The 56,835-nt window shown below is 40.1% G+C and carries 56 protein-coding genes (2 of these 56 only partly in view); 19 read left to right on the forward strand and 37 right to left on the reverse strand.

The window, feature by feature from the left end; genetic code table 11:
* Nucleotides 1-808, forward strand: partial view of an MATE family efflux transporter gene (locus tag AWW68_RS08345; RefSeq protein WP_068219329.1) — the 3' portion only. It extends 542 nt beyond the left edge of the window; only the last 808 of its 1,350 coding nucleotides appear in the window; its start codon lies off the left edge, out of view; it ends in the stop codon at nt 806-808.
* A 57-nt stretch (nt 809-865) separates the two neighbouring features.
* Complete coding sequence (locus tag AWW68_RS08350; RefSeq protein WP_068219331.1) at nt 866-1,567, forward strand: head GIN domain-containing protein; 702 nt, start codon at nt 866-868, stop codon at nt 1,565-1,567.
* A gap of 279 nt (nt 1,568-1,846) precedes the next feature.
* Here the strand turns inward: AWW68_RS08350 and AWW68_RS08355 are convergent, their stop codons facing one another.
* The 14 genes from AWW68_RS08355 to AWW68_RS08425 all read right to left on the reverse strand — a co-directional run bounded on the left by AWW68_RS08355 (nt 1,847) and on the right by AWW68_RS08425 (nt 16,122).
* The gene (locus AWW68_RS08355; protein ID WP_068219333.1) at nt 1,847-2,518 is read right to left on the reverse strand and encodes a lysoplasmalogenase; all 672 of its coding nucleotides are present in this window, start codon (nt 2,516-2,518) and stop codon (nt 1,847-1,849) included.
* A complete protein-coding gene (locus AWW68_RS08360) occupies nt 2,518-3,708 on the reverse strand; it encodes an MFS transporter (protein WP_068219335.1) in 1,191 nt (396 codons plus the stop codon). The genes AWW68_RS08355 and AWW68_RS08360 overlap by 1 nt, the downstream gene beginning before the upstream one ends.
* A 3-nt stretch (nt 3,709-3,711) precedes the next feature.
* Nucleotides 3,712-4,789 (reverse strand): peptide chain release factor 2 gene (prfB, locus tag AWW68_RS08365; RefSeq protein ID WP_157717577.1). Its coding sequence is split into 2 segments (ribosomal slippage): nt 3,712-4,728 and nt 4,730-4,789, totalling 1,077 coding nucleotides; the frame shifts between segments, so codons are not numbered across the junction.
* A gap of 95 nt (nt 4,790-4,884) precedes the next feature.
* Nucleotides 4,885-5,448, reverse strand: coding sequence for a hypothetical protein (locus tag AWW68_RS08370; RefSeq protein WP_068219340.1), 564 nt, complete (start codon nt 5,446-5,448; stop codon nt 4,885-4,887).
* A 5-nt stretch (nt 5,449-5,453) separates the two neighbouring features.
* Nucleotides 5,454-5,957, reverse strand: coding sequence for a hypothetical protein (locus AWW68_RS08375; RefSeq protein WP_068219343.1), 504 nt, complete (start codon nt 5,955-5,957; stop codon nt 5,454-5,456).
* A 38-nt stretch (nt 5,958-5,995) separates the two neighbouring features.
* Nucleotides 5,996-7,060: a branched-chain amino acid aminotransferase gene (locus tag AWW68_RS08380; protein ID WP_068219349.1), complete on the reverse strand. Its 1,065-nt coding sequence runs from the start codon at nt 7,058-7,060 to the stop codon at nt 5,996-5,998.
* 191 nt (nt 7,061-7,251) lie between these two features.
* Nucleotides 7,252-7,803, reverse strand: coding sequence for a cob(I)yrinic acid a,c-diamide adenosyltransferase (locus AWW68_RS08385; protein WP_068219352.1), 552 nt, complete (start codon nt 7,801-7,803; stop codon nt 7,252-7,254).
* 3 nt (nt 7,804-7,806) lie between these two features.
* Nucleotides 7,807-8,559: an ABC transporter ATP-binding protein gene (locus tag AWW68_RS08390; RefSeq protein ID WP_068219354.1), complete on the reverse strand. Its 753-nt coding sequence runs from the start codon at nt 8,557-8,559 to the stop codon at nt 7,807-7,809.
* 168 nt (nt 8,560-8,727) lie between these two features.
* Nucleotides 8,728-11,283, reverse strand: a complete 2,556-nt coding sequence (locus tag AWW68_RS08395; RefSeq protein ID WP_068219356.1) for a hypothetical protein — start codon at nt 11,281-11,283, stop codon at nt 8,728-8,730.
* 136 nt (nt 11,284-11,419) lie between these two features.
* Complete coding sequence (gene gatC / locus AWW68_RS08400) at nt 11,420-11,716, reverse strand: Asp-tRNA(Asn)/Glu-tRNA(Gln) amidotransferase subunit GatC (RefSeq protein ID WP_068219359.1); 297 nt, start codon at nt 11,714-11,716, stop codon at nt 11,420-11,422.
* Nucleotides 11,703-12,440 (reverse strand): lysophospholipid acyltransferase family protein, encoded by a 738-nt coding sequence (locus AWW68_RS08405; protein ID WP_068219362.1) that lies wholly within the window; start codon nt 12,438-12,440, stop codon nt 11,703-11,705. Before AWW68_RS08405 ends, gatC begins: the two co-directional genes overlap by 14 nt.
* Before the next feature lie 518 nt (nt 12,441-12,958).
* A complete protein-coding gene (locus AWW68_RS08415; RefSeq protein WP_068219364.1) occupies nt 12,959-13,330 on the reverse strand; it encodes a globin domain-containing protein in 372 nt (123 codons plus the stop codon).
* 166 nt (nt 13,331-13,496) lie between these two features.
* Nucleotides 13,497-14,735, reverse strand: a complete 1,239-nt coding sequence (locus tag AWW68_RS08420) for a trans-sulfuration enzyme family protein (RefSeq protein WP_068219365.1) — start codon at nt 14,733-14,735, stop codon at nt 13,497-13,499.
* On the reverse strand, nt 14,725-16,122 hold the full coding sequence (locus AWW68_RS08425) for an NfeD family protein (RefSeq protein WP_068219368.1): 1,398 nt from the start codon (nt 16,120-16,122) through the stop codon (nt 14,725-14,727). Before AWW68_RS08425 ends, AWW68_RS08420 begins: the two co-directional genes overlap by 11 nt.
* A 30-nt stretch (nt 16,123-16,152) precedes the next feature.
* On the opposite strand from AWW68_RS08425, the gene AWW68_RS08430 reads away from it, so the two are divergent.
* From AWW68_RS08430 to AWW68_RS08440, 3 genes are read left to right on the forward strand one after another with little or no spacing between them, the layout of a single operon-like run.
* Nucleotides 16,153-16,929, forward strand: coding sequence for a DUF4905 domain-containing protein (locus tag AWW68_RS08430; RefSeq protein ID WP_157717578.1), 777 nt, complete (start codon nt 16,153-16,155; stop codon nt 16,927-16,929).
* Nucleotides 16,916-17,836, forward strand: a complete 921-nt coding sequence (locus tag AWW68_RS08435; RefSeq protein WP_157717579.1) for a LysM peptidoglycan-binding domain-containing protein — start codon at nt 16,916-16,918, stop codon at nt 17,834-17,836. The genes AWW68_RS08430 and AWW68_RS08435 overlap by 14 nt, the downstream gene beginning before the upstream one ends.
* A complete protein-coding gene (locus AWW68_RS08440; protein WP_068219374.1) occupies nt 17,837-18,619 on the forward strand; it encodes a TIGR02757 family protein in 783 nt (260 codons plus the stop codon). It begins immediately after the preceding gene.
* A 210-nt stretch (nt 18,620-18,829) separates the two neighbouring features.
* On the opposite strand, the gene pyrE is transcribed toward AWW68_RS08440, so the two are convergent.
* The gene (gene pyrE / locus AWW68_RS08445) at nt 18,830-19,480 is read right to left on the reverse strand and encodes an orotate phosphoribosyltransferase (RefSeq protein WP_068219376.1); all 651 of its coding nucleotides are present in this window, start codon (nt 19,478-19,480) and stop codon (nt 18,830-18,832) included.
* A 98-nt stretch (nt 19,481-19,578) separates the two neighbouring features.
* Between pyrE and AWW68_RS08450 the strand changes: the two genes are divergently transcribed.
* Nucleotides 19,579-20,262 (forward strand): NUDIX hydrolase, encoded by a 684-nt coding sequence (locus AWW68_RS08450; protein ID WP_068219378.1) that lies wholly within the window; start codon nt 19,579-19,581, stop codon nt 20,260-20,262.
* On the opposite strand, the gene coaD is transcribed toward AWW68_RS08450, so the two are convergent.
* From coaD to AWW68_RS08470, 4 genes are all read right to left on the reverse strand, one after another.
* A complete protein-coding gene (coaD, locus tag AWW68_RS08455; protein ID WP_068219380.1) occupies nt 20,250-20,705 on the reverse strand; it encodes a pantetheine-phosphate adenylyltransferase in 456 nt (151 codons plus the stop codon). The two genes, AWW68_RS08450 and coaD, sit on opposite strands and share 13 nt — an antisense overlap.
* A 22-nt stretch (nt 20,706-20,727) precedes the next feature.
* Nucleotides 20,728-21,591, reverse strand: a complete 864-nt coding sequence (locus tag AWW68_RS08460; protein WP_068219383.1) for a DUF3822 family protein — start codon at nt 21,589-21,591, stop codon at nt 20,728-20,730.
* Between the two features lie 3 nt (nt 21,592-21,594).
* Complete coding sequence (locus AWW68_RS08465; RefSeq protein WP_068219385.1) at nt 21,595-22,173, reverse strand: hypothetical protein; 579 nt, start codon at nt 22,171-22,173, stop codon at nt 21,595-21,597.
* Nucleotides 22,174-22,252: 79 nt separating this feature from the next.
* The gene (locus AWW68_RS08470) at nt 22,253-22,747 is read right to left on the reverse strand and encodes an NUDIX domain-containing protein (RefSeq protein ID WP_068219388.1); all 495 of its coding nucleotides are present in this window, start codon (nt 22,745-22,747) and stop codon (nt 22,253-22,255) included.
* Between the two features lie 85 nt (nt 22,748-22,832).
* Between AWW68_RS08470 and AWW68_RS08475 the strand changes: the two genes are divergently transcribed.
* Nucleotides 22,833-24,236, forward strand: a complete 1,404-nt coding sequence (locus AWW68_RS08475; protein ID WP_068219389.1) for an ATP-dependent DNA helicase — start codon at nt 22,833-22,835, stop codon at nt 24,234-24,236.
* Here AWW68_RS08475 and AWW68_RS08480 read toward each other — a convergent pair.
* Complete coding sequence (locus tag AWW68_RS08480) at nt 24,229-24,609, reverse strand: DUF423 domain-containing protein (protein ID WP_068219391.1); 381 nt, start codon at nt 24,607-24,609, stop codon at nt 24,229-24,231. The genes AWW68_RS08475 and AWW68_RS08480 overlap by 8 nt on opposite strands.
* 1 nt (nt 24,610) lies before the next feature.
* Nucleotides 24,611-25,285, reverse strand: coding sequence for a YggS family pyridoxal phosphate-dependent enzyme (locus AWW68_RS08485; protein ID WP_068219394.1), 675 nt, complete (start codon nt 25,283-25,285; stop codon nt 24,611-24,613).
* A 115-nt stretch (nt 25,286-25,400) separates the two neighbouring features.
* Between AWW68_RS08485 and AWW68_RS08490 the strand changes: the two genes are divergently transcribed.
* From AWW68_RS08490 to AWW68_RS08500, 3 genes are read left to right on the forward strand one after another with little or no spacing between them, the layout of a single operon-like run.
* Nucleotides 25,401-26,945, forward strand: coding sequence for a GH3 family domain-containing protein (locus AWW68_RS08490; RefSeq protein ID WP_068219396.1), 1,545 nt, complete (start codon nt 25,401-25,403; stop codon nt 26,943-26,945).
* Nucleotides 26,946-26,955: 10 nt separating this feature from the next.
* Nucleotides 26,956-27,591, forward strand: coding sequence for a LysE family translocator (locus AWW68_RS08495; protein WP_068219399.1), 636 nt, complete (start codon nt 26,956-26,958; stop codon nt 27,589-27,591).
* A gap of 49 nt (nt 27,592-27,640) precedes the next feature.
* Nucleotides 27,641-28,237, forward strand: a complete 597-nt coding sequence (locus AWW68_RS08500; protein ID WP_068219402.1) for a DUF6992 family protein — start codon at nt 27,641-27,643, stop codon at nt 28,235-28,237.
* On the opposite strand, the gene AWW68_RS08505 is transcribed toward AWW68_RS08500, so the two are convergent.
* Genes AWW68_RS08505 through AWW68_RS08515 form a run of 3 tightly spaced genes read right to left on the reverse strand, consistent with a single transcriptional unit; the run spans nt 28,234 to nt 31,040 of the window.
* Nucleotides 28,234-29,283, reverse strand: coding sequence for a VWA domain-containing protein (locus tag AWW68_RS08505; protein ID WP_068219403.1), 1,050 nt, complete (start codon nt 29,281-29,283; stop codon nt 28,234-28,236). The genes AWW68_RS08500 and AWW68_RS08505 overlap by 4 nt on opposite strands.
* A complete protein-coding gene (locus AWW68_RS08510) occupies nt 29,276-30,169 on the reverse strand; it encodes a hypothetical protein (RefSeq protein ID WP_068219405.1) in 894 nt (297 codons plus the stop codon). The genes AWW68_RS08505 and AWW68_RS08510 overlap by 8 nt, the downstream gene beginning before the upstream one ends.
* Nucleotides 30,162-31,040: a DUF58 domain-containing protein gene (locus AWW68_RS08515; protein WP_068219414.1), complete on the reverse strand. Its 879-nt coding sequence runs from the start codon at nt 31,038-31,040 to the stop codon at nt 30,162-30,164. The genes AWW68_RS08510 and AWW68_RS08515 overlap by 8 nt, the downstream gene beginning before the upstream one ends.
* Before the next feature lie 143 nt (nt 31,041-31,183).
* Here AWW68_RS08515 and AWW68_RS08520 point away from each other — a divergent pair, with 143 nt between their 5' ends.
* Together AWW68_RS08520 and AWW68_RS08525 are read left to right on the forward strand one after the other, a co-directional pair.
* A complete protein-coding gene (locus AWW68_RS08520) occupies nt 31,184-31,537 on the forward strand; it encodes a DUF4296 domain-containing protein (RefSeq protein ID WP_157717580.1) in 354 nt (117 codons plus the stop codon).
* A complete protein-coding gene (locus tag AWW68_RS08525; RefSeq protein ID WP_068219422.1) occupies nt 31,537-33,909 on the forward strand; it encodes an endonuclease MutS2 in 2,373 nt (790 codons plus the stop codon). Before AWW68_RS08520 ends, AWW68_RS08525 begins: the two co-directional genes overlap by 1 nt.
* Before the next feature lie 48 nt (nt 33,910-33,957).
* Here AWW68_RS08525 and AWW68_RS08530 read toward each other — a convergent pair whose 3' ends face one another.
* The 6 genes from AWW68_RS08530 to AWW68_RS08555 form a co-directional block, all read right to left on the reverse strand.
* Entirely contained in the window at nt 33,958-34,446 is a 489-nt protein-coding gene (locus AWW68_RS08530; protein ID WP_068219424.1) for a hypothetical protein, read from the reverse strand.
* Between the two features lie 64 nt (nt 34,447-34,510).
* Nucleotides 34,511-35,131, reverse strand: coding sequence for an ABC transporter ATP-binding protein (locus AWW68_RS08535; RefSeq protein ID WP_068219427.1), 621 nt, complete (start codon nt 35,129-35,131; stop codon nt 34,511-34,513).
* A gap of 1 nt (nt 35,132) precedes the next feature.
* Complete coding sequence (lpxA, locus tag AWW68_RS08540; RefSeq protein ID WP_068219431.1) at nt 35,133-35,915, reverse strand: acyl-ACP--UDP-N-acetylglucosamine O-acyltransferase; 783 nt, start codon at nt 35,913-35,915, stop codon at nt 35,133-35,135.
* Nucleotides 35,912-37,300, reverse strand: coding sequence for a bifunctional UDP-3-O-[3-hydroxymyristoyl] N-acetylglucosamine deacetylase/3-hydroxyacyl-ACP dehydratase (locus AWW68_RS08545; RefSeq protein ID WP_068219437.1), 1,389 nt, complete (start codon nt 37,298-37,300; stop codon nt 35,912-35,914). The genes lpxA and AWW68_RS08545 overlap by 4 nt, the downstream gene beginning before the upstream one ends.
* Nucleotides 37,301-37,324: 24 nt before the next feature.
* Complete coding sequence (gene lpxD, locus AWW68_RS08550) at nt 37,325-38,347, reverse strand: UDP-3-O-(3-hydroxymyristoyl)glucosamine N-acyltransferase (RefSeq protein ID WP_068219438.1); 1,023 nt, start codon at nt 38,345-38,347, stop codon at nt 37,325-37,327.
* A gap of 18 nt (nt 38,348-38,365) precedes the next feature.
* Nucleotides 38,366-39,598 carry an HD domain-containing protein gene (locus tag AWW68_RS08555; protein ID WP_068219439.1) on the reverse strand — a complete coding sequence of 411 codons (1,233 nt, stop codon included), beginning with the start codon at nt 39,596-39,598 and terminating at the stop codon, nt 38,366-38,368.
* Nucleotides 39,599-39,648: 50 nt separating this feature from the next.
* Between AWW68_RS08555 and porX the strand changes: the two genes are divergently transcribed.
* Genes porX through AWW68_RS08570 form a run of 3 tightly spaced genes read left to right on the forward strand, consistent with a single transcriptional unit; the run spans nt 39,649 to nt 42,861 of the window.
* The gene (porX, locus tag AWW68_RS08560) at nt 39,649-41,211 is read left to right on the forward strand and encodes a T9SS response regulator signal transducer PorX (RefSeq protein ID WP_068219440.1); all 1,563 of its coding nucleotides are present in this window, start codon (nt 39,649-39,651) and stop codon (nt 41,209-41,211) included.
* An 11-nt stretch (nt 41,212-41,222) separates the two neighbouring features.
* Entirely contained in the window at nt 41,223-41,651 is a 429-nt protein-coding gene (gene tsaE, locus AWW68_RS08565) for a tRNA (adenosine(37)-N6)-threonylcarbamoyltransferase complex ATPase subunit type 1 TsaE (RefSeq protein ID WP_068219443.1), read from the forward strand.
* Nucleotides 41,638-42,861 carry an alanine dehydrogenase gene (locus AWW68_RS08570; RefSeq protein ID WP_068219447.1) on the forward strand — a complete coding sequence of 408 codons (1,224 nt, stop codon included), beginning with the start codon at nt 41,638-41,640 and terminating at the stop codon, nt 42,859-42,861. The genes tsaE and AWW68_RS08570 overlap by 14 nt, the downstream gene beginning before the upstream one ends.
* On the opposite strand, the gene AWW68_RS08575 is transcribed toward AWW68_RS08570, so the two are convergent.
* The gene (locus AWW68_RS08575) at nt 42,858-43,274 is read right to left on the reverse strand and encodes a BLUF domain-containing protein (protein WP_068219451.1); all 417 of its coding nucleotides are present in this window, start codon (nt 43,272-43,274) and stop codon (nt 42,858-42,860) included. The two genes, AWW68_RS08570 and AWW68_RS08575, sit on opposite strands and share 4 nt — an antisense overlap.
* A 59-nt stretch (nt 43,275-43,333) precedes the next feature.
* On the reverse strand, nt 43,334-43,963 hold the full coding sequence (locus tag AWW68_RS08580; protein ID WP_068219452.1) for a hypothetical protein: 630 nt from the start codon (nt 43,961-43,963) through the stop codon (nt 43,334-43,336).
* 181 nt (nt 43,964-44,144) lie between these two features.
* Here AWW68_RS08580 and AWW68_RS08585 point away from each other — a divergent pair, with 181 nt between their 5' ends.
* Nucleotides 44,145-44,474 (forward strand): GreA/GreB family elongation factor, encoded by a 330-nt coding sequence (locus tag AWW68_RS08585; protein WP_157717581.1) that lies wholly within the window; start codon nt 44,145-44,147, stop codon nt 44,472-44,474.
* A gap of 82 nt (nt 44,475-44,556) precedes the next feature.
* A complete protein-coding gene (locus AWW68_RS08590) occupies nt 44,557-45,714 on the forward strand; it encodes a hypothetical protein (protein ID WP_068219454.1) in 1,158 nt (385 codons plus the stop codon).
* A 31-nt stretch (nt 45,715-45,745) separates the two neighbouring features.
* On the opposite strand, the gene AWW68_RS08595 is transcribed toward AWW68_RS08590, so the two are convergent.
* On the reverse strand, nt 45,746-47,167 hold the full coding sequence (locus AWW68_RS08595; RefSeq protein WP_068219456.1) for an amidohydrolase family protein: 1,422 nt from the start codon (nt 47,165-47,167) through the stop codon (nt 45,746-45,748).
* Between the two features lie 92 nt (nt 47,168-47,259).
* Here AWW68_RS08595 and AWW68_RS08600 point away from each other — a divergent pair, with 92 nt between their 5' ends.
* On the forward strand, nt 47,260-48,105 hold the full coding sequence (locus AWW68_RS08600) for a sterol desaturase family protein (RefSeq protein WP_068219459.1): 846 nt from the start codon (nt 47,260-47,262) through the stop codon (nt 48,103-48,105).
* Between the two features lie 209 nt (nt 48,106-48,314).
* Here the strand turns inward: AWW68_RS08600 and AWW68_RS08610 are convergent, their stop codons facing one another.
* From AWW68_RS08610 to AWW68_RS08620, 3 genes are read right to left on the reverse strand one after another with little or no spacing between them, the layout of a single operon-like run.
* Complete coding sequence (locus tag AWW68_RS08610; RefSeq protein ID WP_068219463.1) at nt 48,315-48,746, reverse strand: hypothetical protein; 432 nt, start codon at nt 48,744-48,746, stop codon at nt 48,315-48,317.
* Between the two features lie 10 nt (nt 48,747-48,756).
* Nucleotides 48,757-49,248 (reverse strand): helix-turn-helix transcriptional regulator, encoded by a 492-nt coding sequence (locus AWW68_RS08615; RefSeq protein WP_068219465.1) that lies wholly within the window; start codon nt 49,246-49,248, stop codon nt 48,757-48,759.
* 20 nt (nt 49,249-49,268) lie between these two features.
* The gene (locus tag AWW68_RS08620; protein ID WP_068219468.1) at nt 49,269-49,832 is read right to left on the reverse strand and encodes a hypothetical protein; all 564 of its coding nucleotides are present in this window, start codon (nt 49,830-49,832) and stop codon (nt 49,269-49,271) included.
* A 320-nt stretch (nt 49,833-50,152) separates the two neighbouring features.
* On the opposite strand from AWW68_RS08620, the gene AWW68_RS08625 reads away from it, so the two are divergent.
* Nucleotides 50,153-55,903 carry a DUF3320 domain-containing protein gene (locus tag AWW68_RS08625; protein ID WP_068219472.1) on the forward strand — a complete coding sequence of 1,917 codons (5,751 nt, stop codon included), beginning with the start codon at nt 50,153-50,155 and terminating at the stop codon, nt 55,901-55,903.
* A 181-nt stretch (nt 55,904-56,084) separates the two neighbouring features.
* On the opposite strand, the gene AWW68_RS08630 is transcribed toward AWW68_RS08625, so the two are convergent.
* On the reverse strand, nt 56,085-56,835 hold the 3' portion of the coding sequence (locus AWW68_RS08630) for an HTTM domain-containing protein (protein ID WP_068219475.1). Its footprint extends 641 nt past the window's final position; 751 of the gene's 1,392 nt are visible here — the last part of the coding sequence; its start codon lies beyond the right edge, outside the window; its stop codon occupies nt 56,085-56,087.

Below are 56,835 nucleotides of genomic sequence, written 5' to 3' on the forward strand. Positions count from 1 at the left end.
CTATGGTAAGCTCGGTTTTCCTGAGCTTGGTTTGAATGGTGCTGGTTGGGCAACTCTCATTTCTCGTGTAGTAATGGCCATTGGAATGTTCTGGTTTGTTAGAAATTATTCCAAGTTTAAAGAATTCAAGGCTGGTTTTTTGTTGAATCAGTTTAAAGCCGACTTTTTCAAACCTATGCTTAAAATAGGTATCCCAACGGGTGGTCAGTTTGTGTTTGAAGTAGGCGCATTCGCCATGTCGGCAATCATGATGGGATGGTTAGGTACTATTCCGTTGGCAGCTCACCAGATCGCCATCAGCTTGGTGTCCTTGAGTTATATGATGGCTTCAGGAATTTCTGCTGCTTCTACGGTGAGGGTTGGGAATCAGCTTGGTCAAGAAGATTATCCGAACTTAAAGAGAGCAGGAAATACCAGTTTCTTAATGGTTTTGGTTTTTATGGCTATTTGTTCAGCCATTTATATTCTCTTTAACGGGTTCTTCCCAACCATATATGTAGACGAGCCAGAGGTGATAGGAATAGCTTCTTCGCTTATAGTAATTGCGGGTTTATTTCAGCTTAGCGATGGGGTGCAAGTTGTTGGTCTTGGTTGTCTCAGAGGAATGTCTGACGTAAGAATGCCCACAATCATAACCTTTGTGTCTTATTGGGGGCTGGCTATTCCCGCTAGTTATCTTTTTGGGTTTGTTCTAGATTTTGGTGCTCCTGGCATATGGTATGGTTTATTGATTGGACTTACAGTTGCTGCAATTTTGCTCTATATTCGCTTCAATAAGCTATCAAATAAAAAGATTTTAAGTGCTTAGGTGTTAAGGTGCAACCATTTCAGCGCTAGCTAGTCTTTCCCTTGTAAACATTATAACATGAGAAGAATTTCCTTATTACTTACTTTCAGTTTATTGGTTTCATTGGCTTGGGCACAAAGCAAAGAGACTAGAGATGTCGGTAACTTCGATTATATCTCAATGAGTATTTCTGGGAAGGTGTACGTGACCCAAGGGAACAAGAATGAAGTGATAGTTGAGGCGGATCGTGATGATATGGAAAACATCAGAACCGAGGTAAGAGGAGGTAGGCTATCTATTTCTACCAAGGGCAAAGGTGGATGGTTCAGTTGGGGCGATGGTTTAGATGGAAAAGTGAATATCTATGTTACCGTAAAGGAATTGACCGGAGTAAACGTGAGTGGTTCAGGAGATGTAATTAGCAGAAATACAATCAAGGCCGATTTGTTTGAAGCGTCTATTTCTGGCTCGGGCGATATTGAAATAGAACTAGACGCCCGTGCTGTTCAATCTAAAATTACGGGCTCTGGAAATATTGAGCTTTCGGGTTCGGCACAAAGAGCAAAATTGGGCATAAGCGGGTCAGGAAAGTACTACGCGGAAGACTTAAAAGTAGACGATTATGAGGTCTCTATTTCTGGATCAGGAAGAGCTGCTATTAATACTGATGGAGAGTTAGATGTTAGAATCTCTGGCAGTGGAAGTGTCTATTACTCTGGCAACCCAACAGGAGTGAATACCAATGTTTCAGGCTCAGGAAGAGTAAGAAGAAATAATTAAGAAAGATACTGATAGAAGGTATTAAGCCTGCTTGGATGATAGCCTGAGCAGGCTTTTTTATCCCATGGAATTCGAAATATCTAGACCTGGTCGATTCCTCGATAGGCTCGGGATAAAAAGAGGATACCCCTAAATCCCCTAAAGGGGACTTTGGCTTCATTGCTTTGATAAACTTCATCGCTTCACCCTTTAGGGTTGGGGTTAAAGTTCTTTCTAAATAGAGATTTATATGTTATAGCTGAGGTTTTCGTCTGACGACTTGGAATGTTATGATGATTTTTAAGAAAGCTTCTCAACGAACCTCTTATAACCTTCCACCAATAAGAATTGAGCTAATAGGTAGGTAGTCATAATGGCTAGGTTACTCATTTCAAACTCACCTAAAAACCTGTTGACAGCCAAAATAGAATCACTGACTACAAAAAAGCTAGCGCCAATCATTACTAGCCAAAAGCTCTGATTGTCTGATTTCTTCCATCTTTTTCTAGCCATAATAGCCATTAGGCAGATTATAACCGTGTAGGCAAGTGCCGGGAAATACATGTCGCCCAATCCATCTTTTATAGCTGAAAACATCAGTAGGCCATAGAGTAGAAAAGGAATGTCTTGCCATTGAGGTTTGATGCCTTTTTCATAAACGCTTTTCGCACTCATACTTACCACTATGTATACCATATGGGCGAGTAAAAAACTGATAAGCCCTGTTAAGAAGAAGATTGAATTTCGTTCGGCAAACATCAAAAGTGTATCTCCCAAAAAGGAAAAGAATAGCGCAATAGAAATGTATCGGTTTAGTGGTGAATCGGGCGTTGTTTTCAAAAAATAAAACAATAGGCTGGGAATAAGTATTGGCTTTGTGACCATCCCTATCAAGACAAAACCTCCAGCCAGCGACACCAAGTGAAGTACAGAAATGATAATAAATGGAAGTAGCTTCTTATCGACCTTCATTAGTCTTGAACCTTAAAAAGTTTATTTCCCCAATTTAGCCCGAAATTCAAAAAGAGGAATCCTAAGAATGAAAGAATAGCGCTTACTATAAAGGCATTTCGTAAATTCTCAATCTCGTTGGCATAGATAAACCCTGCAGAAAATGCTCCCAAACCGATTCCAATTTCAAGGGCAATATACATGGTGGCTAATCCTTTGCCTCTTTTTTCATCGTGGCTTAAGTCAATGGTCCAGGCGTAAATGGTTGGCGTATTCAAGCCTACAGCTATACCAAAGGCTATAGAACTAGCAATTAGCATAAATTCCGTGTGTGTGAAGGCAACCATTAGGTCGGCTACTACAATGGCTAAAGCCGCCCATTTCAGAACAATTACTCTTCCGTATTTGTCGGAAGCTTTGCCAGCCAAAATTCTTATGAGCAATGAAGAGAATACGAAAATGGTGAAGAAAATACCTTTGTTACCTTGGTCAAACCCAATGCTAATGGTAAGGTCTGGCATAAGCGTTAGTGCCGCCCCAAATGAAAATGAGGTAAGCAGAAATAAGATAGATGGGTTAATTACCCTTGGTTCGAAAATGTCGGACTTGTTGATCTTTAAAAGTTCTAAACTGAACTTCTGCTTATTCGGTAGAGTTTCTTTCATGCCCGCCAATATTAGAACGGAGAGAATAGCCAGCGCTGAAGAACTGTAAAACATAGCGTCTAACCCGAATTGCTCGGTAATCATAGGGCCAAAACTTGGTCCGGCAGCCATACCCAAACTTCCGAATAGTCCAGAATAACCCATGGCTTCACCTCTTCTATGTCTGGGGACTATATCTGCTAGGTAAGCGGCAGTTCCTGTAGGTTTAAAACCAGTAGAGAAACCATGTAAGAATCTAAGTAGTAGGAAAGCCCAAACTGTTCCGAGCATGGGGTATAGGAAGCCAACTACAAAGCAGACACCAGCACCAAAGATCATTACAGGAATTCGGCCTATAGTGTCTGAAAGCTTCCCACTAAATGGTCTTGAAAGCCCCGCAGTAACAGTAAATAATGAAATAACCAGACCTTTCAACTCTCCACCACCTAAAGAGGTGAGGTAGTCGTAGAGGTCGGGCACAATCATGTTGAAGCTCGAAAAGAACAGTAAAGAACTAAGGCAGAGCAAACAGAACTGCAATGAAAAAATACTCTTTTGCTCTGCCATGTCTTATTGCTGCATTAAGAATGCTTTGATGTAATCGTCAAGGTCTCCGTCTAGCACGTTCTGAACATCTGTTCGCTCTACACCAGTACGGTTGTCCTTTATGAGTTTATATGGGTGTAACACATAGTTTCGAATCTGTGACCCGAAATCCACACGCATTTTTTCACCTTCAACTTTGTCTCGCTCAGCATTACGCTTGTCCATCTCTAGCTGATAGAGTCTGGATTTTAGCAATGCCATGGCATTTTCCTTATTGTCTAGCTGCGAACGGGTTTCTGTGTTTTCGATCACAATTCCGGTAGGAGCGTGCCTCAAACGAACACCTGTTTCAACCTTGTTCACGTTCTGACCACCAGCACCACCCGAACGGAAGGTGTCCCAAGTAATGTCCGATGGATTAACCTCAATTTCAATGGTGTCATCAATAACAGGATAGGCAAATACCGATGCGAAAGAGGTGTGTCTTCTTCCTCCTGAATCGAAAGGAGAAATTCTAACTAAACGGTGCACTCCAGTTTCAGATTTCAGTTGACCGTAAGCAAACTCTCCATCGAACTCCAATGAGCAAGACTTTAGTCCTGCAACTTCTCCTGGTTGGTAGTTGAGTTGCTTCACTTTCATGCCTTTGCTTTCGCCCCACATAATGTACATACGCATGAGGATTTCGGCCCAGTCATTACTTTCCGTTCCGCCCGCCCCTGGGTTAATCTCGATCACCGCTTTTAGCTGATCTTCTTCACCACTAAGCATTTTCTTGAATTCTACTTCTTCTAGAACTTCTAGGGCGTTTTCGTAAGCACTTTGGATTTCGGATTCGTCACCTTCTCCCATTTCGAAGAACTCGAAAAGGGTCTCTAGGTCTTCCACGGCCTCGTTGGCTGTCTCAAAACTGTTGGTCCAAACTTTCTTGGCTCGAATGGCCTTGAGCGTTTTTTCTGCTTCTTTTGGGTCGTTCCAGAAGTCTGGTTGAGCAGTAACCAGTTCTTCTTCTTCTACTTCACGTTTCTTGACATCGTAGTCAAAGATACCTCCTCAAGGCCGAGATACGAGCCTTCAAATCTTTTAATTGATCTGCATTCATGGTGGATAATTTTTTGAAGATGCAAAGGTGCGTATTTGATTCGCAATTGACAATTTTCAATTACGAATTATCAGAGTCAAACTTGAAACGGTGGTTCAGGATTTACGTATAATTTGCGGGTGGTATCTTTTTATCAAGATAGAAATTACCCCTGCGAGCAGAGATATACAAGCATATAGGATATTGGTATAAGAGGATTCAATTTCCTTCATTAATGTGTCACCATCTTTAAGGTATGCTCTCTTTGAGGATTTGATTGAATAGATAAAAAATGTATTACCCGGTTTTTCGAGGTGTTTAAGGTCGTATTTTGGAATTTCCAGTGTTAATTGATCGCCTTTTTTAAAATCTCGTATGAAGTCATTTTTATCAAATAGACTTAGGAAGTCAGCTTTGATTTTAAAAGTACAATCATAATTATTGAGCCAGATGTTATTTATTCTTTTGGTTCCTCTGAAACCTCTAATATGTTTGAATTCGTAATCTTGAATTAGTCCTTGAACTTCATGAAGGTCATCATCCGTTTCTGGTTTGTCTTGACCTATTTCCTGATATAGAAATGTGCAAAATATAATGAGGCAGAAGAAGGCGAAAAAGTTCTTATCAATGTTGTTGAATATTAATTTGAGTATTCTGAATTGGTGTTTTGTTTTTCTCACAGATGCTACCTACTCACAATGTAAGCCTCAAATTTCTCATTGGTGAGGTCTACTCGTTTTCTTCGGAAGGCCTTCATGGCATAACCGGTGCCTACAAGTGCCGCAGCAGAGATAGTTGTCCCTTTGTCGAATGAAAATTTATTGCCCGATACCACAGAGTTATTGAATAAATCTAGGGCTAGAAGGCCATAGCCAGCTGTGGGCAAAACCCGCTCTGCAGCCCTTAGAATTTCAGCTCGGTTGGTAGTGGCATTCTGAACATCAACTTCAGCAACTTGCTCAATAAGTATAATGTTGTTTTCCATTACTATGGTGCTGTCCACAAACTCAGTGATTCTATCTTTGAAAAACTCTTTGCTTCCTTTTTGCTTGTATACAAAGTAGTCGCCTACTCTATATTCATATCGCCTAGTAGATCCGTTTTTACGGATTAACAGATAATCTTGCGCAGAAACCCCTTCAAAAAGAAAAAGCAGCAATAGGAAAAAGAGAATGTTTCTAACTTTCATATTGCTGCTAAGTAACGTAAAAACTTCGTTAACGTGAGTTAAATTTTATATACCCAGCCTCGCTGGTCTTCTACCTCTCCGGTTCTAATAGCGTCTAATTCTTTTAAAACTTTTTTAGAGAAGAATGAATCATCTGCAGCAGGCAGATCGAATAATTCATCTTCAAAGCCAATGGTGGCAATAGGGGCAATAGTAGCGGCTGTGCCTACACCGAAAGCTTCTTGAAGTCTACCTTCTTTAGCGGCAGCAACTACTTCAGAAACTTTTACTGGCGCTTCTTCTACCTGCATTCCCCAGTCTCTAGCAATGGTCAGTACAGAGTCTCTGGTAATACCTTTAAGGATTGTACCAGAAGTAGGAGCTGTTCTTAAAACACCATCAATCATAAACATTACGTTCATGGTGCCAGACTCTTCAATAAATTCATGGCTCTTGCCATCAGTCCAGATCAATTGATCGAAGCCTTGTTGTTGGGCTAAGCGTGCAGGGTAGAGGCTGGCAGCATAGTTTCCACCAGCTTTAGCATAACCAGTTCCTCCTTCAAATGCTCTTGAGAATTTAGTTTCAATCTTCACTCTTACTGGTTTGGTGTAGTAAGAACCAACCGGGCAAGTAATGATCATAAACCTGTAATTATTTGAAGGTCGAACGCCAATGTATTCATCGGTTCCGAAAACGAAAGGTCTAACGTAAAGCGCAGTACCTGGTTTAGAAGGCACCCAAGCTGAGTCTAACTTCAATAACTCAGTAAGCCCATCCATGAATAATGACTCAGGTACCTGAGGAATACACATTCTTTCAGCAGAAACGTTTAGCCTGGAAGCATTGGCTTCAGGTCTAAAACTTACCACTTCACCAGCAGCATTTTTGTAGGCTTTTAGGCCTTCGAAAATTGTAATGGCGTAGTGCAATGTTGTCATAGCCGGAGATACCGACATGTTCTGATAAGGTACGATTCTTAAGTCTTGCCATTCGCCATCTATGTAATCGGCAATGAACATGTGATCCGAATAGAGCTTTCCGAATGGAATGTTGTCTTCATCCAATTCATTAATTCTAGACTGAGATGTCTTTTCTATGCGAATGGTAGAGGTGTCAATCATCGTTTTAATCTTTTAGGTAGTCTACAAATTTAACTAAAATCGACCTTGGTGCAAATCTAGGTGAAGGTGTAAGATTCTAGTTTTCAGTAAGTTATATTTAATTTACTCAGAACAAATGATTCTGAATGAGGGTGGTTTTGGTCGAAAATTCCGCAATTAACTCAAAACGCCCAATAATTTTCTGAGCAACTTTATTTCTTTCTCGGTTCCCACTTCACTTCTTCGGCCTGAAGCTCTTGAGCCATTATTCTGCCAAGTACAAAGAGATAGTCGGAAAGACGATTGAGATACTGAATGACCAACGGAGAAATAGGTTCTTGATCGTTTAAGGCGATGCTTATTCGTTCGGCTCTTCGGCACACACAGCGTGCGATATGCGAAAACGAAACTGATTGATGCCCCCCCGGAAGAACAAAGCTGGTAAGTGCTGGCAGTTGATCGTCCATGGCATCCATGGCGCTTTCCAATACTTGAATGTCAGACTCTAGTAAATCAGGTTTCACCACCTTGTCTTTACCTGGTTCGGTAGCTAAATCTGCCCCTATGGTGAACAGTCTGTCCTGAATGGTTTTTAGAATTTCTTTTCTAGAAGAATTGACTTCCTGATCTCTGAGTAGACCAATGTAGCTATTCAATTCATCTACTGTTCCATAGGCTTCAATTCGGATGTGTGCCTTTGAAACACGAGCACCACCTAGTAATGAGGTGGTGCCAGAATCTCCAGTTTTAGTATATATTTTCAAATCTTAGAATACTCTTTTAGCAACTTCTGCCTCGTATGCGGCCCTCATTACGGCAGTGTTGGTAGGATTTTCATTGATAATATCTTTCTCAATAAGTCCATCTCTCAACCTGATAACACGGTGCGAGTATTGAGCAATATCGTCTTCGTGAGTTACCATAATAATGGTGTTGCCTTTTTCATGAAGAGCGGCAAATAGGTCCATAATGTCGTAAGACGTTCTGGTGTCCAAGTTACCTGTAGGCTCATCGGCAAGAATAATCGATGGATCATTCACCAACGCTCTAGCAATAGCAACACGTTGTCTCTGACCACCAGAAAGCTCATTCGGCTTGTGGAAAGATCTTTCACCAAGTCCAACACTTGTTAGTGCAGCCTGGGCTCTGTCTTCTCTTTCAGACTTGCTATAACCAGCATAGATAAGCGGAAGAGCAACATTTTCTAAAGAAGATGCTCTAGGCAAGAGGTTAAAAGTCTGGAAAACGAAGCCAATTTCTTTGTTTCTGGTCTCGGCCAATTCATTTTCAGTCATGTCCGAAACATCTTGGCCATTTAGAATATATGTTCCGCCAGAAGGAGTATCTAAACAACCAATGGTGTTCATAAGAGTAGACTTACCAGAACCTGATGGCCCCATGAATGCTACATATTCACCTTGCTTGATTTCGATGCTCACAGATTTCAGAGCCTGGATTTTCTCACTACCCATCTGGTAGACCTTAGAGATGTTGGTAGTTTTGATTATTGTTTTACTCATACTGGTTGGACGTATCTAAATGCCGAAAAGTTTAATACAGAACTTGGTAATTATTTAAATGGTTTTACCACAAACAAAACAATCAAAAGAAGTTGGTGTACTAAAAGGACTTTCCGTGAACGGAATACGTAAAGGATTACAGGTGGTAGATTGGCCTAAGATTTTCTCTTAGCGGATTTGGAAGGTTGTTTTTTCTTCCAGAATTTGCTCAAACTCAGACCTTACCTCAGCTACTTTCTGTTGGTCAGCCAGTTCTGATAGCTGGTCTAGGGCTGTTTCTCCAAAGGCGGTGAAGTTATTTTTAGCGCAAGAGTAAATGTAAGCTTCCCATAAGTCGGTAGATTTTCTATTCACTTCCAATGCTTCGCGAAGTAGATCATATTCTACCTGACTATCTATTTCGGTTTGGTTTAAAAGTTCAATCGCTTTAAGCGTAGTGTTTACATCAAAGGCGTTGGTTTCAGCTACTCGAATAAGCGCCTGCTGATATTCGGCTTCTGAAAGTTCAGCTTTTTCAGCTTGAACTCCTTTTAATTGCTGGCTAATGTCTGCGGTTTGATCAAAGTCAGTAACGAACTTTAAGTCTTCCATAAACTCGTTCAATGGTTCTGCATCAAACCCTCTTTTCTTAGCATTATTGATCGACTCAACCGTTAAATCTGACTGCCCCTGATCGAAAGCCCATACAGCCTTAATGTAGTATGGAAAGCCTGCGGCTGAAAGGTTCGAAGAAATGACTGATTCAAGCGTTCTGAAACCTTTGTTTACTTGACCTGAATTGTAGTAGAGGAACGATTGAGCAGTAAGTAAGAAAGTGTTGTAAACCGCGTTTTTAGGGCTCGATTGGTAATATTGAATAGCATCATCAACAACCTTCCAGTCTTCTCTTTGTCTGCTTAAAGCAGCATTGTATAAGTAGAATAGTTGTTCTCGAGTTAGAAGTGTGTCAGCCCTTAGCTCAATGCTGAAAAGTAAAGATTGACCTTGTGCATTAGCGAGCGCCTGTCGGTTTAGTTTTAAATGAATATTGTCTTGATATTCATAATTAATGGTAGTGTCGAAGTCTACCTGAGCGGCTACATCATAGTTGAGGGCAGCCAAATTGCCTTCGCTTACAAAAGCCCCTCCACCCAATGATTCTCTGAAGTACTTAAAGGCTGAGTCGTAGTTCTGATATTTGTAGTGAGCTAAGCCTAAGTTGTTCTGAACTTTGTCATCATACTCCACTTCTTTAGAATACATAAGTGAGCTGAGTGTTCGGTACAAATCACCTTTTTCATCGAAGTGGTTGGAGTAGGCTACTCTGGCTTTCGGGTTTTCGCCACCTCTCAGAATTGCCACCAATCTTTCCTGAATCTCTTCCTTCTCTTTTTCGGTTTTAGCTTTCTGGGATAAAGCATAATTAGATCTATAATTATAGAACTCAAAGTAGTTGCTCTGCTTATGGTATTGATCGGCCAAGAGGTCATTGTCGATGTGTTCAGCCAAACTTGCCAACATGGTATACTGTCCAGATTTAGCCATGTAATACGGTCGGTATTCTAGGTAGAGGAAACCGCCAACCACCATAATCATGCAGAAAAGCCTTACCGTAAGCATTGGTGTTCTTGGGCCTTGAAAGAAAATGTGCCATACCTGAATGTTCTGGAAAAGGGCAGGGGTAAAGTTGATTAGCGCATAAACAAAGAAGCCAGCGCCAAAGGCTAAATGACTAATGATTATCACCCATTCAATAGCGTCTTTTAAAGAGCTGTTAGCTGTAATTTCGGCATAGGCTAACACACCTAAAGTCATGGCGCATAGGGCAGGGTAGAGCCAGTCTTTTAATACGAAAGTATCGCCAGAGACATTGATGGTTTTGATTTTTGGGTCGAAGCAAAAGTAGCCCGAGATCATTGAGGCAATCAGAAGCGTGCTTGGTTCAATCAGGTATAGATTTAGCTCGATGTCTTCATTCTTTTCCATGAAAAGTAGACTGACCAAAATCACATACACGAAGCCTATAATACCGAAGTGTAACAGTCCATTCTTGCCTTTCGATTCTCCTTGCGTAGTGAGCTTAAACAGACTGAAGATATTATCCCCGGCAATGAAAATGATGAAAAGGGTTGTCCAGAGCAGTGGTCCAACCATGCCGAATGAAAGCACTACCAAGTTAGGGTAGTCCATGTTTGGGAGGAAATTCACCAGTAAGCCGAAGGTCAGATAAAGCAGTAGAATTCCTATTAATCTGACTAGTACCGAAACCTTCTTATTGATGGCTTGGAAGTAGTAAGTGAGCAGTAGAAATGCTCCTATGAGACCATAGCTCAGGTAAGGATCTGCAACACCGAGTTCCTCCAGTCGCAACTGGATAAAGCAGAATACGACAATACCTGAGAATATAAAGTAACTGAATCTGTCAAGGTAAGTGATGGACAGAGTTCCAAGTACCAGAACTGCTACTATCGAGATTAGTAAGAGCTTCTCAGGCCAAACTAAGTACTGTAACTCACCTGTTCTGAACTTCTGCCAGCTAATCAATTGATCCACCACAACTCCTCCAGGCTTTCCATTAATCTGGAAGTACTCTAAAAGAAAAGGGCGTGTTTTAAAGGTAGACTCTACTTGCCAAGGGAGTGTGAGCTCATCTCCAACAAACCACGCATAGCCAAACCATATCACCGCAAAAGCAGCAAGGGTCGGGCTTAAGTATTTTAGAAAGTTGAAGGTGGTTGAGTTCAAATGGTCAAATTTGGTCTAAGAATTTTAAAACTTTTTTTACCCCTGCCCTAAAGGAAGAAAAGTTTGAAAATCATTCAGACGCCCTTTAGGGTTGGGGTAGATTGAATGATTTTCATTTAGTAACGTCTTTATTGCCTTAATCATTACGTTTCAGCACCTTAGGTACTTTGAAAAACTGGCCGTCTTGATCTGGTGCATTTTTTAATGCAGCTTCTCTTTCGATAGTTTTTTCTGCTTTGTCTGCTCTCAGCACATTCACTTCTTGAGTCATGTGAGTTAGAGGCTCCACACCTTCGGTGTCTACTTCGCTGAGTTTATCTACCCACTCGAGTATTTCACCCATGTCTTTGATCAGTTGCTCTTCTTCCTCTGGCTTTATAGTGAGCCTAGCCAAATGAGCAACCTTATGCAATTTTTCCTTATCTACTTTCATAAGCTTTCAAGGTGTCTTCAATTTTCTGCCGAACCGCTTGCTTCAGTTCGGTTACTGCCACATCGCCAGTTCCGTTTGGCCAAATGGGTTTATGTACAACCATTTCTACCTTTCCCGGATGCATAGTGAGCGGCATCTTATCTGGCAAAAGTAAATAGTTGTTAGGAATGGTGATAGGTATGATGGGAATTTGTTCTTCCACAGCAATTCTAAAACTACCTTCTTTAAAGTTTACCATCTGCGGAGGGTTTTTAGAAAGTATTCCTCCTTCCGGGAAAAAGGCGATGCTGAACCCTTTCTTAATTTCTTGCTGAACAGCGAGCCAGCTGTTGTGCCTGCTTCTCATACTGCCTCTGTCTACCAGAATATGAAGCCTGCTATACATAAAGCCCCAGATGGGTACTTTTCTGAGTGATGCTTTGCCAATGAACTTGAACTTTCGGTTGATTAGTCCAATAGTGGGTATGTCTAAAAAAGAAGTGTGATTGGCACAGTAGATATATTTCTTTCCTCTTTTAGGCTTCTCTTCATAAGTGACCTTGGTACTATTGAGAAACATAAAAAAGAAAAACACTTTAGCCCAAACATGATTGAGAAAAGCAGCCATGCCCTCTAATGGGCGAATAAAAATGGCTAAAAGAAAGAAAGGTAAGAGCACTATAAAGATCAGCGCAAACACAACCAACCCGTAAACAGAATAAACCTTAAGAAGAGCCCTTTTCATAAAGTGGCGAAGATAGGGAAAATGATAACTTAGGTTTTACTCCATTGCGGATATCCTGACGTCAAGAATTCTTTAACTCCTTTTTTAATTCATCAGTCCAGATCATGAAGTTTAGAATGAACTTGTTTCTGTTGAGAACAAGACATGCCTGATTATACCCAATTGCGGTAACTATAAAAACTATAGATGAAAATATGCGAGTTGACCCAAGAAGTAGTTTCATGTTTTCAGAGTTAGCCGAATATTTATTGCTTGTCATGGCTTCATAAAAGCGTTCCCATAAGGGGCCAGTAAACGTACTGATAAAAACTACCAGAAAAGTTAATGACAGTATGGCGAATAGTAGTCTAGCTAGATATGTCAAGGGTGAAATGCGTATAATACTAGGTCTACTTAACTCGAGTTGTTCTAACTCATTCAATAACTTTAAATTAATTTTTTCTGTGCTCATTGTGTTACTTTAATAAGTTTAGTTGAATTAGATGATCTTTTTCTTGGCGAACTAGGACGAATGAATTTTACTTATTAATCATATGAATAGCTGCCTGATAGACATAATCCCAGAAAGCGTCTTTATCTTTTTCGGCAAAGGTGGCTTTTTCAAGTGCTGCATGCATGTGCTTGAGCCAATGAGTAGCTTCTTCTTTTCCAATCTGCCACTGAAAGTGTCTGCGCCTGAGCATCGGGTGGCCACGTTCATCGGTGTAGGTTTGTCTTCCTCCTAAAGCCTGTATCAGGAATAGCTTGAGTCGGTTTTTAGCAGGAAGTAAATCTTCCGGGTACATTGGGCGAATCAACTCATCGTTTTCAATTCCATCGTAGAAGTCATCTACCAACTGAAGGATGTTTTCTTCGCCTATGCGTTCGTAAAGGGTTTTTATTTCAGACATTTTCTTGAGCGTGAAGCTACAAAGAGGACGTCATGCCGGAAAAATAATTCACACTTTTTGAAGTGAATTAATTTATCCGGTATCTCAAGTTTTGAATTCGTGAGATTCCTGATATTTTTCTTACCTCTCAAAAATGGGAAGAAAAATTCTGGAATGGCGTTGAAAGTTAGATGGCTTTTAAAGCTTGGTCAAAGTCTTTAATCAGATCATCAATATTTTCTATACCAACCGAAACTCTAACCAGGGCAGGGGTAATACCATTTTTCAATCTGTCGGCCTCATCCATATTAGAACTGCTCATGGTGAACGGATGAGAAACCAACGTTTCCGTACTTCCCAGAGAGATGGCTAAATGAGCCAGCTCCAGTGCATTAAGAAACTTAAAAGCCTCAGATTCTCCGCCATGCACTTCAAAGGCAATCATGGCTCCACCTGAAGTGTTCTGCTTTTTAAAAAGTGCATAGAGTGAATCACTCTCCTTCATCAAGCCCAGATAATGAGTGGCTTTAACTTTCGAGTGGCTGTCAAGGAACTCTGCTAGTTTTTGTGCGTTGTTAGCTTGCTTTTCCATCCTCAAACCGATGGTTTCCATACTTCTCGAAAGTAACCATGAGGTAAAAGGCGATGCCGTATTGCCCAAAATAGAGCGCTTCTTTTTAATCTCTTTAATCACGCTTTCAGAACCGGAAGCTGCACCGGCAATAATGTCGCTATGTCCGCCAATGTATTTGGTGGCAGAATATAGGTTCAGGTCGGCTCCATGAGCAAGAGGCTTTTGGAATATCGGCCCCATGTAAGTGTTGTCTACGGCAATCACTGCATCCGCAGCTAGTTCGTCCCGAATCTCTTTGATCATTTCAATGTCGGTGAGCGATAGCGTAGGATTGGCAGGAGTTTCCAGATAAATCATTTTCAGTCGGTCTGCCTTTGGGTGCGATTGAATCAGCGCTTTGATTTCAGCTGATGTAGCACTGGGTTCAAATTCTATCCATTCAATACCAAACTGAACTGCGTGTTTTTTAATGAAAGTGTCTGTGCCGCCATAAAGTGGAGATGACATCAGAATCAGATCTCCAGCATGGCAAAATGAAAAGATAGCTGTTGAAATGGCTGCCATTCCGCTTTCAAAGAAAGCTGCGTCTTCTGCACCGTCTAATTGCGCCAGTTTGAACTCTGCCGTGATAGCATTAGGGTGATTAAGCCTGGTGTAGATTAAGCTGGCATTTCTTTCCTCCAAAGGAGCATCGCCCGAAGCATTAATAAAGAAGGCTTTCCCTTCTTCAGCTGTATTGAATTTGAAGGTAGAGGTTTGATAAATAGGTGGTTTTATGGAATTGTGAGCGCTAGCAGGGTCGTGGCCTCCTGAGATGGCCAAGCTCTCTGCCGAGAAATCCTTATGCTTCATTTTTCTTAATTCTTACTTGTAAAGAAGTGCCTTGCTGGCTTACCACAGTAACTTTAGACCCTAACTCAACATACTCTCCGCGAGTATAGGCATCATAGACTTGGTCATTTATTTCAATTCGGCCGCTTGGCCTTAGTATCGTTACTGCTACGCCTTCTTTTCCTACAAGGTCTTCTGTGTAAAACGTTGCAATATAGCCATCGTCTTTCTTTTGAGTATTAACTAGGGCTACACGCTCAAACATTTTGGATTGAGTTATCCGATAGCCAAAAATGATCAGTAAGAGTATGGAGCCAAATACTCCAAGGCCTACAGCGGTAGCTGCTTTGGTTATTTCTCCAGCAGGGACATAATCGAAGTTGAAATTGTCGTTGCCTAGCATCATAAAAATCAAAGCACCAACTGAACAGGTAATTCCTGCAATGCCGGCCACACCGAAGCCAGGGATTACAAAAACCTCTAAAGCTATGAGCACGAGCCCAACAAAGAACACGGCAATTTCCCAATTGGCTGCCAGCCCGTTGAGGTAATAAGGAACTAGATAAAGAATTAGCGCGACTCCAGCAGCAGCCAAAGGAAAGCCTACACCTGGTGTTTGAAGCTCAAAAAATATGCCTCCGGTGATTACCAAGATTAAAAGTCCACTTACAATTGGATTTAGAAAAAAGGCGATTACTTTTTCGCTTGATGGAAGTTCGTATTCTATCAGTTCGTAATCTACAATTTCGTTTTTCTCCAATATGTCTTGAATACTTGCGACTTCGGCCTCGCAATAATTATTGGCAATGGCTTCCGAAGTGGTGAAGGTGATGACTTTGCCAGCCTCGGTTACACCTTCAATTTCTACTCTGTCGTCTACCATGCCTTCAGCAATGAGCGGATCGCGCCCTGTTTTCTCAGCCGTTGAACGCATAATTCCACGCATGTATGACTGATACTTATCGGGAGCAGCCATGCCATCCGTACCGTTAACCACGGTTGCGGCACCAATATTTGCACCAGGAACCATGTAAATGCTGTCGCAGGCAATGGAGATTAGTGCACCGGCACTAGCAGCATCATTATCTATAAAAACCCAAACTGGTTTTTCATATTCAAGAATGCGGGTGCGAATGTCATTTGCATCGTTTACAGCACCGCCATAAGTGTCCATCTCAATTAATATGAGGTCAGCTTCTTGTTCAGTTGCCTGTGTAAGCGCTAAATCTACATAGCGATTCATTCGAGGGTCAATGTCTCCTCTAATCTGCATAACAAACACCTTCTTGGTGCCTTCTTGGTATTTTGCTTGTTCACTTGCCCATGCGGTTATGGCAAGTAAAGCGATACTTAATGCAACTATAGTTCGAGTAAAAAATCGTATGCCTTTGTTCCCCACTTTATTCATTTAATTTTGTTCAAATTACAAAGAAAGCCTGTGTCTTCGGTTTTAAACTCAAAATTTTCATACCGCTTCGATGCTCCTATTTGGGAGACTAAATCGGCCGCAAATCTAGTTTTAGTAAACTCTCGAGATAATGATGCGTTGGAGTCAAAGTTCGCTTTGATAGACATTGAAACCAATGAGTTGAAGTGGGAAGGGCTACAGTTCGAAGATGAGTGGTGGGTAAGTGCCTATCACATGACGGAGAGTATGGTGGTTTTTCAGAAGTTCGAAGACAGTCAGAATATTGATGACCGAACTGTTTTTGGCTTCGGCTTAGAAACTAAAGAATCTTTGTGGTCGATAGAAAATGTGAGACTTACAGGTGTTAAAGGCAATCAGCTTTATTTGAACTATAATGACGATCAGCAGCTTATTTTCAATATTGAGCAACAAGATTGGGATGAGGTTATGTCGATTAGTGATTCTAATGAACTGACTGAGTACCCGATTCATTATGAGGCTGAAAGTAAGCACTTCGATACGCTGGCTAGGTTTTTGAAGCTCAAGACGAATATTAATATGGCTGGCAGCTGTGACTATTTAGAATCGCACAGTCTAATATTTATTGCTGCAAATCATGTCATTGATGAAATGAAGTCGTTAACACTATGCGTCTTTAACCAACAAGGAGATTTGCTTTTGCAAAAAGACCTTGAAACAGGAGTGAAGGGCTTAGTGTCTGGTGCCTTTTTTATAGTCAAAGACGCACTTATATTTGTTACAGGAAAGAACGAGTTGAATATCTATAGTATTGATGAGAAGAATTAACTACATAATTGTATGCTTGGTGGGGTTTGTGAGCCTAAGTTTTGCGCAATCTGACTCGCTTGGCATTGAAAGGCAGGGAGATAAGGTTTTTGTGATTCATAAAGTGAAACCTCAGCAAACGCTTTATTCTCTTTCTAGAAGATATAAGACAACCGTTTCTGAAATAAATTCAGCTAACCCTGTTTTGGCCAATGGCTTGCAGATAGGCCAAACTTTGAAAATACCTTACGGTGGAGTGCTGATTTCGCCAGACGCCCAGGTTACTTCGCAAACTCAGGAAATTACTCATAGAGTAAAGGCGGGGGAAACACTTTTTGCTATCGCTAGAAAATACGATGTGCAAGTTTCTGACATTAAAGCTTGGAATGGACTGAGTTCTAACGCCATCAATCTCGGTCAAGGTCTTGTTATCAGGAGACAGGTGCTTACGGCCGTTGAGCAGCCTAAAGAAGAAATGGTTGAGCAAGAGTCGGTAGAAGAAAGTACAACCGTTGCTCCTAAAGGAATTAATGTACCAGACTCTGTTAAGGTGGCAGATAAGCCTTTTCAATCGAGCCCTGAGGTAAACACGCAGTCTAATACTGAAATAGAATCTGTAGAAGTGCCAGAAGATGTAAACTATCCTGGTACTCCTTTTGAGCCCAAAGAAACCGAAGGAATTGCTGAGGTTATTCAAGAGTCAGAGCCATCGAGTAAGTTTTTCGCACTTCATAGAACTGCCAAGGTAGGAACCGTGATTAAGGTGAAGAATCTGATGAATGATTTGACGGTGTATGTTCGAGTTATCGGTACAATTCCTGAAACCTCGGAAAACGAAAACGTGATTATTAAGTTGAACCAAAGGGCTTATGATCATCTAAAAGCAGTAGATAAAAGATTCAGAGTTAAGCTGAATTACTTCAAGTAAATGGCTTTCGAGTCTTTCGATAACCTTAAGGATTTTTTGGATAGTAAGGTTGAAGAGTATAATCAACCTGGATTCATTCCGAACGATCCGATATCTATTCCACATCAGTATACTAAGCCTCAAGATATTGAGATAACAGGTTTTTGGGCCTCTATCTTGGCTTGGGGGCAACGAGTGACAATCATCAACAAATGCAATGAGTTATTCGCATTGATGGATAACAGCCCTCATGACTTTGTTTTAAATCACTCGGAGAATGACTTAAAAGCTCTACTGAAGTTCAAGCACCGAACTTTTAATGATACCGATACACTTTACTTCGTTGAGTTCTTCAAAAACTATTATCAACAACACGATAGCTTAGAAGATGCTTTTTTAAAAGGTATTCAATCAGCAGATGTGAGTGTTGAGCAAGGTCTTGTAAGGTTTCATGAAGACTTTTTCTCTTTGCCAAATGCTCCTCATAGAACGAAGAAGCACATTGCAACGCCTGCTAGAAAATCTGCCTGCAAGCGGATTAATATGTTCCTGCGCTGGATGGTTAGGCAAGATAATAAGGGAGTTGATTTCGGATTATGGAAGCGTATTCAACCTTCTCAATTAGTCTGTCCCTGCGATGTGCATGTGGAGCGCGTAGCACGTAGATTTTACCTGATCACTAGAAAGCAAACTGACTGGCAAATGGCCATGGAGTTAACAGCCAACCTTAAAGAATTCGACCCAATTGACCCTGTGAAATACGACTTTGCTCTTTTCGGATTAGGAGTGGAGGAGAAATATTAAAATTTTCGAATTACGAATTTCGAATTACGAATTTCGAATTACGAATTTCGAATTTCGAATTACGAATTTCGAATTACGAATTACGAATTACGAATTACGAATTACGAATTACGAATTACGAAATTTCTAAGGGGCTATTCAGTAATAAGTAAACTCAGAGCACAGCAAGCCTTAGCCTTCAAATCACCAATTAGTACATTGCCGAATTAATTACTGTCTCCAAAGAGCAGGGGCTTTTCGCCACTCTTCAAGAGAAGCTACATCTTCCGAAGTAATATAGCCCATTTCAATTGCCTGCTCTAACATAATGCTGTAGTTGCTTAAGCAATGAAGGGTAACGCCCGCGTTTTTGAAGTTTTCATCGGCTAAAGGAAAGCCATAAGTGAAGATGGCTAGCATGCCCACTACTTCATAGCCAGCTTGTCTAAGTGCAGCAGCAGCTTTTAGTGAGCTTCCTCCAGTAGAAACCAAGTCTTCAACAATCAGTACTTTTTTGTCGGGGTCCACCTTTCCTTCAATCAGGTTTTCCATACCGTGGCCTTTTGGCTTAGATCGAACATAGATGAACGGCACCTCCAACAAATCGGCCAGAAGCGCTCCTTGAGGAATACCTGCAGTTGCTACACCGGCTACAGCTTCATATCCAGAGAATTTCTCTTTGGCTACCTTAGCTAACTCGTTCTTAATGAATGTTCTAGTTTCTGGGTAAGAAAGAGACATGCGGTTATCGCAGTATATCGGTGATTTCCACCCTGAGCTCCAAGTGAAAGGATTATCAATACTAAGTTTGATCGCCTCAATAGAAAGAAGGTCAGAGGCAATTTTTAGGGCAGTCGTTTTATCGGCTTCGTTCAATTGCATAGCGCGAAGTTAGTAGATTTTTTTTCTGAAATTGGCATGAATATCATTCGCCTTGTTCAAGATTTTTTTTTGATATTGACCCCGAATCTATTCCCTCAATGAGGATATATATAAAAGACAAGCCGTTACGAATAAAGAGACCTGAAAAGGTAGGAAATCAGACTGAGTTTGACCATGTCATTGAAGATGATGATTTGCTGATCAATGAGCGAATGTTTCAGGGAAGGTTGCTCATCCGAAATTCCAATTACAGTACCATCAAGTCAATTCTCTTTATTCTTCATAATAAGAAGCTGAAAAGCTTAGACTCAATAACTGTTGAAGCCAAGAACTACGAAGAAATCGTAGACTATATTAAGAGCAAGTTCAAAATTCTTAAAGCTGGAGGGGGAGTGGTTACTTCTGAAAAGGGGGTGCTAATGATTCACCGACTTGGCTTGTGGGATTTGCCAAAAGGTAAGATAGAAAAGGGAGAGTCTTCAGTAGAAGGAGCCAAAAGAGAGGTTCAGGAAGAGTGCAATGTAAGAGTTAAGGTAAAAGAAAAGATTTGCACTACTTGGCACACCTACACAAAAGGAGATAAGAGTATTCTGAAAAAGACTTCTTGGTACTTGATGGATTCTATCGATGATTCGAATATGAAACCTCAGTTAGAAGAAGATATAGATGAAGTACGCTGGATGAACGAGAAGGAGTTAAACGTGGCTATGTATAATACTTACAAGTCCATTAACCATGTTTATGATAAGTTCAAAAAGCTTAAGAAACCTCAGAGTGTATAAGGTATATATTTATCTATGTTGCCACCATAGCGGTGTACTTCTCTGATAATTGAAGAGTTCACCGCTGCCAATTCTGGCGAAGTAATTAAGAATATAGTTTCAAGTTCCTTATTCAGGTCTCTGTTTACCTGAGAAATACTGTTTTCGTATTCAAAATCAGTTGTGTTACGCAAGCCTCTTAAAATAGCGCTAGCATTAAGTTTAGAGGCCAAACTAGCTGTAAGCTCACTGTAAACAATCACCGAGACTTCTGGTATGTCTTTAAATGTCTCGTTGATCTTCTGCTCCATATAATCTATCTCGAAGTATCTTTTGTTCTTTTGGCTGTTAAAGCCAATAGCAACTATTATTTCATCGAAAATCTTGAGTCCTCTAAGTACAATGTCTTCATGGCCTCTGGTAAATGGATCGAACGACCCGGGGAATAGAGCGATCTGCTTCATGTTATAAAACTAAGGAAAATCGTTAGAGGTTGGCTAAAACTTCTACATACTCCTGATTTTCCAGTTCGTTAAATACCGGATGAATCAGTATGCCTTCAGGTCTCTTTCCTAACTCAATGTGCTTGAAATACTTTTTAAGAACAGGCATGTTTAGGTCTACTTTTTCCTTAACCCCATGCAAGACAATAGGCGTAAGCTGACCTTCAGTACTAAACTGCTGAATGGTAAGCAGCATTAGTTTAACTAAATGGGTAGCATCTGAGAATCTGAATTGGTTGTAAATGGCTAAACGCTGAAAGTTATAGCCTACAATTTGAGCCTCGTTGTTGTTTAAGCTTATGTATAAGCTAGCAGGTGTTTTGGATCTTAGTTGTTCCTGAATACCTTTTAGGTACGCTACCGACTGATGATTTATGTATAAAGAAAGCTTTGGATACTTTTCTCTGAACCAAGCTCTTATTTCTGACTGATAACCAAAGGCTACTGCGGCTCCGGCTTCATCTAAAAGCTTGTAGTGGAATTCATCTTTTTTCTCATCAATAACTTCGTTTAGCCTCACGTATTGGCTAGCCAACGACCTATCGAATACTGGAATTGGAATTAAAGCAAACTGCTTATTTCTTACAAATACCTGTATCTCTTTCCAAAAGCCTGCGGCAATCAAGGTATGCTCGTCATAGAGCACCTGAAGGTTTTGAGTAATAGATTTCTCTGGGTTGAACTCTAAGTGTTCAAAAAGGAGTAAGTGCCTTTTTTTAACATCAAATACCGCTATCTGGCATTCGGTGTTAGAAACAAAAAACGAAAGGCGATATTGACTAATCTTGTCAATATCTAGCCTTTCGTCTTTTATTGATATTATCTGAGTTGTATCTGCTAGGCGCACAGCTTATCTCCAGTTACCGGCAGTGGTAATGTCTGTTCTGGAACCAAATCTAAGTGGTCTTCTTTGCTCAATATCATGATCCTCCGTTCTTGTTCTGTCGAAAGGATATGTATCTACAACTTCAATGTAGTCTACAGCTACTCCACTTCTCACTGAATCTTTAGCATATAAAGAGAAGTATTTTCCTGGAGCATGAGGAAGCTCAGGAAGAGTTCTAGCATCGAAATTTCTTGAGAACAATGAGTCTTTCACATTCTTTACACCAACGGTGTCATAAGTGAAAACAGACTCTTCCTCTTGGTAAGCTTTCATGATGATTTCCTCAGTTCTGGTGATCAGGTAAATTTTTCCTGTATCAACGTAGGCAATTAGCTTTTCCCATGTGTCGGCATAGTCACCATAAGTAGCTAAATGCGCTTCTTGAGCAGATCTGATTTTCTCAAGTTTTGCGATCACTTGCTTTTCTACTCTTTCAATTTCTTTGGCTTCTTCAATGGTAGTATTTACGCCATCATATAATAAGTAACCAACGCCAATCGCTACTACGAAGAATACGACTGTAAGAATTTTAGTTAGGTTCATCTTGGAGGTTGAATTTTGCTTAAAAGTAACTAATATTTTAGGTAATCCATAGTTATTCGAACCGCTATTTTATGGATAATTAATGAAATTTGAAATAACCTTTTTGATTAATCAGACCGCTTAAACTTTTAGTATTCTGCAAAACGTAATGTAAACTCATTAAATCTTGCTTTTGTAATGTTGTTAAGTCGAAGAAGCCAATTTCCGTAAGTAGCTGACTGTCTGGTGACATCTCCGGGTCACTGCCAAGTGTGAGAGTGCCAGAGACTATCTTTACTTTGAAGAATAGCTCAACTCCATGCAGCGGAGGGTCTAAGTATTCATGAACAAAAAGAAATTCTTCAACATCAATATTACACCCAGTTTCTTCTTTAAACTCTCTCTTCAGAGCGCTTTTAGCATCTTCGCCAAAGTGCATGCCGCCTCCTGGTGGAGCCCAGAGAGAGCCATTTTTGCCTAACGATCTATGATGAACCAGCAGGATTTTTTCCTCTTCGATACAGATGCCGCAAACTCTAACTCTGAGTTTTTCCCCAAACTGTTCTCTGATTTCTTGCTGAATTTTGTCCTTCATGCTTTTGGGCTTTGAGGCGAAAGATATATTTGCATATTGTGCCTTGGCTTAAAGGTATTAAGAGCGAACTAAGATTTGAACCGAATTGGCGAAACCTTCAGAAATACTTATCGATAAATTTCCTTTTGAACCTACAGAAGGGCAGAAGAAGCTGTTTAGGCTATTCGATTCTTTTCTGTTAGACGACAAGCAGAAGAAGCCTGTTTTGGTTTTAAGAGGTTATGCTGGTACAGGTAAAACCACTGTGGTTAGTGCAGTGGTTAAAATGTTGCCATTTTTTAAGTTTAAATACGTTTTAATGGCGCCCACGGGTAGGGCAGCAAAAGTAATGTCGGGGTACAGTAAAAGGACTGCTTTTACTATTCACAAGAAGGTTTTTCAGCAAACTGCTGAGCCAGGTGGTGGGTTAGAGTTTAAAAGACAATCTAACTATCATAAGAATACACTCTTTATTGTAGATGAGGCCTCCATGATTTCCAATGCTTCAGACTATGGAAAGAAAGGGTTGCTTTCAGATTTGATCGATTACGTTTTTTCGCAAGAAGGAAATAGGTTACTGCTAATTGGAGATACAGCACAGCTTCCGCCTGTTGGTACATTAGAAAGCCCTGCATTGGAACGAGATTACCTTCAAGGGAATTTCAGAGCAGATGTTCAGGCTATTGAACTTACAGAGGTGATGAGGCAAGATATTGACTCCGGTATTCTCTTCAATGCAACTAAATTGAGGAATGAATTGGCTCAGAATGACTTCAAGATATCATTAGCCACAAGTCGATTTACTGATGTATTTAAAATGACTGGCGAAAAGCTTGAAGACGGATTGCGCTATGCCTACGATAAATTTGGAGTAGAGAATACTGCAATTATTTGCAGGAGCAATAAGAATGCAGTTCAGTATAATCAATATATAAGAAGAGCTATTCAGTACAGGGAAGATGAAATTGAAGCAGGAGATATATTGATGATTGTCCGAAATAATTATCACTTCCTTCCTGAGAACACACCTGCCGGTTTTTTAGCTAATGGCGATTTTGTGGAGGTAATGAAGATCAGTCGGTTTGAAGAGTTGTACGATCTGAGGTTCGCTAATCTGACCCTTCGATTGCTCGATTATCCTGATCAAGAACCCTTCGAAGCCAAAGTAGTATTGGATACGCTATATTCTGCTGAAGCCTCTCTCAACGACAAAGCATACAAGAATTTGTACGATCAGGTAGTGGCAGATTATGCTGATTTGAGCACCAAGGCTGAAAGAATTAAAGCCATTAAAAACGATCCGTACCTCAATGCCCTTCAAATCAAATTTGCTTATGCCCTCACCTGTCATAAGTCGCAAGGAGGGCAGTGGCAGGCTGTCTTTGTAGACCAAGGCTACTTGACAGAAGAAATGGTAAACCACGAATACCTCAGGTGGCTTTATACTGCAATTACCAGAGCTACAAAGGAACTTTATCTGGTAAACTTTAATAAAGACTTTTTTAGCTAGCCGCTTTACTAGCACCTAAGATCAGGAATACCCAACCCACAATTAAGGCCAGGCCGCCAATTGGAGTGATGGCTCCTAGCCAGGTAACATTAGTTAGGCTAAGTATATAGAGCGATCCAGAAAAAATGACCATTCCGATAATGAAGCTCCACGATGCCCAAATGAAGTAATCATGGTTGATGTTCATTAATAATATGCCTGTGAGCAGAAGAGCTAAAGTATGATAGAATTGGTATTTAACGGCTGTTTCGTAAGTGTCTAACCTGCCGTTGGCGGTTAGGGTAGCCTCTAGCCCGTGAGCACCAAAGGCACCTAGGCCTACGGCTAGTGCTCCAAATATTCCGGCAATTATAATGATGAGTTTTGCTGACATACTATTGATAGTTTCTGCTGCCAAAGATAGCACTACCAACTCTAATCATGGTACTGCCTTCTTCTAAAGCTATTTTATAATCACCCGTCATGCCCATAGAAAGCTCTTTCAACTCAATCTTATCAGAGTTGTATTTATTTTTCAATTCTTCGAATAGTGCTTTAAGGCTTTTGAATTCTTTTCTAACTACCTCTTCATTGTCAGTATTCGTTGCCATACCCATAAGGCCAACAACCTTAATGTTATTTAGTTCGGCAAACTGGTCTGAGTTTAGAAGCTCTTCCAGCTCTTTTTCATCTAGGCCAAACTTGCTTTCTTCTTTGGCAATGTAAACCTGAAGTAAGCAGTTAATTACTCTCTCGTTCTTCTCTGCTTGCTTATTAATTTCAACTAAAAGCCTCAAACTATCTACAGCATGAATAAGATGAACAAAAGGTGCGATATACTTTACTTTATTTCGTTGAAGGTGCCCAATCATGTGCCAGCGAATGTCTTTGGGCAATTCTTCATGTTTTCTAGTAAGTTCTTGAACCTTGTTTTCCCCTAAATCTCTTTGATTTGCCTCATAGGCCTGTAACAAATCTTCATTAGGCTTAGTCTTACTTACGGCAATGAGTTGCGCATTGAATGGGGCTATTTCTTGGTTGAATTTTGAAATGTTCTCTGCAATACTCATGTGGCTCAATTAAGGTAGCGTTTAGATTTCTATTATATTTGATTACCAGAATGGCGCGCAATTTAGCATAAAAGCACCTGTTTATGCTAACTGTTTAATAAACCCAAAGTAGTATATGCCGATAATCGGATCGATTTTAAAGAAAGGTATTAAGCTTAGAGAAACTCTTGAGCAAGATTATACCTCTCCATATGATCTACAGAAAAAGGAACTATCCAAACTTCTAATTAGTGCCCGAAACACCATGTTCGGAAGAGAATACGATTTTATGTCTATTCTAGAAAAGTTCAGGAGTCATGGTCAGCACGATTTTTACGAACAATTCAAGGCCAATGTGCCCATTCATGATTACGATTCTATGAATGATAATTGGTGGCATAAAACTAGAGACGGAGAGCCAGATATTAGTTGGCCTGGGAAAACTAAGTTCTTTGCCTTAAGCTCTGGTACTTCGGGGGCATCATCCAAATTTATTCCTGTTACCAAAGACATGATCCGTCAGATTAGGAAGACAGGCACTAGGCATATTTATACCCTTGGTAAATACGATTTGCCCGATAAGTTCTTTCAGTCTGGAATGCTGATGCTGGGAGGAAGTACATCGCTCAACTTTTCTGGCAATTTCTATTATGGCGACTTGAGTGGTATAACTACAGGTCAGTTGCCTTTGTGGATTCAGGGTTTTTCTCGTCCGAGTCCGAAAATAAAGAAGCAGAAAGATTGGGAAACGAAGCTAGAAGAGATTGTTGAAAATGCCCACAAATGGAATATCGGGATGATTGCAGGTGTACCTGCCTGGGTTACCATTTTGATGGAGCGTATTATTGAAAAACATGGAGTGAAAAATATCCATGAGATTTGGCCGAACCTTCATGCCTATGTTCACGGTGGTGTGGCGTTTGAACCGTACAGAAAGGGCTTTGATAAGCTCTTGGGGCATCCTATCCATTTTATAGAAACCTATTTGGCTTCTGAAGGCTTTATTGCTTTTCAAGACTCTCCAGATAAAAAGTCTATGCGGCTAATGCTCAATGGGGGCATATTTCATGAGTTTGTTCCATTTAATGAAAAGAACTTTGATGATGACGGCCATATAAGACCCGATGCAGAGGCTCTAATGTTCGATCAGACTGAAGAGAATAAAGAATATGCCTTGTTGATCTCTACAGTTTCAGGTGCATGGAGATATATGATTGGAGATACCGTAAAGGTGGTTGATAAGCATAATTCAGAAATTATTATTACCGGAAGAACCAAGCACTTCCTAAGCCTATGTGGAGAGCACCTTTCTGTTGACAATATGAACAAAGCGGTGCAGCTAGCGGCTAACGACTTAGATATAATTGTTAAAGAGTTTACTGTCGCAGGTTTGCCAGACGGAAGTCTTTTTGCCCACCATTGGTATGTTGGTGTAGACGGCATAGTAGATCAGGAGATTCTCAAAGAGAAAATTGATACCTATCTAAAAGACCTGAATGACGATTACGCTGTAGAAAGACAGCACGCCCTCAAGAATATTTATTTGGAGGTTTTGCCTAATGAAGTGTTCTATGGCTGGATGAAGTCTATTGGCAAAGAAGGCGGCCAAACTAAATTCCCAAGAGTCTTAAAGAAAGAAAAACTAGAAAGCTGGCTTTCTTACCTGAAGCAAGAAGCCTAACGGAAAAGACATGGATGTAATCATTAATGGCTTTTTGTTTGGGCTATTACTTTGTGTGCTCATTGGGCCAGTATTTTTTGCACTTATTCAAAATTCAATTGAAAAGGGTTTCTGGTCGGGTTTCTTTATGGCCATTGGCATAGCCCTCAGTGATAGCTTTTATATAGTAGTTACTTATTTGGGTATTTCTCAGTTTGTAGAGAATCCTAAGTTCAACATGTGGCTTGGTGGGGTTGGCGGAGTTATTATGCTCATTTTTGGTGTAATCTACCTGTTTAAGCCCGTTCCAAAAAAGGGATTGAAGCAACTACATCAAGAAGATACAAAGTGGTTTCAACAGATAGTGAAAGGCTTTTTACTCAATGGTATCAATCCTTTTGTTCTGCTTTTTTGGTTAGGTATTATAAGTAAGGTTACTCTCGATTTTGAGTACAATAACAATCAGGCTATAACCTTCTTTGTTGTGCTAATTGCCACGGTTTTCTTGGTAGATGTACTCAAGTCTTACTTCGCCACTAAATTGAGCCAAATTGTTACTCCACGGTTTATGAAAATCATGAACAGAGTGGTTGGAATAGCCCTTCTTCTTTTCAGTTTGAGGTTGTTCAACTTTGTTTTAGTGGCTTACGGTATAGAATTATTCTAACTGAACCCTTTCCTTAATTCTGGGTTAGGTTCATGTGAACCCCAAAAGTATGAACCGTAAACTCTTATTTACACTCGCACTTCTATTCCTTTTTACGCTAGATACTTTGGCTCAACAAGAGCTAGGAAACTTCAATCAGGAGCGACTACAGATCAATAAAGTTGGGATGATGGTGTTAGGAGGTTGGGCCCTAGCTAATTTCGGTACCAATGGAGTTCTGTTGAGCAACCCTTCTTCCAATGAGCAAGGACACTTTTACCGGATGAATATTTTTTGGAATGTGGTGAACTTGGGCTTGGCAATACCAGGGTTAAGGCATTCTTTGATTACCGATCCTTCTACTTTAAACCTAGCCGAAACAGTAGGTGAATATCATCAAATGGGGAAGGTGCTTTTAATGAATGCAGGTTTAGATGTAGCATATATTACTGGTGGTTTTTTGATGAAGGAAATGGCCAAGAACAGGGAAGGCAAAAGAGGTATACTTAGAGGCTATGGTCGCTCACTTATTCTCCAAGGAGGGTTTCTGTTAGCTTTTGACATAATTCTGTATTCCGTTCTTCAATCCAAGAGCAATCAGCTTACGGATATTTTGAACCATGTTCAGCTGAGCCCGAATAGTGTTGGTTTGGTCTGGAGGTTCTAGTCTTCCAATATGTTACTAATGAATGTGCTTTTAGTAAGCATAAACATTAAGAAGAACAGGATGCCCCACTTCAAGTAGATTGGATAGAAATCGGTGGTGTTCTTGTATCGAGTCTCTTTGATTTCAGCCTTCTCGTATTCATCAATCATGTCGAATACATTTTGGAGTGCAGCATTGTCTGAAACTCGGTAGAACTGCCCAGAACCAATTTTTGCAATTTCACGCAGGTTAGACTCATCTACGGTGTTTTCTACATAATTAGTTCTGCCAAAAAAGTCTTTTCCATAAGGTACTTTGCCCTCTTTGCCCACGCAAATGGTGTAAATCTTTATATCGTAAGCAGAAGCTAATTCTGCAGCAGTTATCGGATCAATATTACCAGCAGTATTGTCACCATCCGTGAGCAAGATCATTACCTTACTGGCGGCATCAGACTCTCTCATTCTGTTGGTCCCCACGGCAATAGCACTACCAATGGCGGTTCCTCTATTTTCAATTTTATTAAAGTCTATCTCTTCTTCTATGAATTTATAGAGAAGCTCATAGTCTGTAGTGAGTGGAGATAAAGAATAAGCGTCTCCTGAGAAAATCACTAAGCCAATTCTGTCTTGGTTTCTGCCTGCTATAAAATCTCTGGCTGTAGCTTTAGCAGCATCCAACCTATTAGGTTGAAAGTCTTCTATTTGCATAGATTCAGAGATGTCTATGAGTAAGGCAATGTCTATGCCTTCAGACCATTGCTCAACCATCTCATTGGTTCGTTGAGGTCTGGCTAGAGCTATCAGAAGCATTAAAAGCGCAAGCGCTTTTAATAGGTTTGGAATAATTCTTAAGTAGCCTGTCCAATGCTTTTCTATATCTCTTTTAGGAAGAGCTACGGGTAGCTTTTGCTTTACCTTAGTACCGATTAGCCACTTAAGAAGGAATAAGAGTATAACCAATGGTATGGCGTAGAACACAAAAAAGTGTGCCCAATCAAACGATTTGAACGCTGAAGGAGTGAACCACTCCAAAGAAAACCAATTATAAATCGACTCGTCAAGCATTCTTAATCTCCTCCGTTACATGGTTGTATCTATCTACCGAGTAGTCTTTCAAATACTCGAAATCGTTTTGCAAAGCGGTTACCGCTATAGTGCTATAAATGTTTTTATCTATAGACTTTAATGTTTCTTCTAAAGAAGAATTTTTCTGAATCTGTATAATTTCTTTGGTAGTGAGCTTTGTGTAAGGCATTTGCTCCAAAGACTCCATATAAGACTTCCAAAACTTTAACAAAGATTCAATTTTGGTCTTTTCAGTATCGGCAGAAATGCTTTCAATCTCCTGATCGAATTCTTGCTGAAATTTCTCAAGCTTCTTTTTAAGCCTGTAGAGTTTTATGCGTTTGGTAATTTCTCTACCCCAAATAACTGCTACTACAATAGCAATAACACCGAGTATAATCAGGCCAATAATCCAATAAGGGTAGTTGAATTGACGAGATACAGGTTGAAAAGCTCTTGTTTCAGAAAGGTTAACAGTGTCGGGCATTTGAGTGACCACCTGATTCAGAATAATAGAATCTTTAGCACTAAAAATAGGAATGCTGTCTTTACCTGTATAAACAAAAACAGGGATGGATAGACTCTGCACGGTGTCTATCTCAAAAGTAGCTAAGTAATAAACAGCACTATCAATACTGTTTATGCTGTCTGAACGCGTATCAAAATATGCTTTATCTATTAGTTCAAAAGGTGCAAAGCTGAATAATGAGTCAGGGAAAATAACTGGCCTATTCTTCTTGTCTTTGTAGCTCAGTGAATAGGGAACAGGTTCGCCAATTTTAACGCTATCTTTTAAGAAATAGCCATTAGGTTTAGTGTCTTGGGCAAAAGCGAAAGTCACTAAATAGAAGCAAAAAATCAGAAATACACTTACCCTTCTAATCACGTTTCATCGATTTGTTTCTGATCTTAAATAGTTTTATCAATTGCGGAACGTAGTTGTCTTTTGTGTTGATCTCCAGGTAGTTGATTTGGTTTTTTCTACAAAACTTTTCAAGCTCTCCTTTATTAACCGTGTAAGTTTTTTCGAGTTTCTTACGGAAATCTTTAGAGGAAGTGTTTACCCAAATGGTCTTTTTACTTTCCTTGTCATAGATAGGTACAATCCCCAAGTTTGGTAATTGGGTTTCTCTATCGTCTTTTAAGTGCAGAACAACTAAATCATGTCTGTTGGCCAGTAATCTCAAGCTCTGTTCGTACCCTTCATCAATAAAGTCAGAAACCAGAATGATCACACTTTTTTTATGGATGATCTCCAAAGACTTTTTAATAGCCTGATCTATGTTGGTTTTGGTAGACTCAGGTGTATGATTATAAAGCTCGTGAATTATGGCATAGCCATGTTTAATGCCTTTTCCCGACTTAACGAACTTTTCTTTCTGATCAGAAAAGGTCAGCAAGCCAACACGGTTTTGTTGCTTTACTGCAGCTAGTGTAAGTACTCCTGTAATTTCTTTTCCAACATCTACCTTTTGAGCGCCAGGTGTTCCTATTTCTTGAGAAGCACTAACATCTAGCAAGAAGAAAACGGTTTGTTCTTTTTCTTCTTTAAAGGTTTTTACAAAAGTACCATGACCTTTGGCCGATACGTTCCAGTCTATGGTTCTGGTATCATCACCATACTGGTATTCGCGCACGCCATCAAACTCTAAGCCCGAACCTTTGAATATAGAGTGGAAGTCACCCTGCATTCTAGAGTTAATGGCTTTTCTGATTTGAATCTCGTACTTCCTAAGCTTGGAAATGATGTGCTCCATAATGAAGGCCTAAAAATATCATTAATTTGATTTTCGACCGATTTTAGCTGTCTTAATTTTGGTTAATAAGAAGATTGCTTCGAACATAACCCTTACCTTTGCCAGTCGTTTAGCTACAAAAGCGAAAATAAGTGGCTTACAATATGGCAAAAAAGCTTTTTTTACTGACGGTTGCTCTTTTTTTATTCTCTTGTAAAAGTGATGACTCTGCCGTGCCCGATGGTATACTCACTCAAGAGCAAATGGTAGATCTTTTAATAGATATCCGAATTGCAGAAGGAATGGTAGGTTCGGTGTCTATGGGGCTAGATTCTGCTGATGCTGTCTACAAAGCTTTGGAAAAAAGAATCTTTCGGGAACATGGTGTAGACTCTGCTAGTTATGTAAAAAGCTATAACTACTACTTACAACATCCTGAGCTTTATTTAGACGTAACGGACATTGTAATAGACAGTCTTAAAGCCAGAAATTCTAAACAATTCAGCGACAACTATTAATGCTATACCCCTCCAATCTAGAAGTTAAACTCGGTTTCGATAAAATTAGAGAGTTACTAAAAGAGGCCTGCGAAAGTAAATTAGGAAAGAGTTTTGTAGATAAGGTCAGATTTTCTGCAGATCAAAATAATGTAGAGATGTGGTTGAGTCAGACCGATGAGTTTGTTCGAATCATCTCTTCTGAGGAGCTTTTTCCAAACTCAAACTATATAGACTTAGCCCCACTCTTCGGAAAAATTAGAGTAGACAATTCGTATCTGCTAGAAGAAGAGTTGTTTGATGTTATTCTAAGTCTCAAAACACTCAATAACTGTCTAGATTTTTTTCAAGAAAAGCGCGAAGAATACCCCGTTCTTTCCGAACTCACATACCCTATTGTTTTCGATGAAGACTTGCTTTGGTCTTTAGCTCGTGTTTTTGATGAAAGGGGAAAGCTAAAAGACAATGCATCTGACAGGCTCTATGAAATACGAAAAGGTATTCTAGAAGAAAAGCAAAGGCTAAGAAGGGTTTTAGATAACATTATCAACAGAACCAAGAAGGAAGGATTTACTCCAGACGATGTTTCCGTGACCATCAGAAATGGCAGGATGGTGATTCCGGTTTTGGCAGAGTATAAACGTAGGGTTAAAGGGTTTATTCATGGTGAGTCTGCTACTGGGCAAACCGTATATCTTGAGCCAACTGAGGTATTCACTATAAATAATGAGGTTCAGGAGCTTGAATATGCAGAACAGCGAGAGGTAGTTCGAATTCTCATGGAGTTAACTGGCTATTTAAGGCCAGAAATTGAGAATTTGAGGCAATACATGCAGTTTCTTGGCTTGGTTGATTTCATCCGAGCTAAAGCACGTTTTGCGCTTAAGATTGATGCTTGTAAACCAAAGTGGTCTGAGAAGAAGGAGTTCAATTGGCAAGTTGCTAAGCACCCTCTGCTGCTTTTAAAGCATAAAGAATTAGGCAAAGAGGTAGTTCCATTAAACATTTTCTTAGAGCCAAATCAGCGTATTCTTTTAATATCTGGTCCAAATGCTGGAGGAAAGAGTGTTTGCCTTAAAACCGTTGGGTTGTTGCAGTACATGCTGCAGTGTGGACTTTTGGTTTCAGTGAATGAGTCTTCTTCCTTTACCATGTTTAAGGACTTGTTTATAGATATTGGAGATGAGCAATCTATAGAGAACGATCTAAGTACGTATAGCTCTCATCTTATCAACATGAAACATCTTTTGGGTCATGTAAATAAGAAGAGTCTCTTTCTTATAGATGAATTTGGAACAGGAACCGAGCCGCAATATGGTGGAGCCATTGCCGAGTCTATTCTAATGGAACTCAAAGAAAGTAGAGGTATGGGGGTAATCACTACTCACTATGGTAACTTGAAAGAGTTTGCCGATAAGCGTGAGGGGTTGATGAACGGTGCTATGCGCTACGACCTAAAGAAGTTGCAACCTTTGTATGAACTGGAAATTGGAAAGCCAGGAAGTTCGTTTGCTTTGGAAATTGCTGGTAAAATAGGTCTGCCCAATAGAACTATCGACAATGCCAAAAAGAAAATTGGTGTTAAGCAAGTTTCATTCGATCAGATGCTCGGACAACTTCAATTGCAGCAAACAGAATTAGACAAGGCTGAAAGAAAAATTACAGCAAGAGAAAAGGAGTTAGAAGAACTTACAGAGCAGTATGCACAGTTAAAATCTCATCTGGAAAACCAAGAGAAGAAGATTATTAATGAAGCTAAGCAGAAGGCTAATGCTATTGTGAAAGATGCCAATAAAGAAGTAGAGCGTGTTATTCGAGAAATCAAGGAAAAGAAAGCGGAGAAAGAGGCCGTTAAAAAACAAAGAGAAAGACTTGATAAACTGAAACAAGAGACCGCTGTTAAGGAGCAATTTGAAAAGGCTCAGGCTAAATCTGATGAAATTAAGATAGGAGATTATGTTCAGCTCAAAGGGCAAGATACTGTTGGGCAAGTAGTCAATATCAAGGGCAAAGATGCAGAGCTTAGCATTGGAGAACTCACTTCTTTTGTCCGTTTAAATAGGCTCGAAAAAGTGAACCGAAAGGCTTACAAAGACCAAGGCAAGACCAAAAGTTTTTCTGGCTTCGATTACGTTTCTAAACAAACGGATTTCAACCCGAGAATAGATTTAAGAGGTATGCGTGCAGAAGAGGTTATACCTACCCTAAGTACTTGGATGGATGAAGCTATTATGCTTGGAGTTAACGAGCTTCAGATAGTTCATGGAAAAGGAAATGGAGTTCTAAGACAAGTAACTCGGGAGCTTCTAAAGTCTTATAAAGAAATATCTTCGGTTAGAGATGAACATGCCGATAGAGGAGGTGCTGGAGTTACCTTAGTGAGCTTAAACTAAAAAGGCCCCGATTTTCATCGAGGCCCTTTACCGTAGTTTTAATTCTTTCTACTGCTCTTCCATATTGAAAACGTAAGTGCCGTTAGCACCATTAATTCCTGCAGCAACTCCGCCACTTGCTGTGTAATTTACAGTCATAGTTAGGGTAGAAGGAGTGGCGCTTGTGTTAAGGCTTATGGTATAAACATTGCCATTGTCACTATCGAATATGATTTCATTTAGGTTGGTGCCGTTGAAATCCCAAGTTCCATTTGCTCCCCATAGTGGAGAACCGTTTGCGCTAATGTAGGTTTTGCTTGAAGAGTTTCCTCTTATGGTCAGGGTTAAGTCGCTAAAGAAGTTTGAGCTTGCACCGTCAAAAGTAACAGAAGTGGTTGCCCAAGTTATACCAGAAGAAGAACCGGCAAGATCTACTATTCTTTGTTCTTCTGGGGTTAGTTGAGGTGTGTCGTCACCACCGTCTCCACCACCACAAGATGTTAAAACGGCTAAGCCTATTATGTTAAGGATAAGGAAGTAGCTTTTAAATCTTTTCATTAGTCTATTTTAATGCATTAATAATAGCGAAGTTTTCTCTAAAAAAACACTAAAGCAGATGGTCCTAGCTTTTAAATGTTGGGATGTGTATGTTACTAGCGCAAAAGTCGAACTCGTGTTTTTGGTTCGAGCTTATCAGAACAAGTTTGTCATTTAGGATGGTTTGTACAGATTTTCGGTACCAATCAATCCCAAACTCATCTAAATTGGTTGTAGGCTCATCTAATAGACAGACCTTGCTTTGAGAATAGAAGCATAGCCCTAGCTTCAGGCGCTGCTTCATGCCTGAAGAGAAGTTTCGTATCTGCTTATTTTTGTCTTTAGCAAGGTGTACCAGTGCTGTGAAGTCATCGATAGATATTCCTTGCTTCAGTTTTTTAAACTTAAAATGAAAGTCTAAAAACTCATGAAGTGTAAATTCTTCAATGAGCTCTAAGTAAGGAGTAGAAATATCGAAATACTGATAAAAGTCTTCTTGCTGAATTTCCTTTCCATCTAAAGAATAGCTGATGCTACCTTCGTTAGATGGAATAAAACCGCATAATACTTGAAGAAAAGTAGATTTTCCGCTTCCGTTTCCACCAGTTATAGAGCAGGGTATACCTGTTTCAAAACTGGTAGAAAGGTGCCTGAATATCCATTCACGGTTAAACTTCTTACCTAAATCGTTAACCGTAATTTGCATATTATTTAGCGCTATACCCCTTCATAACTCCTCTGTCGGAATTTCTAAAAAAGTTGATAATCTCGTCTCTTTCTTTTGAAGGTGTCATTTCTAGCTCAACCAAGTCTAGGGCCTTTGAATTGTTCAGGCCTTTAAGGAAGATGTATCTATATATTTCCTGAATCTCAGCTATCTTCTCATTTGCAAAACCACGTCTTCTAAGTCCGATAGAATTTATACCGGCATAGCTTAATGGCTCTCTACCAGCTTTGGTATAAGGAGGTACGTCTTTTCTGACAAGTGAGCCTCCAGAAACCATGGTATGAGCACCAATATTTACAAACTGATGAACAGCAGCGGCTCCGCCAATAATAGCCCAGTCGTCTATTGTTACGTGGCCCGCAAGTTGGACGGCATTTACCAAAATACAATTATCACCAATCATACAGTCGTGGGCTACGTGAGTGTAGGCCATAATTAGGCAGTTTTTGCCTATAACTGTTTTATTGGTAGCGTCTGTTCCTCTGTTTAGCGTCACGCACTCCCTAATTACTGTATTGTCGCCAATCTCTAATGTAGTGTCTTCGCCCCCAAATTTTAAGTCTTGAGGAACTGCCGAAACGACTGCGCCAGGGAATATTTTTACATTCTTGCCAATTCTGGCTCCTTCCATAATGGTTACATTGGAGCCTATCCATGATCCTTCTTCGATTACCACATTTTTGCTAATAGTAACAAAAGGTTCAATTACCACATTGCGAGCAATCTTGGCTTCTCTATGGATGTATGCTAGGGGTTGATTCATTGATTCTTAACTATTCTGGCAGTCATAGCGGCCTCGCAAACTAGGGTGTTACCTACGTATGCATAGCCATTCATTTGTGCAATGCCTCTTTTAATAGGGGCAGTTAGTTCACATTTAAACTTAATGGTGTCACCCGGAACAACCATTTTTCTGAATTTACATTTGTCTATTCCCAAGAAATACGGTGTGTAGTTCTCCGGATCAGGAACAGTGTTTAAAACAAGAATTCCACCAATTTGAGCCATGGCTTCAATTTGCAGTACACCTGGCATTACGGGGTTTCCTGGAAAGTGCCCAGTAAAGAACGGTTCGTTCATGGTCACATTCTTTATCCCTGCAACCATGGTGTCGTCTAGGTGAATAATCTTGTCAATTAGAAGGAATGGATATCTATGCGGAAGAATCTGCATGATTTGGTTAATATCCATTACCGGTTCTACCGTAGGGTCATAATAAGGTGCCGAGCTTTTGTTGCTCAGCATAGCCTTTTTCAATTTTTTCGCGAAAGCCACGTTGGCAGCATGGCCTGGTCTGGCGGCTAGAATTTGAGCTTTTATGGGTCTGCCTACAAGTGCAAGGTCACCAACAACATCGAGTAGCTTATGTCTAGCTGGCTCATTACGATGTCTAAGCTCAACATTGTTCAGAATTCCTTCTTTCTTTACTTCTACCTTGGGCTTGTTAAAAAGACTAGCTAAATGATCTAGCTCTTCATCCTTAACAACCCTATCAACCACTACAATGGCGTTGTTTAAATCGCCACCCTTAATTAGGTTGTTTTTATGAAGCATTTCTAATTCATGTAGAAAGCAAAACGTTCTACTAGAAGAAATATCTTTCTTGAAGTCTTGAATGTTATTCAAAGAGGCGTGTTGGCTACCTAAAACTGGAGAGTTATAGTCTACCATAACGGTAACTCTGTAATCATCTAGCGGAAGAGCCGCTATCTCTACATCACGATTTTCATCGCGATACATAATGCTCTCATTAATTTCTAAGAAATTTCTTAGTGCATTTTGCTCTTCTGTACCTACCTGCTCAATGGCATCTATAAACATGCGTGAACTACCGTCCAATATTGGAGGCTCTGGTCCATCAATTTTGATTAGAACGTTGTCTATTTCTAAGCCAACTAAAGCAGCTAAGGTATGTTCTACAGTATTAATCCTAGCACCGTTCTGCTCAATGGTAGTTCCTCTAGATAGGTCAACTACATTGTCTACATCGGCATCTACAATTGGCTGGTCTGGTAAGTCAATTCTCTGGAATTTTATTCCGTGGTTTGGCCCTGCGGGAGTAAAGGTCATATTGGCCGTTACGCCTGTGTGGAGACCCACCCCAGAAACCGTTACTTCCTCTCTTATGGTATGCTGCTTCGTCTTCATTCTTTCCGCGAAAATGCCGCAAATTTATAACTTTTTTTCCAGTTCCTTAACCCTGTCTATGAGTTTAGGAAGGTTCCTGAGAATTACGCTAGCGCGAAGAAAATCTTTGTGTTCCATAATAGGAGAGCCAAACCAGACCTTACCCTCTTGGGTAATGGTTTTTGGTACTCCTGCCTGAGGTCCAATGATGGTTCTATCTGCCATTTTTAAGTGACCAGTGATACCTGCTTGCCCACCAATTTGGCAATTCTCACCAATTTTTGCACTTCCCGAAAGCCCTGCTTGAGAGGCTATAACTGTGTTTTTTCCTACTTCAACATTATGAGCAATCTGTACCAAGTTGTCGAGCTTTACTCCACTTTTGATAATAGTAGAGCCCATGGTGGCACAGTCTATAGTAGTGTTCGCGCCAATATCTACATGGTCTTCTATAATTACGTTGCCTGTTTGAGGAATGGATTTATATGTGCCATCTTCTTGTGGGGCAAAGCCGAAACCATCGCTACCAATCACCACTCCTGAGTGGATTACACAGTTTGAGCCTACTTTACAATTGGCGTAAACTTTTACACCAGGGTGTATAATGGTGTTTTCTCCGATTTCAACATTGTCGCCAATGTAGGTGTTGGGGTAAATTTTAGTATTGTTTCCAACTTTTGCGTTTTCACCTAAATAAGAGAAGGCTCCTAGATATACATTCTCTCCATAACTGGCTGTTTCATGCTGAAAAGAAGGTTGTTCAATACCAGTTTTTACTTTGGCAGTAAGCTTTTGATATTCTTCTAAAAGCTTTGCGAAGGCAGAGTATGGGTCGTCAACCTTAATCAAATTGGCCTTTAACTCCTTTTCTGGTTCAAAATCTGACTTTACAATAACCGCTGATGCACCGGTTTTATAGATGTATGGTAGGTATTTCGGATTAGCTAAGAATGAAATACTGCCTTCTGTAGCTTCCTCAATTTTTTCCAATCTGTTCACAGTCGCCTGGCCATTCCCTTCAACCATGCCTCCAATTAATTGGGCAACTTGTTCAATTGATATCTCCATGGGGTAAATTTCTGATTGTCACAAATTTATGTCTTTTGGCCAGCATCGATAATACTTACGTACTATTTTGCTCATGGCCTTAATGTTAGGTAGGTCTGCTGCTTCTACAACATCTCTTACCTCTCCATTTTTAGATAAAATCATAATCTTCTTATCGTTGGTGAGGTAAGCATTGTTTGTTACCTGCCCCGTTGAAAAGAAATATTTAGTGTCTTTGGACTGAAGCCCGTAAGTGTCTGCTATTTTTTGTTGAATGTTCTCCTTCTCCTCTTTAGTAATTGGATCGGAACTAAATTTAATTCTAAATAGCTCTCGGTTGAGGAGCATACTACATAGGGCGGATAATATTTTATCGTCAGACTTTGCCCATATTTTTATAGCACCCCAGAGATCGTAGTCGTCTAGCTCTAAGAAAGTTTCTAAGGTCTTAGGGTCTTCGGCAAACTGCTCAATACCAATTTCCTTTTCAAAAAAGAACCTGAGCCCTTCGGTCATAAAAAGGTCTGCTTTTCCTTTTTTAGTCAGCTTTTTGGCTCTATTAATGATTGAAATGAGCATCTTCTCTGCACTTACTCCTGCCTTGTGCAAGTAAACTTGCCAGTACATAAGTCTTCTGGCACTCAAGAAGTTTTCAATGCTGTAAATACCTTTTTCTTCTACTACCAGCTGCCCATCTTTAACGTCTAGCATCTTGATGATGCGGTCGGCACCAATAGTTCCTTCAGAAACACCTGAGAAAAAGCTGTCTCTTTTAAGGTAGTCGAGCCTATCGATATCTAATTGGCTAGAGACTAGCTGATGCAGAAAAGGCTTGGCGTAATTTCCATTGAAGATTTCTAATGCCAAAGAAAGTGCTCCATCAAATTCTTGGTTCAGCCTAGAAATAATCATTCTACTCAAGTGCTCATGATGAACATCTTTAAGAATACTGAATTCTAATGCATGGGAAAAGGGGCCATGTCCAACATCGTGTAATAGAATAGCCACGAGCGCGCCTTCGTACTCTTCATCTGTTATTTCGACACCTTTAGTTCTTAAATTGTCTAGCGTAATAGACATCAGGTGCATGGCGCCAAGAGCATGATGGAAGCGCGTGTGATGCGCCCCAGGATAAACCAACTCTGCAAGCCCCATTTGTTTGATGCGCCTAAGTCGCTGGAAATAAGGGTGATTGATGATGTCGAAAATCAGCTCATTTCTGATGGTGATGAACCCGTAGACAGGATCATTGATAATCTTCCGTTTGTTCAAGTTTTGTGCTTTAATTCTCTTAAATTCGAGCTTCTTCTCAATTTCGATTCATGCAAAGATATAACATTTTATGGGCTGACGATGAGATCGATCTGCTGAAACCGCACATCCTTTTTTTGAGAGATCGTGGTTATGACGTTACTCCAGTAACGAGTGGTGCAGATGCCATTGAGGCTATAGACCAACAGCCATTTGATATCGTCTTTTTGGATGAAAATATGCCTGGTATGACTGGCCTAGAAACCCTGAGCTACATCAAGGGAAGTAGGCCTTCAATTCCGGTGGTAATGATTACCAAAAATGAAGAAGAGCATATAATGGAGGAGGCAATTGGTTCTAAGATTGCCGACTATCTAATTAAGCCATTGAATCCTAATCAGATACTTATTTCAGTTAAGAAGTTGCTTGACAATAGGAGGCTGGTGAGCGATAGAACTAATTCTCAATATCAGCAAGACTTCAGAAATATCAGTATGAAGGTGAATGATTGGATAGATCATAATGAGTGGGCAGAGATCTATAAAAAGCTGGTGTATTGGGAGCTGGAAATAGAAGATACTGAGAACAAAAGTATGGCTGAAGTGCTGGAAATGCAGAAAGTGGAAGCCAATTCTAATTTCGCTCGTTTTGTAGAAGATAATTATGAGTCTTGGCTGAATGATGCTGATGCTGATAAACCAGTTCTTTCTCATCAGCTTTTGAGCAAGAAGGTATTCCCTGAGATAAATGATAAGCCAACCTTCTTGATAGTCATCGATAATCTCCGTTTCGATCAGTGGAAGATCATTGAAAGAGAAGTATTGAACTACTTCAACTTGCTAGAAGAGTCTGCCTATTATTCAATACTTCCTACCACTACAGCTTATGCCAGAAACTCCATATTTGCAGGAGAGCTGCCTTTGGAGATGAGTAAAAAGTATCCGCATTTGTGGGTGCCAGACGATGACAATGAAGAAGGTAAGAACAATAATGAAGAAGGCTTCCTTCAGGAAAATCTCAAGAAGCATAGACTGGACATCAAAACTAGCTATCACAAGATTATACATGCCAATCAGGGAAAGCAACTGAACGATAACTTCTCTAACCTGCTGAATAATCAGCTAAATGTAGTGGTCTACAACTTTGTAGATATGCTTAGCCATGCCAGAACCGACATACGGATGATTAAAGAGCTTGCGGCAGATGAGTCTGCCTACAGGTCATTGACTAGGTCATGGTTTTTGCATTCGCCTTTATTCGATTTATTGAAAATGGTGGCAGATAAAGGGCTGAGAGCTATGATTACTACAGACCACGGCACTTATAGGGTGAAGAAGCCTTTTAAAATTGCTGGCGATAGAAATGTAAATACTAACCTGAGATATAAGCAAGGCAAGAACTTGGGTTATAAAGGAACCAATGGCATTTTTGAAGTCAGGAAACCTGAAGATTTACACCTGCCAAAGCCGAACGTTTCTACTTCTTACGTTTTTGCTACGGAAGATACCTTCTTCGCTTACCCCAATAATTACAATCATTATGTGAAGTACTACAGAGATACTTTTCAGCACGGTGGTGTATCTTTGGAAGAAATGATAATTCCCTTTATTTCATTAATTTCGAAAAGGGCTTAATACTAATTAAGATGGTTGTTGAGGTGAACGGTTTGGGTGATTTAAAGAGCGCGGCTCAGAAGATCATTCAGTTTGCGGGCGATGAGAAAATCTGGGTGCTAAATGGTTCTATGGGAGCGGGTAAAACAACGCTTTCTAAAGCTATTTGTGCAGAACTGGAAGTACTAGATACTGTTCAAAGCCCTACCTTTTCTATTGTGAATGAGTACCTCTCTGCTAAAGATGAAGTCATCTATCATTTCGACTTTTACAGGTTGGAGCACCCGGAAGAGGCTTTAAATATTGGGGTAGAAGAGTACTTCGATTCGGGCAATTTGTGCCTTATTGAGTGGCCACAGAAAATAGGCAATTTGTTGCCAGAGAAATACTTGGCCATTAATATTGAAGATTTAGGAGAAAATAAGCGTGAACTGACCTTAACTCATCATGACGAAAGATAAAACCGGTTTTGCTGAGCTGGCCAAAGAAGGCAGCCTTTATCCACAAGAGCAGTTGCTTAAAGTAAAGTCTGGCAACAAAAACTTGCTGATTTCCGTGCCTAAAGAGGTTTCTCTACAAGAAAACAGATTGAGCCTTACTCCAGCAGCAGTGGGTATTTTGGTGGCCAATGGGCACAGGGTTTTGGTAGAAGAAGGGGCTGGTGACCATGCTTTTTTCACCGATGCAGAATATTCAGAAAACGGTGCAGAGATCTGCTATTCCAAAAAGGAGATTTTTGAAGCTGGCTTGATTGTTAAAGTGGAGCCGCCTACCGAAGAAGAAATTGAGTTGATGAAGCCTGGATCAACGGTTTTCTCTGCCATTCAATTGGCCAATACTTCTGATTCTTACTACGAAGCATTGAATAGGAAGAAGATTTCAGCCTTGGGCTTTGAATTTCTTCAAGATAAAGCCGGAGGGCTTCCCATTGTCAATGCTATGAGTGAATTGGCCGGCAGTCTTGTGATTCCTATGGCTGTTGAGCACATGAGCAGCTCTAATGGAGGCAGAGGGATAATATTGGGAGGTATAACAGGTGTTCCGCCAACTAGAGTTATTATTCTGGGGGCAGGAACAGTGGCAGAGTATGCCGCTAGAGCAGCACTCGGATTAGGAGCTGAAGTCAGAATTTTTGATAATGAGATTTACAAGCTGCGCAGAATTAAACACAAGCTTTCTAATCAGGCTTTTACTGCGGTTATAGATAGTGCTACGCTTGGTCAGTCTTTAGTCTCTGCTGATGTGGTAATTGGTGCTTTACGTGCCGAGAAGGGTAGGGCAAGGTGCGTAGTAACCGAAGAAATGGTTTCTAGCATGAAGCCAGGTTCGGTGATTATCGATGTTTCAATAGATCAGGGAGGTTGTATTGAGACTTCTCGGATTACAACGCATGATAAACCAGTATTCAAAAAGTTTGATGTTATTCATTATTGCGTACCAAATATTGCCTCTAGAGCGGCTAGAACAGCAACCACGGCTTTGAGTAATATACTAACTCCTGTACTTTTGAAGCTTGGCGATATTGGGGGAATAGATGATATGATGTATACCTATTCTTGGTTTTGCAAAGGCGTTTATACCTATAAAGGGCATACCACAAATCTAGAAATAGCCAAGAGATTCAACTTGCCTTACAAGGACCTGAATCTATTAATGGCTGCTCGATTCTAGCCACTCACTAAGGCTGCACTTATGGCTTGAAAGAGTTCTTTAGACATAGAACTTTCCTTTTCGTTGGTTACTAGTTCTGTAAACTCAGTTACCGAAGAATATTTCCCTAGTTGGTTTTGGTCTAAAGATTTGAAGGCCATTGTCCAGTCAGTGTATACGCGCTGGTCAGTCTCTTTCATGTGTAATAGTAGGAATTCACGATGCCGAGAATCACGCTTAATTCTATCGTATAGGTCTAGCAAGATTTGAAAATCGCCTTCTAATAGCTGTAAAAACTGACCGCCATGATAAAGAAGGCAACCAGTTAGGTTGTTGGCCTGGTTAAAGTCTCTAGCAGTTTTAAGAATGTCTTCTAGGTCTTGTTCTGTGAGCCCAGGTTTTGCGGTACTTCTATAGATGAGTTCGTAAAGCATAATTGAAAGCGAGTTTCTACAATGTAGGAAAAATGAGCTTAGCAAGAAACTGCTATTCTTTAACCGTTGTAATACTGTAGGTTCACTAGTTTGAAATAGTATGAGTGAATCTGCCAATCTAAAAAAGTTAATGCTGATAGAAGCATTATGATCGGTGTGGCAAAAACCATAATTGTATTGCCTAAATAAGCACTAGTCAGAAAGGTTAGAACGAGTGCTATGTTGGTGAAAAAGAAAAGTCGTTTGTTTTGCCTTTTTCTTTCTAGGTCGCTTAATACTTTTGAATTAGCCACTGTTAGCTTCCAAAGCCAACCCCAAAACTGGTTCTTGCACTCGACTAACCAGCTATCAAAATCTATAGATTGGTTAAAGGAGCATCTAAGAAGCCTTAATAAGGCAAGTCTTTTCTTTTTGGTTACCCAATTGTAAAAGAATAGTAGACAAACAGACCAGCTGATAAGAAGGAAAAATATGGAAATAATACCCAGTTCACCTGAAGGCAATAGTTGATCGAAAACTTTAAAAATGAATGTAATTATAAAGAAGAGGGTTAAGTAGAAGTTGGTTTTAAGACCGTTTTGAACAGATCGAATCTCCGTTTCAACAAATTCCGAGTGCCTTAAATCTTCTACTCCACTTTGAGTTGTTTTGCCTAATTCTTCTAAAATTTTGTTTTGAAGTTCTGTCATGATAAAGTGTGATGATTGAAGATAAAAAAGATTCAGAACTATTTCATTCCTTTGCAAAATGTTGGAATTGAAAAGGGATGTTTTTCGGGAGTGTTCCGAAAAAGTCGGTCAACGAATAGCTTCACTCGAAGCTGAATTGCGCACACTGTCAGAGTCAGCATCGTCAGATACCAAAAGCTCTATGGGAGACAAGTATGAAACCGCTAGAGAGATGATGAATTTGGAAAAGGAGAAGTATAGCACTCAGTTAGAAGACGCTGAAAAAATGAAGACTATACTCAATTCTTTAAAGATTGAACACAGTAGTGAAAAAGTGGTTTTGGGCTCTTTAGTGAAGTCTTCTACCTGTCTTTTCTTCGTGTCCATTTCTTTGGGGAAAATTCCTGTAAATGGTAAAGAGGTTTTTGTTATTTCTCCGCTTTCGCCCATTGGGCAGAGTCTAATGGGTAAGCAGGTAAACAATAGCATTGAGTTTGCGGGCAAAGTTGAACGTATTATTGCTATTGCTTAGTAATGAGCGTATTGAATTGAAAGGATCAGGGCTAAGCTAGCCTTGATCTTTTTTTATATTTCATTCTTCAATATTTTTGAAAATGAAACACACCAGTCTTTTAGTTTTCATAGTTGCACTCTCTTTGGCCTGCTCTAGTAACAATACTACAGATGGGGGCTCAACAATTGAAATACAAAAACTAACCCTAATTGAGTTAAATGGAGACTCAAACTATTTCTCAAATCTTGAGATTATCAATTGGAATGAGAATGAAAGTGCCATAGTAGGGATAGACAAACGACAAAATGAGTTACTGTTTTTCGATTTAGACGGAGAGCTTCTTAATGAAATACAAGTGCCTTCTTCAGGCCAGCCATTTGGGCTAAGACGCATAGCGGATATTCATTACATCAATAAAGATTCTATTCTGATCTACGATTCAATTCTAATGAAGGTGTTGTTGCAAAACATGAAAAGTGAAGTGGTTGATTCATGGAGCTTAACTTCTTTTTGGAAAGAGGCATCAAGAGGTGCAAATGTTGGTATTGTAGATGCATATTCTGAAAATGGAGAGCTAATGGTTGAGTTGTTAGCTTTCGAGAATGAATACTCAATTTCCTCAGAAGACTATTACAGCAACACAAGGCTTTTTCACCATATCAACCTGACCAAACAAAAAGTTACTTCGTACATGGGCTATCCTGCAGAGTCACCATATCGCGAACAGCTCTTTTACTCAGCTAACTTCCCCTATGTGGTGAAAGCGGATAGCTCTTATGTCTTGTCTTTTCCATTCGATAAAAACTTATATCTGTACTCTAAAGACCTGAATACGTATTCATATTTAGAGAATAGCCCTGCTGGTTTCCCTCGTGCAACTGGTCAGCCTTTTGGTTCGAGCCAAACAAAAGATGGGGCCTTATATACCAGAAAGCTTAATGGTTTCGGCTTGAATATGAAAAGTGCAGTAGCTGTTGAGGGTGTAGGCGAAGCAGTAATTCGTGTATATAGGGAAGCGTTGGGTGAGGGTAGTGAAGTAGACTCAAACTCAGTATCTGAACTTCCTGTCACTTTCAATCTTGAGTTGTTTGCAATAGGCGGAGGTGAAATCCGCAAAGTAGCACATCAGAACGCCATAAATGAATTGGCTTTGGGTAACTTCATAGGTCAAGATAAAAAGGGTGCTTTCTATTTTCTGGAGCATAATGAGGAAGTTGAGGATAGAAGAATTTACAAAGTAAGGCTCTCGATAAAGTAGTAGCCTCACTCTATAATTCTTTCATGCATTTCTAGTGCATCCCCACTTTGCCTTTCATAGATTCAAAGATTTTTTTGGAGTCGAAGCCGATGCCGTCTTTAAAGACTGTTTCAATTTTTCGGATGTTACTAATATCTGCTTCTAAGTCGCCATCGATAAGAACTAAGTCGGCTTGTTTGCCGATCACTATCGAACCGATTTTGTCTGCTCTTTCCAAATATTCGGCACCATTTAGTGAGGAGATTTTAATGGCTTCACTTACCGTAAAACCTGCCTCAACAAGTAATTCAACCTGACGCATATTACCATAGCCGGCAATGGTTCTTCCAGCTCCGGTTGGGTCAGTTCCAGACAAAAGCTGACCGCCCATGTCATAAAATTTCTTTTCCCAAGCCATCTGCTTTTTAAAGTTGACAAAAGAAGCAGAATCTCTTCCTTGTCGTCTCGTGTGGCTCTGCACTAAGCTGGCTCTTATTTCTTCACTCATGGCGTCAAGTCCACCGCCAAGAACTACTTCACGACCTGTATAAGGTTCGAAAACAGGAAGGGTAGAGGTTACTGCTACGTTTTTCTCTATCAGGAATTTCATCAATTCTTCCATCTCTGGGCTGTCTTCAGGTAGTTCTGCCAAGGCCCTGCCTCGTTTAAAGGCCGGACAGAAATTGTCAACCTTGTCACCCACAAAGTCGGAGCTTTGAAAAAAGCCATGCTCAATATTGTCAATGCCTATTTCTGCGGCTTCGCGATAAGTCACCGAGCAAATATGACCAGTTACTTTCTTGCCTTGTGCATGAGCAGCATCTACCACCGCTTTTAAATCCTCTTTAGTAATGTTCTGATAAACCTTGAATGAGTTGATGCCTCTTTTACCCCAGTATTCCACCATCTCAATACCATCTTCTGGGCTTTCAATAATGCCCACTTCAGGAACAGGAGTGCCGGCTCTTTCAATAAATGGCCCTGTTAAATCCATTTTCGGCCCAAGCATTCTTCCTTCTTCAATCCATTTTCTGATGTTTAAGTCGGTTTGCGGTTCAATACTTCCAGCCGTTCTGATGGTGGTAACTCCTCCTGCCAAATAGAGTCTCGGAAAAGTGAAGGTCATTTGTGCTACGCTGAATACTCCATCGAATGGTTTTGGGTAGAAGATGTGCTCATGAAGCATGACCAATCCCGGAATCAGGGTTTTTCCCGTTCCATCGATTGACTTATAATCGCTTGGGTAGGTCATAGAAGCGGTATTGCCAATTTGAGAGATTACTCCATCTATGAAAATCACCGTTTGGTTAGTTTTGGCAGGCCCACCAGTGCCGTCAATCACTTTAACATTGGTGATGGCTACGGCCTTTTCTTGATTGGTTACATAGGGTGCAACCGCGCGAGAGAAGTTTTGGCCGAAGGACAAGCTAGCTAGAAGAGCAAGGGTAAACGAAAGCAGTATTCTGGTTTTCATAGGCTTAGAATGAGGTTCGGAAGTTACGCATTTAGACCTAACCTATTTCTTCGAACGATTGCAAATATGATGTGTGGCGAATAAATTGAAGCATGGAAAGTCTGGTAAACTTCTTTAATGATATTCCTACTCCTTTTAGAGCTGGAATTTTGATCGGTGGAATTGTTCTCTTCTGGATTCTGGAAGGCACCTTGCCGCTCTTTAAGTTTCAGTATAAGAAGGTGCGCCACGCGGGTATCAACCTGTTTTTTACGCTCACTACCATGATCATCGGTTTTGGTTTAGCGGCAGCTTTGTTAGCTGCTTCTAACTATGTTTCCGACAAGCAATTTGGGTTGCTCTATCTGGTTGACCTACCACTCTGGGCTCAGCTGGTGGTTGGGATGCTTCTGCTCGACCTCATTGGTGCCTACTTCGTGCATTGGACAGAGCATAAAGTAAAATGGATGTGGAAGTTTCACTTGGTGCATCATACAGACACTAATGTAGATGTAACTACCGGCCTTAGGCATCACCCCGGAGAGACTGTTTTTAGAATTGGCTTTACCATTCTGGCTGTAATTATTGTGGGTGCTCCTATGTGGATCATTATGTTCTACCAGAGTATGTCGGTGCTTTTTGCACATATAACTCATGCGAATATCAATATGCCAAGGTCGATAGATAGAGCCTTGTCATGGGTGTTTATTACTCCGCTAATGCACAAGGTGCACCATCATTATACTCAACCGCTAACCGACACCAACTATGGTAATATCTTCTCCTTCTGGGATCGTATTTTTGGCACTTTTGCTCAGGTAGAAGATACCAGAGAACTGAAATATGGTATCGATACCCATATGGACCCCAAAGAAAATGATGAGATGGCCAATCTGCTAAAAATTCCTTTTCAGGCTTATAGAACACCTGAGGATGTGAGGTTTGAAGGGAATGAATAATATACAGTAAGGTAGTTTTACCTATCTATGAGAATGGATTATTCTTTTGAAATTTTCAAAATTGATTTCATCCAATGCAGTGGTCACAAATTTCTCGCCTGTTTTCTCACAGAGATAGAACAGATATTCAAATTGAACCCGAACCTTTTTGAAGGTGGTATTTCTAAGCTCTGAACTTAGGGGCATAGAGAGGCCAGTTATTGGGCTTTTCATTTGGATTTTAAAATAACTGTTTCTTCCTGAATATGTTCAGTAACATTGATAGAGGGAAGTATAACATCCTCAAATTGTGTCTCATTCAATTTTTCATGAAGAATGCCTCTGGTGGTTCCTACGGTTATTACGGCTAAATGTCTACAAAATACACCCGGTATACTAACCTCTTCTTTTTCTTCATTGAGAAAGCTTTTAAAAGCATTCTCTTCGATTTCAAAAGCACATTCAACTGCTAGTTTTATGACGGTCTTTTTTTGGCTTTTAAATTGAACTTCAAAGTTGACTGCGATAAACTTTTCTTGAGCATTAGCAGCTATCCTAAATCCTGTGCTAAATTCATCATCCATTTCTTGATTAAAGTTTTCCTCAAGAATGGCGAATTCTTTGGTTCTAATATTCGCTATTGCAAAACCTAGTTGATTCATTGTTTAAGTTTTATGCCGCTAAATCATAAGAAAAAGGTGCTTCTCCTACATCCGATACTTTCTTTTGAGTTTGATGTAAAAATTCAGTCGTATAACCGGCTGGGTCTTTAAATGCTGACTTACGTTTTTTACTTACTGATGCAGACTTTACTATTTGCTCAGTTAGCTCGGTGAGGTAACAGTTTAACTTTTTGGTAAAGTCCTGACCATCTACCTGAACAAATTCAACACCTAAAACTTCTTCTAACTTTACCAGTGTAGAAAGTTGAAAGTTCTCTTGACCCTTGAGCATTTTGCTTACACGCTGACGGCTCACGCCAAGCTTATCAGCAAGTTGAGTCTGATTCCACCCTTTTTCATCTATTGCATCAAGAATGGTTAGACTGATTTCAAAAGATTTATCCAGCCAGTTTTTGTTCTCTCTCTGAAAAGCTACTTTTTCATGAAAAGAAGATTGAGGCATGTCTTTCTTTAAATCTGCTAATGTCTTTTTAGCTGCCATTTGTCTTATGTCTTATTGTCTCATTGCTTTGGCTCAAAGTAGTACTCTAAGAGTTCTACATCACCTTCAAGGAACTCACGCATAACATTCATTTTGTATAGTTCTGTTTCGGTATGCGGTCTACCTTGCATTTTCTGGGTTAGCTTTATCGCTCCTCCAGTAATGTAAAATACATTTTTATGCTTAACTGCATAAATCCTCATATAGGATTTATATTCACCACCGTAGGCCTTAATTCGAGAAGGGTCTTCATCCTTATCGTCATCGGCAAGTGGATTGAAAAGGTTCTCTAAACCTTTTGTGTTATGGTTTTTAGCTAGGTCATCTAGTTGTTGAAGAAGTTTATTTCCTTCTTTACGAGCGCTGATGGGTGCTTTCTTAAGGGGCTCAGGTCTACTAAGTGTGTTGTAATCCTTTTCATATTGCTTAAAAAAGCTTCTCAAAAATACTGGGTCATTCCAGTCATCGGTTATTTGACTTAAAGCATCTGGTGCTTCTCCAGATGGGATTCCGCTGTCCGGATCATGCCATTGAACCGAGCAGAGAATATCCTCTTTTGTGCCAAATATACCTATAACTTCCATATTGTCAACTCCTGAGTTTACAATTTAGTTCATTTAACTTATTGAAAGGTGACTTTAATTAATGGATTTGAACCTGATGGCCCTAAAAACTTTATTTCCAATTCTTGAGAGTTTAATTGAAAGGATTTGAAAATAAACTGTAGTGTTTTGAAGTGATGTTCAGTGTTTTCATGGTCTTCTATTGAATAAGTCTCCATGTTGAATTTTTATACTTTAACTGTAATGGTAGTTGTACAGAATTGAATGGATATATTTATGTGCTTGTATAGGTCGAAATTGTTAACGTAATTATTCAATTATTCTCAATATAACACATGATTATGAACCTTCAACTCCAAATCAACTATCATTTTAGAATGAATCTTGCTTTGTTGCAGAACAAAGTGCCATTAGTTAGAGCAATTTACCTTAAGAATACTGGAGATACACCTTTCGAAGGTTTAAAGCTAAAGATCACATCAGACCCTGAAGATGTATTGAGTTTTGAGACTAACCTATCAAGCATTGCCGTTGAGGAGGAGTTCGTGGTTATGAACCCAGACATTAAATACTCTCGGCACTTTTTTAATCGAGTAAGTGAAAAGATCTTCGGGAGACTTCTTTTTGAAGTTTCTGATGCTGAAGGAGGAGTAATAAGCAAAGAAGAAGTTGAAATAGAAATTGAGCCTCAAAACGTATGGCTTGGTCAGGAAGCTCCGCTTGAACTCATTGCAAGTCATGTAATGCCTAATAGCGAGGCGGTACAAAAGATCATTCGTGGAGCTGCGGATATTCTTAAAGAGAAAACCGAAAGTTCGGCTCTTAATGGTTACCAATCAAAGGATCGTGAGCGTGTGCATCAGATAGCCCAAGCTGTATTCCAGTCGATGAGACGAGAGAATATAACTTATGCAGAACCTCCTGCCAGCTTTGAGGAGACAGGTCAGAAGGTCAGAACTCCCGATAGTATTCTTCAGCACAGTATGGGTACATGTCTGGATCTTTCTCTTTTATATCAAGCTTGCCTAGAACAGGTTGGAGTTAACTCAATATTGTTTCTAATCTCAGGTCATGCATTTGTTGGTTTTTGGCTTGAGGACAAATTTCTTCCACGTGCTTTGGAAGAGGATCCTCAGTTTTTTAGAAAGCGTAAGGAGCTGGATGAAATGGCGGTACTGGATGTAACTGGAGTGACATCTGATGGGGACGTTAGTTTCGGAATGCTTGAGAAACAGGCAGAAGGCTTTTTATTAGATGAGAACGAGTTTGTTTGTGGAATAGACTTAACCTACTGTAGAAGACACGCTAGGATACATCCAATAAATGACTTCAATGCAGAAAAGATTAAGCAAAATGAGGAGCGAGAAAAAAGAGAAGGAAGCATTGATCTGGAAGAAAGAAGATTTAAAAGCTTTGAATTACCAGAGGATGTTCAGGCACGAGCCGGGGAATTAGATAAATGGAAAGATAAGCTGTTGGATCTCAGTTTTCGAAATAGGCTTCTAAACTTTAGAGATAATCGATCTACGGTGGAAATACTTTGCCATAGCCCAGGTGAAATGGAAGATATACTGGCCGATGGCGCTGCTTTTGAAATTCTACCCAGTCCAAAACAAAGTGCTTTGAGTGAGCAACGCACCGATAAAGCTGAAATTCTGGCCGATCAAATTACACTGAGTTTTGAGCGTAAAAAGCTCCTCACCACGGTGTCTGAGGAAAAGTTTCAATCTACACTAACGAGTTTATACCGATCGGTAGTGAATGCGGAAGAAGAGACAGGAGCCAATACTTTGTTTTTGGCACTTGGAGTGCTTGCTTGGAAAGAAAGTGATAGCAGCGAAGTTGTACGTAGGTCGCCATTATTACTGCTGCCTGTAAACCTAAATAAGAAGTCGGTTGGAGGAAAGTTTTCACTTACGCTAAGGGATGATGATACCGTTATGAATCATACTCTTTTGCAAAAGTTACTCAGGGATTTTGGAATGAAATTCCCAGGCTTAGAACCTCTGCCAGAAGATGAGTCGGGCGTAAATGTGCCTTTGATTTTTGATATTATCAGAAAAGTGATTCGTGATAAGCGAGGATGGGAAGTGAAAGAAGAGGTATGGCTAAGTGAATTCTCCTTCCAGAAGTTTTTGATGTGGAAGGAACTGGATAAGCATTATGAAGAAATGCTGGAAAGTCCAGTGATCAGGAGAGTAATGACTTCCGAAACCCCAAAAGATTCCCCAAGCTTTATAGAAGAGCAGCACGTAGAACAGATGCATCACCCAAAGGATGTTTATTGCCCACTGTCGGCTGACTCGTCACAAATGGCGGCAGTACTCTCCGCTGCCAATGGAAACAGTTTTGTGTTGCAAGGGCCTCCGGGTACAGGTAAGTCGCAAACCATTGCTAATATGATTGCGCATTGTGTTGGTATTGGGAAACGTGTACTTTTTGTGTCAGAAAAGAAAGTGGCACTTGAGGTAGTGTATCGCAGACTACAAGAAATTGGAATCGGGCCATTTTGCTTGGAACTACATTCCAAGAAATCAGAAAAGAAAGAAGTAGTTCGAAGCTTTTATGAGGCACTTGAGTTTACATCACCTAATATTAATGGAGGATGGGAACAAGTGGCAGGTGAGTTAAAAACTTCACGGGATGGGCTGAACGAGTACTTTAAAGAATTACATCATAAGAGTACTTCTGGTATTACAGCATATAAAGCTTTTGGAGTAGCCTCTCGCAAGAAAGGAGTAGAGAATGTAGACCTTCAGTTCGATAGTTTTTTGGAGTATCCAGAAAGTAAGTTGAATGAGCTACAAGTAAAAGTTAAAACCTGGAAAGAATATGCAGATGTACTTACTGATCACGAGTACAAAGCCTGGTCATTTGTGGGAAGAGATAATTGGTCAAGCGAGGTGGAGGATGCGGTAGTTAGCGAGTTAAAAGCCATTCTTAAAGACCTTGCACATATCTCAAACCTTGAAGATGATGTGTCCAAAAAGTTTCCAATTGTCAAATCATGGAGTGCCAACAACTGGAGAAGCGTAGGGTTACTAGCTAAGAATTTACTTGCTCCCCCTGCTCTAACATCTTCATTTCTTAAGCAAACAGATTTTGCCCAGTTTCAAAAAGAGCTGAACGACAATGTTGATCACTTAAAAAATCAAGCTGAGCTACGGGAAAAACTGGACAAGGAGTTTCAACCACAAATTTATCAGGAGAATTTCTATCAGCTCAAGCAACAACTGGATAAAAGTAATGAAGGTTTTTTCATAAGTAAGTTCTTCAAAAAGCGAAAGCTGAAAGGATATTTGCGAAAGCTGGTTAAAGGCAAGGTTGGCGATCTTTCAGGATATGGAAAGCTTTTAGAAACAGGAATTGCTTACCAAGAAGGAAAAACTAAAGAAGAGCAGTCTCAACAATTTGCTAAAGAGATATTTGGTCAGGAATATCTTTTAGGAAAAGATGAAGAGTTGCGCAAGGCCATGGCTTGGCTGTATGAAGTGTATACTGAAATGATGAACTTGTTTTCATCAGATCTGGAGTCATTAAAAGCTGGCAGAGGCTTTATCACGGATATAGTTGAAAATCGTGAGCTGATATTAGTATCAGGTGGAGATACAAAAAGAGAGCTTTCAGAGATTCAGGATTTCGCTGAGAATTTCCAAAAAAGGCTGGAGGGGCTTAGCAACAATCTTCAATTGAAGAGTGATTTATATGAGGAGCCTGTGGCTCAATTAAAGAGCAGCTTGGATTCTTTACTTGACACATTCTCATTGTTTAGAGATGTAATTGCCATGAACGTGTTGAAGCGTGAATTGTGCGAAAATGGCTTAGACCAGCTTTTTGGTAAAGTAGATCAGGGAGAAATTTCAAAATCTGAGATAGAAAAAGTGTTTGCCTATAACTTCCACAGGCAATGGCTTAATGAAAAGAATGCGGCTACCAAAGTATTGGAAAGCACCACAGGGCTTCAGTTGAACAATCTTGACTCCGATTTTAAGAAATCGGATCATAAGTACAGATCGATGACCGAGAAGGCATTAGCTTCGAAAATAGCGGATTCGAAACCTCCAATGGGCAGTTTTGTATTGCCTGATTCTCCTGTAGGATTGATCAAGAAAGAATACAACAAAAGCAGAAGGCATATGCCTATCCGAAAGTTTTTGGATACGATTAGTCCCGTGGCCAAAAGCCTAAAACCATGTTATATGATGAGCCCGATGTCGGTAAGTCAGTATTTGCCGGTAGCTCCTGAATTTGATATTGTAATCTTTGATGAAGCTTCACAAATTCCACCATGGGATGCGATTGGTGCTATGTCACGAGGAAAGCAGGCTATTATAGTAGGAGATACCAAGCAGCTTCCTCCAACGGCATTCTTTAGCATGAATAGTGAAGACAATAACGATGAAAAAATAGATTGTGAAAGCGTGCTGGAAATGTTTGGGGGGTTGTACCCAGAGATGCTTCTGAAATGGCATTATAGGAGTCGTTCTGAAAGTTTGATCAGCTTCTCCAACCATCATATTTACGACAACCGACTTCATACTTTTCCTGCTTGTTTTACCGAAGATGATAAGGTGTCATTGAAGATTATTGAAGGTGAAAAGGCATTTTATGATCGTAGCAAGTCGCGAACGAATATTGGGGAAGCTCAGGAAGTGGTAAATGAAATATTTACTAGATTAAAAAATGAAGAGGATTCTAACTCCATCGGAGTGGTGACTTTTAGTTCTGCTCAGGCAAACCTTATTAGCGACCTTATTGATAGCCAGTTACAGTTGGAACCACAATACGAATACTGTTTTGATGTAACCAACCCAGAATATGTGTTTGTGAAGAACCTTGAAAATGTACAGGGTGATGAAAGAGATGTGATTTTGTTTTCGGTAGGTTATGGCAAGGATGCCAATGGAAAGATTAATAAGAATTTTGGCCCATTAAATAACTCGGGAGGTGAGCGCAGGTTGAATGTGGCTGTGACACGTGCAAGAACAGAGGTGAAGATTTTTACCAATTTCCATCCAAGGGAGTTTGATGTAAGTGGTAGTTCATCTGAAGGGCTTCGACTTTTAAAAGAGTATTTATTGTATGCTCAGGATGGCCATACAGCTTTGTTGAGGGAGGAAACGGTAAGTATAGAAGATTCGTTTGATTCACCATTTGAAAAAGAGGTGGCATCTAAACTTAGAGAAAAAGGGTGGGAAGTACGTACCCAAATAGGAGTTGGTGGCTATAGAATAGATCTTGGTGTTGTACACCCAGAATATTCAGGACAGTTTTTGGCAGGAATAGAATGCGATGGAGCACGCTACCATTCAGCCCGATCTGCAAGAGATAGGGATATTCTGAGGCAGGCTGTACTTGAAGGTCTTGGGTGGAACGTGTTGAGGGTGTGGTCAACAGATTGGTGGTATGATAGCGATAAGTGTATTGATCGTTTGGACGGACAACTCAAAGAGTTACAAATGATGATACATGAAAATATGCCGACTATTAATGAAACTAGAGAAGAACTTATAGATGAAGCAGATTTAAATCAAGAAGATGAGCAAATAGCAAGCGTTAGTGATTATAACCCTAACCTCGTGGTGCTGAATCCGGAAGGTGATTTTTTTGACAACAATAAATTAGTAGAGTCTCACGTGAGAGAGGTGGTTGAAAAACTGGCTCCTATTTCAAAGGAGGAATGCTACACCATTGTAAGTCGAGCTTGGGGATTTTCGAAAAAGGGGAACAGGATTTTGCAGTATTTAGAAAGTTGCACAAAAGGAATTCACCAAACAAAGTCTGAGAATCAGATTTATTTGTGGAATTTACCTAACCAAGTGGAAGAAGTGACGGAGCTTCGATTGCCCACGGAAGGTGAGCAGCGTCATCCCACCACAGTGGCTCCTGAAGAGTTGGTTCATGGAATATTATTAATACTCAAAAGTAACATAGAAGTCTCGAAAGAAGTGTTGCTTAAAGAGGTTGCGAAAATGCTAGGCTATAGCCGAATTTCAAAAGAGAACATGAAAGCTATGGAACCAGCATTAAAGTTGCTGGAGAAGAATGGTGCGGTGACTTGTCAGAATGAAGTTGTGACTTTAATTAGTTAGCAGAATATAGTTTATAAAAAGCTTTATTCTGCTAACTACTGATTTTTGTTCCAAGCGGAATTTATTTGTATTTCATGCCTCTTCCTTGGTTATATGGAATGTCAATTTGTAATTAAGAAAAAGTAATAGACCATCTGTAAAGCAGTGCTTGAGAGAATTGAAGTAGGACTAAACTTCAGTGTTACCACTTCTTCCTCAATGGACTTTCCAGAGGCTCGTACCAATCTGCCCAGCCAAACCATGGTCGGGAAACAGAGGTGAGGTCCACATTTGGGTCAATGATATACTGTGGCTCTCGGTCGTTTAATGTAGCTAAGGCTTCGGCATAAACGGCTACATCTACTCCCATCAAAGCATACTCTTCTTTCAGAAACTGAGCAAACTCCCAGATCATGTAAGGCATGCCATTCATATCGTCAATTTGCCAATCTTTTAGGTAGCCATCTAGATCAACAAATATGCGTTCGCTGTTCTCCTTATTCTCCAGAATAAAGGTGGTTTGTCCATCCTTACTTCTGAGCTTCATGTGCCAGGAATAACGATGACCTCCTTCCGTCCAATGTACATTTCCAGGAATCAACCAATGGCGAAGCGGCAGAAAGACCTGAATCGCCACAAAAAGACCTAAAGCCCAAAGTACTAGTTTCTTTCTAGGAGAAGAAGGTTCTGAATAGAGCATTAACTCTTCTGAACTAAGCGATTTCACCTTATCAGAAATCATCTGCAAGGCTTTTCTTGGCCAACTAGGAGGAAAGAACATGGTAGTTGCTCCAATCATAAACCATGGGAAAATGCCAATGCTAAACAGCTGAGAATTCATGAGATGGAACAGGGTGATGAAGATAAAGGCTGGCCATCTCGATTTCTTCCAGATGAGGAAGGGTGCAATCAGTAAGTCGAGCAACAGCCCACTGTAGGAGATGAAAAGGACC

Source organism: Roseivirga spongicola, assembly GCF_001592965.1.
Lineage (GTDB): Bacteria > Bacteroidota > Bacteroidia > Cytophagales > Cyclobacteriaceae > Roseivirga > Roseivirga spongicola.

What these genes read in the sequence shown, in the direction of transcription:
- AWW68_RS08350 (WP_068219331.1), top strand. Translation starts at nt 866, where the DNA reads ATGAGAAGAATTTCCTTATTACTTACTTTCAGTTTATTGGTTTCATTG.
- AWW68_RS08355 (WP_068219333.1), bottom strand. Translation starts at nt 2,518, where the DNA reads ATGAAGGTCGATAAGAAGCTACTTCCATTTATTATCATTTCTGTACTT.
- AWW68_RS08360 (WP_068219335.1), bottom strand. Translation starts at nt 3,708, where the DNA reads ATGGCAGAGCAAAAGAGTATTTTTTCATTGCAGTTCTGTTTGCTCTGC.
- AWW68_RS08375 (WP_068219343.1), bottom strand. Translation starts at nt 5,957, where the DNA reads ATGAAAGTTAGAAACATTCTCTTTTTCCTATTGCTGCTTTTTCTTTTT.
- AWW68_RS08380 (WP_068219349.1), bottom strand. Translation starts at nt 7,060, where the DNA reads ATGATTGACACCTCTACCATTCGCATAGAAAAGACATCTCAGTCTAGA.
- AWW68_RS08390 (WP_068219354.1), bottom strand. Translation starts at nt 8,559, where the DNA reads ATGAGTAAAACAATAATCAAAACTACCAACATCTCTAAGGTCTACCAG.
- gatC (WP_068219359.1), bottom strand. Translation starts at nt 11,716, where the DNA reads ATGAAAGTAGATAAGGAAAAATTGCATAAGGTTGCTCATTTGGCTAGG.
- AWW68_RS08405 (WP_068219362.1), bottom strand. Translation starts at nt 12,440, where the DNA reads ATGAAAAGGGCTCTTCTTAAGGTTTATTCTGTTTACGGGTTGGTTGTG.
- AWW68_RS08415 (WP_068219364.1), bottom strand. Translation starts at nt 13,330, where the DNA reads ATGTCTGAAATAAAAACCCTTTACGAACGCATAGGCGAAGAAAACATC.
- AWW68_RS08420 (WP_068219365.1), bottom strand. Translation starts at nt 14,735, where the DNA reads ATGAAGCATAAGGATTTCTCGGCAGAGAGCTTGGCCATCTCAGGAGGC.
- AWW68_RS08425 (WP_068219368.1), bottom strand. Translation starts at nt 16,122, where the DNA reads ATGAATAAAGTGGGGAACAAAGGCATACGATTTTTTACTCGAACTATA.
- AWW68_RS08435 (WP_157717579.1), top strand. Translation starts at nt 16,916, where the DNA reads ATGAGAAGAATTAACTACATAATTGTATGCTTGGTGGGGTTTGTGAGC.
- AWW68_RS08440 (WP_068219374.1), top strand. Translation starts at nt 17,837, where the DNA reads ATGGCTTTCGAGTCTTTCGATAACCTTAAGGATTTTTTGGATAGTAAG.
- pyrE (WP_068219376.1), bottom strand. Translation starts at nt 19,480, where the DNA reads ATGCAATTGAACGAAGCCGATAAAACGACTGCCCTAAAAATTGCCTCT.
- AWW68_RS08450 (WP_068219378.1), top strand. Translation starts at nt 19,579, where the DNA reads ATGAGGATATATATAAAAGACAAGCCGTTACGAATAAAGAGACCTGAA.
- coaD (WP_068219380.1), bottom strand. Translation starts at nt 20,705, where the DNA reads ATGAAGCAGATCGCTCTATTCCCCGGGTCGTTCGATCCATTTACCAGA.
- AWW68_RS08465 (WP_068219385.1), bottom strand. Translation starts at nt 22,173, where the DNA reads ATGAACCTAACTAAAATTCTTACAGTCGTATTCTTCGTAGTAGCGATT.
- AWW68_RS08470 (WP_068219388.1), bottom strand. Translation starts at nt 22,747, where the DNA reads ATGAAGGACAAAATTCAGCAAGAAATCAGAGAACAGTTTGGGGAAAAA.
- AWW68_RS08480 (WP_068219391.1), bottom strand. Translation starts at nt 24,609, where the DNA reads ATGTCAGCAAAACTCATCATTATAATTGCCGGAATATTTGGAGCACTA.
- AWW68_RS08485 (WP_068219394.1), bottom strand. Translation starts at nt 25,285, where the DNA reads ATGAGTATTGCAGAGAACATTTCAAAATTCAACCAAGAAATAGCCCCA.
- AWW68_RS08490 (WP_068219396.1), top strand. Translation starts at nt 25,401, where the DNA reads ATGCCGATAATCGGATCGATTTTAAAGAAAGGTATTAAGCTTAGAGAA.
- AWW68_RS08495 (WP_068219399.1), top strand. Translation starts at nt 26,956, where the DNA reads ATGGATGTAATCATTAATGGCTTTTTGTTTGGGCTATTACTTTGTGTG.
- AWW68_RS08500 (WP_068219402.1), top strand. Translation starts at nt 27,641, where the DNA reads ATGAACCGTAAACTCTTATTTACACTCGCACTTCTATTCCTTTTTACG.
- AWW68_RS08505 (WP_068219403.1), bottom strand. Translation starts at nt 29,283, where the DNA reads ATGCTTGACGAGTCGATTTATAATTGGTTTTCTTTGGAGTGGTTCACT.
- AWW68_RS08515 (WP_068219414.1), bottom strand. Translation starts at nt 31,040, where the DNA reads ATGGAGCACATCATTTCCAAGCTTAGGAAGTACGAGATTCAAATCAGA.
- AWW68_RS08520 (WP_157717580.1), top strand. Translation starts at nt 31,184, where the DNA reads ATGGCAAAAAAGCTTTTTTTACTGACGGTTGCTCTTTTTTTATTCTCT.
- AWW68_RS08525 (WP_068219422.1), top strand. Translation starts at nt 31,537, where the DNA reads ATGCTATACCCCTCCAATCTAGAAGTTAAACTCGGTTTCGATAAAATT.
- AWW68_RS08530 (WP_068219424.1), bottom strand. Translation starts at nt 34,446, where the DNA reads ATGAAAAGATTTAAAAGCTACTTCCTTATCCTTAACATAATAGGCTTA.
- AWW68_RS08535 (WP_068219427.1), bottom strand. Translation starts at nt 35,131, where the DNA reads ATGCAAATTACGGTTAACGATTTAGGTAAGAAGTTTAACCGTGAATGG.
- lpxA (WP_068219431.1), bottom strand. Translation starts at nt 35,915, where the DNA reads ATGAATCAACCCCTAGCATACATCCATAGAGAAGCCAAGATTGCTCGC.
- AWW68_RS08545 (WP_068219437.1), bottom strand. Translation starts at nt 37,300, where the DNA reads ATGAAGACGAAGCAGCATACCATAAGAGAGGAAGTAACGGTTTCTGGG.
- lpxD (WP_068219438.1), bottom strand. Translation starts at nt 38,347, where the DNA reads ATGGAGATATCAATTGAACAAGTTGCCCAATTAATTGGAGGCATGGTT.
- porX (WP_068219440.1), top strand. Translation starts at nt 39,649, where the DNA reads ATGCAAAGATATAACATTTTATGGGCTGACGATGAGATCGATCTGCTG.
- tsaE (WP_068219443.1), top strand. Translation starts at nt 41,223, where the DNA reads ATGGTTGTTGAGGTGAACGGTTTGGGTGATTTAAAGAGCGCGGCTCAG.
- AWW68_RS08570 (WP_068219447.1), top strand. Translation starts at nt 41,638, where the DNA reads ATGACGAAAGATAAAACCGGTTTTGCTGAGCTGGCCAAAGAAGGCAGC.
- AWW68_RS08575 (WP_068219451.1), bottom strand. Translation starts at nt 43,274, where the DNA reads ATGCTTTACGAACTCATCTATAGAAGTACCGCAAAACCTGGGCTCACA.
- AWW68_RS08580 (WP_068219452.1), bottom strand. Translation starts at nt 43,963, where the DNA reads ATGACAGAACTTCAAAACAAAATTTTAGAAGAATTAGGCAAAACAACT.
- AWW68_RS08585 (WP_157717581.1), top strand. Translation starts at nt 44,145, where the DNA reads ATGGGAGACAAGTATGAAACCGCTAGAGAGATGATGAATTTGGAAAAG.
- AWW68_RS08590 (WP_068219454.1), top strand. Translation starts at nt 44,557, where the DNA reads ATGAAACACACCAGTCTTTTAGTTTTCATAGTTGCACTCTCTTTGGCC.
- AWW68_RS08595 (WP_068219456.1), bottom strand. Translation starts at nt 47,167, where the DNA reads ATGAAAACCAGAATACTGCTTTCGTTTACCCTTGCTCTTCTAGCTAGC.
- AWW68_RS08600 (WP_068219459.1), top strand. Translation starts at nt 47,260, where the DNA reads ATGGAAAGTCTGGTAAACTTCTTTAATGATATTCCTACTCCTTTTAGA.
- AWW68_RS08610 (WP_068219463.1), bottom strand. Translation starts at nt 48,746, where the DNA reads ATGAATCAACTAGGTTTTGCAATAGCGAATATTAGAACCAAAGAATTC.
- AWW68_RS08615 (WP_068219465.1), bottom strand. Translation starts at nt 49,248, where the DNA reads ATGGCAGCTAAAAAGACATTAGCAGATTTAAAGAAAGACATGCCTCAA.
- AWW68_RS08620 (WP_068219468.1), bottom strand. Translation starts at nt 49,832, where the DNA reads ATGGAAGTTATAGGTATATTTGGCACAAAAGAGGATATTCTCTGCTCG.
- AWW68_RS08625 (WP_068219472.1), top strand. Translation starts at nt 50,153, where the DNA reads ATGAACCTTCAACTCCAAATCAACTATCATTTTAGAATGAATCTTGCT.